Raw genomic sequence first — 47,037 nt, forward strand, 5'->3', positions numbered from 1 at the left:
ATGCCCTCGAAGAAACGTTAGCATCTCGTTGTCCTACTCTTTCAGCAATGCCAGACACCATTCGTGGACACACACTTTTCCATTGGTGGAAGGAGAAATAAAATAGTGTCACTCTACCATCCGGATTCCGTATGACTCATCGTCAATTAGTAAGATTCGCCTTCAAGTCGGGGAATTACCACCCCAACAGCTTAATGATTTCATCGGCAAGATGCAGAACATTGAACGGCTTGAAGATGATTCCAGCAAGGTCAAGAGGGTGCAATTCTAGCCGATCGTCTGACAAGTCGGTTGCAGTGAACAAAATCACTGGGATCGACTGCGTGATTGGGCTGGTCTTTAAAGTTTGCAGCAGAGCCAGCCCCTCCCCATCCAGATTGAGATCTAGCAAAATCACGTTAGGATGCTGCCCTTTTGCTTGCTCTAGTCCCGCTTGTACAGACTCAGATGTTATAACCGTCCAACCCTTGAGTCGTTCTAGCGTAACTTTAACAATGCGGCTTAGTTCAGGGTCGTCGTCAACTACAAGAATGCATCGATCGCCATAAGAAGAAGACATTACATTTAGGGTTACTCCATCTAATTGAACCACTTTATTATCGTGGAAATTTAGTCTGGTATTGACAGCGTGAAGTAAAATTTGCTGCCCCTCCCTAATTCACTCTCTGCCCAGATGCGTCCACCATGCAGTTGCACAATCAGACGACAGATTGACAGCCCTAATCCTGTCCCCCCCTTTTGGCGAGAATCAGACATATTAACCTGTTGAAACTGCCCAAAGATGGCTTCTAGCTTCTCACTTGGAATGCCCCGTCCCTGGTCGGTCACCCGAAATAAAACCTGCTGAGGTTGTGGTTCTACATTAACGGAGACGGTGGTTCCAGCAGGAGAAAATTTGACGGCATTGTTAATTAAATTCACCAGCACTTGCACTAGCCAATCCGGGTCTGCCCAAACCTGAATGTTTCCAGTGGACGATCGCAAAGCAACCTGGTTTGCTTCTGCCAAGTTTGGCACACTGGAGAATGCCTGTTGCACAAGCGTCGCCGCCTCACACCATTGCTTTTTCAGTTCCACCTGTCCTGACTCCAGTCGGTTCAGTGCCAGAACATCATTAACCAGTCGCACCAATCGCTCGATATTGTTGTTGGCAATGCCCAGCATCTCTTTCGCCGTTTGGGGATCGTCATCCAAAACTCCGGTTGCCACGAGTCCCAGCGCCCCCCGGATTGAGGAAAGCGGTGTGCGAATTTCGTGGCTGATGATGGAAATGAATTCACGCTTCATCCGTTCTAACTCACGCTGTTGAGTGACATCCCGCACCATCAGCAGCCCGCCGTTATGCGTCTCACTGCCGCCGTGGAGCGGCGAATAGCGGGCTTCGATCCACTGGCGCTGTCTGGTTTTGGGGTGGGTAAAGTGAAAGTCGAAGGTCGTGACGGTTTTTTCTATGCCGGGATGAAAGCCTTGCAATGTTTTAGCGTCCAGGAGAACAGCAAACACGTCTACTCCGCGTCTGCCCATGACGTCTTCCTGCCGCAGTCCGGTCATCTGTTCCATTGCAGGGTTCCAGAGGGTGCAACAGCCATCAGCATCAAAGGCAACAATGCCGTCTACGCTGCTGGTGATTAGCTGGAGCGATCGCTCTTGTTCAGAACGTAGAGCGCCTTGTAAACGCACCAGGGCAGAAATGTCACGCCCCTCAACGATCACCCAGAGGATTTGATGGGTCTCGATCGCGTAGATGGGTTTTGCGGATATATCGAAGGTGTGGAGGTTGCTGCTGGCATCGAGAATGTTAACTTCTTGATGGAAAAGCTGTCCGGCGGCAGCCTGAGCGACTAACGTTTTGGCAATTTCCTGAAGTTCGGCGGTGGCATTCCAGGAGGGGAATTCCCAAAACGGTTTGCCAATGACAGCCTCACGCTCAACGTTAGCGAAGGTTAGCGGATTTTGATTGATTTCCAGCAACATTCCATCAGGGGTGAGCAAGCCGAGAAACTGGTACATTTGGTCGAAAACAGCTCGGAATTTGGCTTCGCTTTCCTGGAGGGCAATTTCTGCTCGTTTGCGATCGCTGATATCCAGCACAATCGCAACTATGGATTGAATATGTCCGAAGGCATCACGAACGGGTGACACACTGTTATTGACCCAAACTTCAGAGCCATCACTGCGGATGTAACGCTTTTCGACGGCAAAGTCAGTTTTCTGGGTTATAAGACGCTGGTATAAATCAAGGTTGTGCGGTAAATCATCAGGGTGGGTAATATCCTGTATCCGCTTGTGTAATAGCTCTTCCCTGGAATATCCTGTGATCTCACAATACTTCTGGTTGACCAGGATGAATCGACCCGACATATTGCATTGGGCAATGCCTGCGGTTGCCTGATTGACGATCGCCCGGAACCGCTCTTCGCTCTCGCGCAGTGCCTCCTCTGCTTGTTTTCGATCGGTGACATCTAAGGCAAGTGACAGGATAGATATCAACTCACCTGCTTCATTCCTCAAGACAGAGTTATACCACTCGCAGTAAACGATTGAGCCATCTTTGGTATAGTTGCGGTTATACATCGTTTTGGACTGTTCATCCCCTTTCACCAGGGTTTCAATAACCTCTCGGCGAGCGGCTGCTTCATCTTCAGCATGGACAAATCCCATATCGATCAGGCGTTTGCCAAGCACCTCCTGGCTTTTCCACCCAAAAACGTTTTCCGCCTGCGGTGACCACTGCACGACACGCGCTTCAGAATCAAACTCCATCACAGCGAGGGGAGAGTTCATGACGTGATACGTCAGGCGTTGGTGAGCGACACGCAGTGCCTCCTCAGACTGCTTGCGAGCCGTGATATCTCGATAGAAAATGCCAAGCCCCTCCTCAGAAGGGTAGGCGTGAATCTCCAGCCAGATATCATCGCTGGGCGGCAAGTAGTAGTGATGCTCAAAGTGAACCGGAATCTGCTCCGCCATTGCCCGTCGGTACTGATGCTCTACGTTGGTACCGACTGATGCGGGCCATTCCTCCCAGTGTGTTTTTCCCAGCACTTCTGTGGCAGGTTTGCGGTTGAGCCGTTGCGCTTCTGAATTTTGGTAAGTAATTCGCCAGTCGCGATCGAGAGCAGTAAACGCATCTGTCATGCTTTCCAGCAACCGATTAATGCGGTTGTAGGCATCCTCAGCCTGCTGTTGAGCCGCCTCACTGATCAGCCGCAGTTCCCGCTCTTGCTGTGCTGCTTCTTGACGCATCCGAGCCATCTTGAGCGTTGCCTCAACTCGCGCCAACAGTTCCCGCGCCGAAAAAGGCTTGATCAGGTAATCATCCGCTCCGGCTGCCAGTCCTTCAATCTGCGATTCTTCTCCAGCCTGGGCAGACAGCAGAATGATTGGAATCTGTTGAGTGTCTGGGTTTGCCCGGAGCGCTTGTAACAATCCAAAGCCATCGAGGCGAGGCATCATCACATCGGTTAAGACCAAATGGGGCATCTGCTGCCGAATGGCGGCTAATGCAGCGACTCCATCCGACACGACTTCTACCTCGTACTGTTGATTCAATAAACGCCTCATATAGTTGCGCATATCGGCATTATCGTCAGCGAGGAGGATGCGAGCAGGGAGGGCAGGTGAGTGAGTGGACGGGTAGATGAGTGGACGGGTAGATGGGTGGTATTCCGCTTCACTCATCCACTCATCTACCCGTTCACTCCTTTCGTCTGGTAGCCAGCGCAACGCTTCCGCGATATGAGGGGTAGCTCTTGTCTCTATTGAGGTAAATGAACGCTCTGCACCAATGAGTTGGGTTTCGCCGTGTTGTAGTTGTAGACGATCGCCTGGCAAATGACTGTATCCCGTGGGAATTGAGATCGTGAAACAGGTTCCCTGACCCACCACGCTACTGACCCGAATGCTGCCACCATGCAGTTTCACCAACTCCTGCACTAAGGACAATCCAATTCCTGACCCTTCATAGCTCCGTCCGGCTGCCCCCTTTACCCGATGGAATCGCTGAAAGATATGAGGCAGTTCTTCGGCGGGAATGCCCGTACCCATGTCTCGCACTTCTAGAATGACATGACTCGACGTTTGAAGCATTCTCCTTTCTTCCCATCGTAGACTGACGACAATTTCACCCTCAGAGGTGAACTTGAAGGCGTTAGAAAGCAAGTTGAGGACAATCTTTTCCCACATTTCGCGATCAACATACACAAGCTGAGGCAGCGGGGGGCAGTCTACCCGTAACCGTAAACCTGCACGCTCGATCGCAGAGCGGAATACCCCTGCCAAATCGGTTGTTAACATCGCTAGGTCTGTTGGCTCGTATACTGCTCCAATCCGCCCTGCCTCAATCCGCGCGAAATCTAGCAGTGTATTGACCAGTTTCAGCAAGCGTTGGGCGTTACGATGGGCAACCTGGAGTTGGTGTTTTAGAGTCGGTGAGTAGGCAGGTAGGTAGGGCGATGGAGTCTCATCTATCCTCCCACTCCCCTGCTCCTCTAAACTCGCCAGTGCATCTTCCAAGGGACCGAGCATGAGTGTCAGGGGTGTGCGAAATTCATGACTGACATTACTGAAGAAAACGGTTTTAGCGCGGTCTAGCTCCGCCAATGCTTCTGCCCGTTTCCGTTCTGCTTCGTAAGCCTCCGCATTGGCAATACGGGCTGAGATTTGCCCTGCAACCAAATCGATGAATTCTCGATAGTTGCCGTCAAACAGCCTGAACGGATTTAACCCAACCACCAAAATGCCAGCTTTTCCGGTCTGACCTGATGCAGCAATGGGTATGGAAACTGCTTGATGCGGCATTTGCTGCCAGGCACCCGTGGGTAAGTTGTCAAACGATGCTTCCAAGTCCGTAATCAAACAGGCTTTTTGGGTTCTGACAACGTCTGCAAGCTGCCAAACCGAATCATTGTTAAACGCAACGGCTTGAGGAACGGCAGGGTGGTCTCGATCGATACTAGATGTCCCTGCCAGAACAATCTGTTGTTGCTCCGGCTCGATGAGATAAATCATCGCAAAGGGAAGATCGTAAGGATTGGTTTCCAGGCAGCTTGCACTGAAAGTGCAGACTTCATCGAAAGTACGGGCATCTGCCGTTCTGGCTGCCAGTTCCTGCAACAGCGCTAACTGACGCTCACCGACAATGCGCTGGGTATCGTCCGTACAGGCGCAAAAAATACCGCCTGTGCCGCCATGATCATCGGGGATGGGGCTGTAGGAGAACGTCACATAGGTTTCCTCTAGATAGCCTTTCCGCAACATGATGAACAACGACGCTTCGTCAAACGTTCCCTCATTTTTGCGGATCGCCGATTCTATCAGAGGTTGAAGTTGATCCCAGAGCTCAGGCCAGACACGGGAAGCGGGAAGCCCCAGGGCTGCCGGATGTTTGTTTTGGAGGAGAGAACTGTAGGCGTCATTATAGAGGTTAATCAAGTCTTCGCCCCACCAGACAAACATCGGTTGGCGCGATGTCAGCACAATGCGAAGAGCGGTCTTTAAGCTTTGTGACCAATGCTCTGGTAAGCCTAACGAGGTTTGCGACCAGTCGGCGTTACCTTCGGTACACGCGAAGCGTGATCGCATCAGCGCACCCATTTCACCGCCGCCTGCAAACAGTTGATCTAACACAGCCTGTTCATTGGTCATGGCATGGCTCCTATTCTGAATACAGCCGTTCTCAGTTCACTTGTTTTCTCCTCAGGGTCTGCTTTTTCCAACGGTGAATGAATCAGATAGTTGTCCCAGTCGTTTCAAAATTCGCTGAATCAAATTGGCTTCTACAATTGGCTTCAAGACATAATCATCTGCTCCTACGGCTAATGCCTGATGTAGGGTATTAGCATCGGAATGTGCGGAAAGAAAAAACACAGGTAACTGGCTCCAGTGCGGATCGCTCTTGACCACCTGGCATAGTTCAATCCCATTGAATTTTGGCATCGAGACATCCAGCAGCAGTAGATCTGGGCAGGTCACTTCCAGGCATTGCCAGAACAGACTTGGGTCTGCTAAAGCCGTTACTTGAAACCCTCTGGGTTCCAGGTTGGCTTGCAGCCGTGTTAATAAGACTGAATCGTCATCCACAATCAGGAGTTTGGCAGCGATCGCCTCGATCGGGTTGAGAAGCTGAGTGACGACTTGGAACACTTCAGAGGGTATCGCGGGTTTTTGCAAGAAGGCATTCGCTCCCAGACGAGCCACTTCCACGCGCTTGCTCAAATCACCCTGCCCGCTCAGCACCACTACCGGAATCGTCGGGAACTGACGCTTAAGCTGTGCCAGTAGGGTTAAACCGCTTTCTGTGGTGTTAGAAAAGGTAAAATCCAGCACGATCGCATTCGGCATAAGGGATTGCAGCCGCTCACGAGCCGTGATCAAGTCGCTAGCCGTTTCCAGATGAACAGCCCAGTTAGGAGCCTCTGCCTGCATTAGCTCAAGCATGTCTGGGTCGTCATCGATCATAAAGACTATGGAGGACTCGGAGGGGAAGGGAGAGGGGGGATGTGGAGAGATGGATAAATTCTTTTCGCCCCTGTCTCCTAGTTCTGGTGTCTCCGCGCCTTCGCTATTTGGCACAGCAAACATAGGCGATCGCTGGGTCATGCAGCGGAGTTGCTGAAGCAGCGTTTCGAGTTGAACCGCTGACTCGGATTGCGACACAGCCGTTGAGGAGTTTAGGACACGTTCGATCTGACGGGCAAGCTCTGCTGCGTGTGGAATGCCAAATCCTCCCAAAGAGCCGATGAGCCGATGAGCAATGGTTTGGGCGTGCTGCCGCTGGTTGGGGTCGAGAGAGTCTGTTGTAAGGTAGGCGATCGCCTGCTCCAGGGTTGCGAGTTGTTCCTGCAATCGCTCCTGAAACCCTTGCCACATCTGCTGAATCGTTGCTACTGCTGCTGTATAGTCAGCAGCCATACCGTTAGCACTATCAAACTGGGCATGGTCAGGCTGGGAATGGTCAGACTGGGAATGGAGAGTGCCATTCCCTTCTTTTCTCATCTCTTCATCGTCCTGCCGCTCCTCAGGTAATGATCTCAATCGATATCCCAAGCTATATAGGGTTTCAATTGGATCAGACGTTAGCCCTGCCATTTGGAGCTTTCGCCGCAATCCACGAATTTGGGTTGTGACTGCCTCTTCACCTGGGCATTCATCAATCGACCAGACGCGATCGAGCAGCGTTTGTCGATCAAAAATTCGACGTGGGTGCCGTAAGAATAACTCCAACAGTTTGTATTCCTTAGGCGTGAGGCGTAGAGGTTTACTCTGGTAAGTTACTTCACAATGATTTGAGTCAAGCTGCAACTCGCCCCAGCAGAGTACCTCCGTTAACTCGGTGTCGCTCCGTCGTAACAACGCGCGAATTCGGGCAAGTAGTTCCGATCGCTCGTAGGGTTTGGTGACATAATCATCGGCTCCTGCCTCAAAGCCTGCCACACGGTCTATCGGATTATCCTTCGCGGTCAGTAGCAAAATAGGGACTCGCTGATTTTGCGTTCTCAGTTGCCGACAGAGGCTAATGCCATCCAATCCTGGCAGCATTACATCCAGCACAATCAGGTCATACTGGCTCATCTCAACGAGTGCCAGCGCTGATTTGGCATTATGAGCTGCATCGATCGTAAACAGTTGGGCTGACAAAAAGCTGACTAGGGCGGCTACCGTATCTTGATCATCTTCAATAATCAGAAGTCTCATGCATAGAACCTTGCAGATTGTATCTTGCAAATCCCTAAGTTAAAGGAATACACCAGGTTAGAAATTTTAGAGGTAACTGAGGCACCTTTCGTTTTATCCGGTTGCTATCAATTCCTCATCCCTCTGAAGCTTCAGAACATGTAAAGTTCTATGAATAATTTCATTAGCAAATCACTATGATTTCCTCAGAAAGCCCTTAGGTTCTCTTTATAAGGTGTAGAAGCATCCATATTCAAGCAGTGTGGAATTGTTTCAGCAGCTCATCCAGCTACTTGCCAGCTACTTGGTGGATGCTAAGTAACAAGATCCTTCTTTTTTAGATGTAATAAAACTTCTTTAGATGTAACAAATAACTGTTGCATCTAACACATGAGGGATCAGCGTACAAATAAAATTCGCTGAAATTCGACGGGCAACACATCTCTTGAGTTGCTGCGGTATTCAAGAGATGAGCCTTCACTCTATATCAAAATGATCGCAGTAAAACTAATTTCCAAACCTGTGTTTAACACCCTACAAAAACACATCAGCCCAAGATGGTTGATGGTTATGATATTTCCAATTCTCATTCTAAATGCTTGGCTAGTGATCAAAACGCTCCAGTACTTTCAACCTCTGGTGGCGATCGTGATTATGGGAGCACTTCTAGCATTCATCCTGAACTATCCCGTTCAATTTCTTCAGCAGCATGGTAACAGACACAGTGTTGCAGTGGTTGTCGTCTTTCTCCTCACCTTATTGATCCTGATGGGGTTGGGGATTACATTAGTACCTCGTTTGATTGAGGAACTCAGCCAGATCGTGGTAACAATTCCAGATTGGATTGAAGCCAGCAACCAACGGCTTGAGAATTTGCAAGCTTGGGCAGAACAGCGACATTTACCCGTGAGCTTGAGACTGCTTGATACTCCGATTACAAAATTATCCTCGAATGGCTTACAATCTATCGCCAATCCCCTTTTATCCTTAACCATGAGTACGGTTGGGAGCGCCACCGATATTGCTTTCACGATCGTTCTAACCTTCTATTTTCTACTGGATGGGGAAAGCATTTGGAAGGGTATTTTTCAATGGATGCCTAACCACGTCACTACGTTGTGTGAACAATCCCTTGAGCAAAATTTTCAGAACTACATCATTGGACAAATCACATTAGCTTCTCTGATGGGAAGTTCCATGATGGTGTTATTTCTGCTGTTGAAGATTCCATTTGCGCTCCTGTTTGGATTGGGTATTGGCGTTTTAACCTTGATTCCATTGGGTGGTTTTTTGGGCATATGCTTAACAGGTCTGATTATTACTATCCAAGATCCTGTTCTGGGTTTGAAGACGTTTGCTTTGGCGCTTTTAATTGACCAAATCATTGATTAGGCGATCGCTCCCCGGCTACTCGGTCGCTTTACAGGACTAAGACCGGCTTGGATTTTAATTGCCCTATTCATTGGCACAAAACTATTTGGCTGGTTAGGACTGATTGTTTCAGTTCCCCTGGCTGGTTTTGTGAAAGACACCCTGCACGAACTTCGGAACGCTTCTGTGGATAACGTTATTGGCTTAGAAGCACCTGCAACATCAGATCATTCACATCTGGAAAAACAACAAGTGCAGCAACTCTGAAGGAAAAACAAGTTTAATTAGTAATGCTTCAAATACCTAAAACTGCTCGAAAGAAGAAAATCACAGCGAGCTTGATGAGTCGCAACTGTCAAAAGATGAGTACGCAAGAGCGCATCAAACACTTAGACCAACTGCTCGACTGGTATGATGACCTGACTCCTGCGGACACAAAAACTGCACAAACCATCCGTAAAACCTTTTTACTGACACTGGAATACGCACCAGAAATCATTCGGAAAGAACGGTTTTCCCAATTTTTGGCTGATCACATTGAATCAGAAGATTTTGCGGAGTTAGAGTGGAAAACGCCGGAAGCAGTGATCAAGTATTGTGAATTGCTTTACAGCGTTCGCTTCCACAGCGATTCAATGGCAGAGCATGTCCATTGTCTAGAAGAAATCCTGTTGCGTTACGCATTGCAGCAGTATGAGCGGCGAGGGGCACACGAGAAGATGTTTCGGCTGTTAAAGTTAGCGCCCACGTCTCCATCGATGACGGATGCAGAACTCCGTCGGCTTAAAAACTGCACTTACCTTTATGAAATGCGACGAGTCAATCAAAATCGCCACTATCTCTACACTTATCTCGTCGTCCAAATTGTACTGATTGGGGTTGTCTTTCCCCTTCTATTTATTCACGTTGAAAATGAAGCACTTCAACAACACATTGGGCGATCGGCTCAGTCTATATTTCAGAGCCAGCCACAACAATTCCTCTCGTACCTTGATGGGTTGTATTGGGCGATCGTTACAGCCGTGGCAATCGGGTATGGTGACATCGCACCTGTAACCGGGCTAGGAAAACTTCTTGCAGGAATACTGGGTGCTTTAGGTGTACTCACCACCGGCGTTATTGCAGGACTGATTCTAAATTGGTTATCTGAACGCAGGCTCGATTGAGGCGGCTGCTAACTCATCTATAAGTAAGTAATTGTCGTTTTGGTGCGTTACGCTATCGCTAACAGCACCCTACGCGGTGCAAGGTCTATTGTTGCCGGGTTAATAAAATACTGTTCACATGATTTTGTGATTGATTCAGCGGAAAAGGTACGAAAAGCTAAGCTCTTCGCACCGTTGTTGACCCATGAAGGTTAAGAAAATGTTGTAAGGTCAATGACGTGTTTCGGCATTGATCGTCGGAACGATCGCCAGTAATAGCGGCAAAGAAAGGTTGATCGTGAGCAAGCGAATCACATGGGCTGCCGTCACTATATCGGTATCTTGATGCAACGTGAGCGCAATCCAAATCATTTCCGGTGAGCCACCCGGAGCCGTGACCAGTACACAGGTCAGCCAATCCCACCCAGTCAGGCGTTGAATCAGCAATGCCGCGAGAAATGCAGTGAGCACCATCAAAACAACGGGAAGCAGAGACCGGATGATGGTTGCAGAGCTCAGTCTTGGATTGATCCCCCAATACTCGCCGATTGTCACGCCTAGTAAGACTTGACCGATGAGGTTGAAAAAAGTTGGTAGCTGAAAATCAATGGATACCGGAAACACGAGTAGGAATGCGTCGAATAAAAGCCCAACTGCGATCGCACCCAGGAAAGCCGCCATTGGAATTTTGAGCTTGTTGCCTAGATAAACCGCTAGAAGCGCGATCGCAACGAGCAAACAAGCGATGCACAAATCGAACCAAGAAACCGCAACGATTTTTTGAACCACAGCAGCAACCGCATTGTCAGTCGAACGATCGACAGCAACATTGGCAATGATGGGGATGACAAAAATAACTGTTGTGAATCGCATCAATTGCACCAGCGAAACCAACGCAGTATTCTTGCTATAGTCGGCTGCAATACTTGCCATGACCCCAATATTTCCAGGCGTTGTGGCTAACAATGCACTTAGTAAATCGATTTTTTCAAATCGAGAATAAATCGAACCGATCGCTACACCTGACAGCATCAAAAATAAAGGCAATCCCAGGAAAATCAGTAATTGACTGGATAGAACATTGAGATTGCTGTGTTGCAGCGATAGCCCGATCGTTAAACCAACGAGCAGTTGCCCAGCTTTTCTCGCGTTGCGATTTGGCTGGAGCGAGTCAAAGCCTTGTATGCGGTAACTCGAAAACACGATCGCCCCAGCGGCAATTCCGCCTGAGATCCACGCCGCACCGTCAAGCCCGATCGCCACCAATCCTAAACCGATCAAAACCGCTAGAATGACCTCGATCGCAAGAGTGACGTAAATCTCCCCAAGTTGAAGTGCTGCTGTAGTTTTAGGTGAGTCAATATTAAGCACAGATAAAGGTCTCCAGCGATTACAGCTTTTGTTCTCATCACAGCATCATAATCGTCAGTATTGTAGTGACTGTGTTGCAGTGAAACAGGACAGAGTCATAAGATATGGCTCTGTCCTAAAAAGCGAGGTAGATTGAGTGAAATAGCTTTCTGCAATCTTTACACAGATCTAGAACGCTGCCTTCTCAACCCTTCCAATCAGTTTGAAAGCACGCCCCTAGCAAATGCTTCTAGCTGTTGGAGAAGTCGATCGAGATTTTCTGTTGCCTCAAAATCACCATGAGAACGGCTCAGATCTCTCGCTTGCTGAATATGACCAATTCCCTCCGTCTTTCTGTTTAGCTGAAGCAATACAATACCTAGGTTAAAATGTGCTTCAGCAGCCTCCGGAACAATCTGAATAACTTCGATAAAAGCCTTCTCGGCACTAGCAAAGTCACCTTGGTTACTCAGTATGACCCCTCGATCAAAGGCATTTTGAGCTGTTTCAAGGTTGGTTATTCCAATGTCGCTAGTTAACTTTGAAGCCGTATTTTGGGCTACATTCTGAATTGAATCTGCAACCGATGTGACCGACAACTGCACATCTCCAGACATCTGTTTTACCGCCTCGGTCATTTCAGGTTGAGCATCTTGAACTGCTCCCTTGACCGACTGAGACACTCCTTGCACTGAATCTGCAATGCTTGAAGCAGACGACTGAACGCTTTCAGACGTTCTTTGCACCGCTTCGTTAACGGCAGGTCGTGAATCCTCAACCGTTGTCTTCACCGCATTTGCGGTTTGAACAATGGAAGGACGAGTTTGATCAACTGTTTCTATAACTGAATGAATTGCTTCTGACACTGCCGGACGAACCTCATCAATTGTCCCTCGAACTGAATCAACTGCCTCTGATATCAAAGGCTGAGCCGATTCAACATTTTGTTTAACGGCATTCACTGTGTCAATAGCAGGCTGCTTGATCTCATCAACCGTTTGCTGAACGTTTCGCTTAACGGCATCAACCACACCTCCTATGTTCTGATCCACCCCTTCAGCCACCTCACGCCCAGCATTCGCACCGGCTACACCACCAGCAACTGCACCAACTGCGGCTCCTAATCGCCCGCCGACTAACCGACCAATAATAGCTCCCGCTAAGCCCCCGCTGACAACACCAAATCCTGTTGCTACGGTCTGAACCGGATCTCGTACTTGATTCGGATCGGTTGATGCTTGCTGCTGATTCGGTTGGCGAAAATCCATCGTGTTACCTGACATGTTGTTTTACCCCTTTCAACTTATTTTGGAACTCTTCTCATGTAGTACTAAGTAGTCAGGTGAAAATAAATGCTGCAGTCGTAACATCCACTTCAGCCAAATCTTCTGCTGAAGCTGTGTCGTTGCTTTCATTCAGAACCCCAAAACATATCTGAGGAATCTGGGTCACAAAAAACACCAGTTTCATTTCCTCGATCGCTGTAAACGATCAAGAAATTTGATAGATAGTCGATCAGTGGTACTTGATGAACGAAGTAGTAATAAGTGATTGGATAATCTCTCGTCATTACATCTTCATCCTCTGGAAATTCGATACGTCCACCGGATAGTTCGTAGCTTTGTTGCCTCCATTCTTCCCAAGTCATGTAGGTCATGCTTGTTGAGCCTAAACGGGTTAATGAATTTGCTCTAACTTAGCGAGTAATTCTAAGCAAAATTTGATGGAATACTGAGGTTTTTAAGTTCGTTCCCTGACCCTCAAGCATCGGTTCTTCTGCAAGCAGTCACAATTTCCTCAGGAAACCCTTAGATTTCTTCTCTATTGTTTCGACAAGATGTAGCACTCAAATACTGAGACTATGTCGCAGGGCAATTCTGTTGGTGAGTAGATCCCAAAACAGACCTGTCAAGTCATTGAATAAGGAGATCAGAAAGATGGCAAATCAAGACCTTAACACACTAAAAGTCGCAATTCTGGTAACAGATGGTTTTGAGCAAGTAGAAATGACGCAACCCCAGCAAGCTCTAAAGCAGGCAGGTGCTGAAACTCATATCGTTTCCCCTAAGTCCGATCGCGTTCAGGGTTGGAACCATTTTGATAAAGGCGATTTTTTCCCTGTAGATGTCTCTCTAGAGCAAGCTAATCCGTCTGACTATGATGCCCTGCTGCTTCCAGGTGGTGTGGCTAATCCTGATCAACTGCGAATGAATGATCAGGCGATCTCGTTCGTCAAGTCTTTCGTTGAAGCTGGCAAACCTATAGCCGTGATCTGCCACGGACCCTGGACACTGATTGAGGCAGATGGCGTGCGCGGGCGACGGCTTGCATCGTGGCCCTCCCTCAAAACCGATCTGCAGAATGCCGGAGCAGAGTGGGTAAATCAGGAGGTTGTGGTGGATAGCAACCTCGTGTCAAGCCGCAAGCCCGACGATATTCCAGCATTCAACCGGGAAATGATCGGACTGTTCAGCGGGGCACGGAAGCAGACGCAGCCCGTGGCGTGAGGTTGCCCTAAGACATCAGAAGTGCAGAACTGAGGACGGAGAGCGAGGATCGCCAACTTACAAAAGCAAGGAATTTAACCAGGAGGACAAACATGGAACAGCGTCGATTCGGTTCCACGAAGCGCGAGGTGGCGGTGATCGGTCAAGGGACCTGGTACATCGACAATGGTGACCGCGCCTCTGCAATCGCCGCCCTGCGCCAGGGACTCGATCTCGGCATGACCCATATTGACACCGCTGAAATGTACGGCACTGCCGAGAAAGTGATCGCCGAAGCGATCGCCGAGCGACGCGACGAGGTTTTCCTGGTCTCCAAGGTCCTTCCCCAAAATGCCTCTCGGAGCGGGACGATCGCGGCCTGCGAGAAGTCGCTCGCTCGCCTTAAAACCGATCGACTGGACTCCTATCTCTTGCACTGGCGCGGACAGCATCCGCTGGAGGAGACGATCGCGGCATTCGAGCAGCTTCAGCACGAGGGGAAGATTCTCTCCTGGGGCGTGAGTAACTTCGATGTGGCCGATCTTGAAGAAGTCCAGAAGATCGCTGGCGAGGGTCATCTTGCCTGCAATCAGGTTCTCTACCATTTAAGCGAACGCGCGATCGAACACGCCGTAATCCCCTGGTGTGAGAAACATGGTGTAGCCGTGGTTGCCTATAGCCCCTTTGGTCACGGGGACTTTCCCAGCCCGCGCACGGACAGAGGTCACGTATTACAGGAAATCGCCGCCGCACACAACGCCACTCCTCGCCAGATCGCGCTCCGGTTCCTAGTACGACGGCCCTCGCTCTTCGCCATCCCCAAGGCATCCAACCCCGAACACGCCGCCGAAAACGCGGGAGCCGGGGAACTCAATCTGAACCAAGCCGAACTCAACCGGATCGACGCAGCTTTCCCGATCGGAACCCGTCCCCGCGTGCTTCCCATGCTGTAAGCTGCTTGTTTAACCTTTCATACAGCGTCTGTCATAAATTTTGTTGAAATTGCATCAACTTAACTAGAAATTTCAACATAAACAGGACTTACGCACTTTGTGCAGCGTCCTGTTATCCTGGTTGATTTTGCACGGGCAAAGTTCGCGCAAAATCAACCAACTGCGTAAGTCCTGATAAAGTTAGTATGCGAAACTCACGAGCGTTAGCCCAGACGGACACCCAAAGGCTTGAAGCGTTTAGCGACGGCATCTTTGCCATTGCCATCACGTTGCTGATCCTGGAAATTAAAGTGCCACAAGTGAACCCTAATGAGGGAATAACAAGTCTTGCTTCAGGGCTGCTCACGCTGTGGCCGTCTTACTTCGCTTACATTTTCAGCTTTACCATGATTGGGATTTTCTGGGCAAATCATCACTACGTCTTTCAGGTTTACGAACGTAGCGATCGCATATTCAAGCTGATCAGTCTCTTTTTTCTGATGTTTATTTCGTTTCTACCGTTTCCAACAGCGGTTCTAGCGAGATACATTACGGATGCACAACAACGACAAACTGCAATTATTTTATATGCGTTGACGTTGTTCGTAACGGTATTAATGTGGCTGCTCATGTGGCTTTATGCCAGTCGCGACCATCGATTGCTGAACAAAAATCTCGACGACCAATTCATCGCTCACCTTACCCGCCAGTACACAGTAACTAGCGTGTTGTACTTCTTAGCGCTTGTGCTGTCATTAGGGAATGGTATCGCAGGATTAGCGTTGTGTGTGTCATTAACGTTACTATACTTGCTGCCGCAGAAAAGGCCGGTGTATCGTAACGGCGGCGTATGAATCTGACTTTTCACGTTAAATGCTGTAATGCTTATGGGGAGAGAGTTAGCCCCACTCCACTATATCCGCTACAGTGGTCAAGATATGGTGCTGGAGGGCAAGCAGATGCAGGAATGGTGGGAGAAAAGTTTTACCTCGATTGCTGTAAACGATCAAGAAATTTGATAGATAATCGATTGGTGGTACTTGATAAACGAAGTAGTAATAGGTGATTGGATAATTTCTCCTCATTACATCTTCATCCTCTAGAAAACCGATACGTCCACCAGATAGTTGTAGCTCTGTTGCCTCCATTCTTCCCAAGTCATGGTTATTGAGCCTAAACGGGTTAATGAATTTGCTCTAACTTAGCGAGCAATCCTAAGCAAAATCTGATGGAATACTGAGGTTTTTAAGTTCGTTCCCTGACCCTCGAGCATCGGTTCTTCTGCAAGCAGTCACAATTTCCTCAGAAAACCCTTAGATTTCTGCTCTATTGTCTCAACAAGATTCAGCGTTTCTAGGATGTGTTAGGCGCTAGCGCAACGCATCACCTGCGATCTTGGTGTGTTAACGACGGCTAACACATCCTACAAAAGATGCACCCACTGCATCTGAATCGTTTATTAACCCCCATCAAAAATCAGAAAACTAGCAGTAGATCAGTGTTACCAAAAAGAGGTAATTGCAATGAACAAACCCATAAAAGTTGAAAAGACAGTCACGATCGATAAACCGGCAGAAGAGCTATACCGCTTTTGGCATAACTTTGAGAACCTACCGCGTTTTACAAGACACCTTAAAAACGTGACAGTGTCCGGCGATCGCCGATCGCATTGGATTACCAGTGCCCCATTAGATAGCAGCGTTGAGTGGGATGCAGAAATTGTTGACGATCGCCCAAATGAATTGATTGCCTGGAAATCGGTTGCAGGAGCAGACATTGATAATGCTGGCTCTGTGCAATTTAAACCTGCTCCCGGCGATCGTGGAACCGAGGTCAGAGTGGTCACGGCATACAATCCACCTGCTGGAGCCATTGGAGATGCGATCGCTACACTCTTTGGCGAAAACCCAAAACAGCAAATTGGAGATGATCTTGCCCGCTTCAAGATGCTAATGGAAGCAGGCGAAATTGCCACAAACGATGGTCAGCCATCGGGACGCCCTAACTCAAAGGACTAATCACCATGAAAGCAGTATGTTGGTACGGTGCGGAAGATCTGCGGGTAGAGACTGTGCCTGATCCCACAATCCTCAACCCGCGTGATGCCATTCTTAAAGTAACCGCCACAACCATTTGCGGTTCTGATTTGCACATTTACGATGGCTTTATTCCCACGATGGAACCCGGTGACATTATTGGTCACGAGTTTATAGGGGAAATCGTTGAAGTGGGGAGCGAAGTCAAGAAGCTGAAGAAAGGCGATCGCACGGTTGTGTCTTCAGCGATCGGCTGTAGTCAATGTTGGTACTGCAAACAGCAGCAGTGGTCGCTGTGCGATAACTCCAATCCGAATGGCTGGCTTCAGGAGAAAGTATACGGACATGGCACAGGGGCAATCTTCGGCTACTCTCATGCCTTTGGCGGCTATGCAGGATCTTTTGCCGACTATATCCGCATTCCCTTTGCAGATTTCACAGCGATTCAGATTCCCAAAGACATTCCGGATGAAAAATTCCTGCCTGTTTCGGATGCGTTTCCCACAGGGTATATGGGAGCAGATTTGTGCAACATTCAACCAGGAGATGTGGTTGCGGTTTGGGGCTGTGGTCCAGTGGGACAATTTGCAATGAAGAGTGCCTACCTACTGGGCGCAGAGCGTGTCATTGGCATCGATCGCTTTCCGGAGCGCCTACAGCTGGCAAGGGACTTTGCCAAAGCCGAAATCATCAACTACGAAGAAGTGGATGTCCTCGAAGCGCTCAAGGAAATGACGGGAGGACGGGGTCCCGATGCCTGTATTGATGCAGTCGGCATGGAAGCCCACGGCAGAGGTCTAGAGGGGCTGTATGACAAAGCCAAACAAGCCGTACGTTTAGAAACCGATCGCCCACATGTACTAAGGCAAATGATGATGGCGTGTCGCAAAGGTGGCACCTTATCGATCATGGGAGTTTATGGCGGCTTTGTGGATAAATTGCCAATGGGCGCAGCCATGAACAAAGCCCTGACCTTCAGGATGGGTCAGATGTTTGGTCCGAAGTATATTCCCAAGTTAGTGGAGCATGTTTTGAACGGCGATGTTGACCCCTCGGCTGTGCTGACGCATCGCTTGCCTCTGGCTGAAATAAAGCAGGGCTTTGAGATGTTCAAGCACAAGAAAGACCAGTGCATCAAAGTGATGTTGCAGCCGGGCTAGGCTCATCTCACTCAGGAATACGTGAATAAGAATAAACAATGGGGGTTGTGTCACAAGTACGACACAACCCTATTTATTAGGTGCCTAGATCCCAATTTAAAGCAGATGCGATCGCCCGGTGCAATGTCAGCGGGTCAAAAGGTTTGGCTATGATTCCTTTAACTCCTAGTGTTTCATAATGATGGGGTTCGAGTAATCCAGCCTGTGCAGTCAAAAACACCACAGGTATAAACTGCATTTCCGGCTTAGCCCACAGTGCATCCAGAAACATATAACCATCCATTTCTGGCATCATAATGTCCAGCAGGATCACATCTGGTTGTTCAGCGATCGCCTTGAGTAACCCTTCTTCTGCCGATGTCGCGGTAATGACAGTCCATTGGGCTATTTTTTCCAAGCAGGTTTGCACTATCCGTTGCACATCGGGTTCGTCGTCAATTAACAAGATGCACTTTGATGCAGAGGTCACCATCATCGTCTGTAACAGCACTGTACCGCCTCTCTTAAAAGAAAAGACTATAAACCATTGAAGTAACTACTTATGAAAGATCAATAATTTAAGGAAATTGTGAGGAGATTCTGAGCGATTAGCATCACCAGGCTACAACTCCGTTCTACTCTTCGTTCTAAAGATAGGTTACGACCAATATCGTGTCTGGTTAAGTGCTTATAAAACCCAAAATGCGAAAGCTACATAGCTTTCATTTTAAATAAACTCAGAATTTTTTGTGAGATAGATGAGGAGTGTAGTTGAACAGGCTCATTAAGATGCGATCGCGACTCAACAACTCCTGTGAATTCAGCACAATTCCCTCAAAAAGCCCTTAGATTTTCCCGCTAGAGTCCTGGAAAGAGTCAGACGGGTCTTGCGATCTCTAGTCGAACAAATAGACTTCAATCTGGTTCAGAAATCAGATAACTACAACCTGGATAAGGAGTCATATTTCTATGGTGTCAATGATCCAAACCTGAAAAGTGTACAAGAACAACTGACGGAACGAAAAAAAGCAAGGTTAAACTCTTGTTGATTAATGAGAAACATGATTTTTACTATCAAGACTATCAAGACCTTAATCAATACCGCATTCATCGTCAGCTCACTCCAAGTTGTCAATCAAGATTTGGTGAATAGCGCTCAGCCTCGAGAACAGTTCTTTGGCATCCAGGTTACCAGCGTTGGGCAGGTACTGACCCCAACAAGATTAGAAGCTCGATCGTCATCGCTACGCAACTAAAACCGACTTGATGTTTGTGTTCTCTTTCCATTCAAAAATTTATTTAGTGAAATCAGGTTCATATGAGAAGAATTGGCATTTCAGGTTCCTATGGAGGGTTAAATATAGGTGACGAAGCGATTCTCACCTGCACAATTGCACAATTGCGATCGCTCGTGCCCCATGCAGAGATTGTGATTTTCTCGCGCAACGCTGACTATACACGACAAAACTATGAGGTCGACCGGGCAGTTGCGGTTAGACAGATTACCCGCAAAGAGATTATTCCTGAAGTCCAGCAGCTCGACCTGTTGCTGTTGGGCGGCGGTGGCATTCTCTATGATGATGAAGCACATACGTTCCTGCGAGAAGTCAGGATTGCCCAACAGTTCAACATTCCTACATTTTGTTACGCAATTGGGGCAGGCCCACTGCTAACACCCGAAGCACGTCAAGCCGTGCGCGAGGTTTTGACTCAAATGAACGGCATTACGGTGCGGAGTATAAAAACTAAACACCTGCTTGAAGAAGTGGGCGTAGACCAGGACATTGTGGTTACGGCTGATCCTGCCTTACTCTTGACACCCCAACCGTTCACCGATGAGATGTTGATGCGAGAAGGTATCTGTACCGAGAGACCACTCATCGGCTTTTCTATACGAGAACCAGGCGGGGCAGCCCCTGGACTCGATGAGAGCGCTTATCATAAGCTGATTGCCGACGCAGCAGATTAGATGGCTTAGTGCAGCCGATGACGCTGATGTTTCGTATGGTCGAATTTGAACGACCAGAATTTACCGCTTACATTCAGCAAAACCCAAGCCAGTGGCGCGGCGTTCATGGACTCTGGGACTTGGTTCAGAAAGCAAGCATGGCAGGTGACTTAGATCTGCCGCGAGAGGATATGCTCTTTTTTGGCTCGGCGCATGAACAGGAAGTCAGCGTCAATTCTACCCGTGTAACCAATGTGTTAGGAACTAATGTTTGGGATCTGAGTTATGCCGAGTGGTGCAGCCGCAGGCAAATGCAGCAGATCTCAAATTTCTTGCGTCACTATGTTCCCGGATTCAAAAATTCCTACATTGCCCAGAGTGGCGTAAATGTTGGCGTTCGAGAAACCCGTCGCGTGCTGGGTGATTATCAGTTGACTGGCGAGGATGTGGTCACTGCCCGCAAGTTTGATGATGGGATTGCGCGGGGTTCCTATCCAATCGACATCCATAATCCTCAGGGCAAAGGGACGGTGCTGAAACGCTTACCTCCGGGTGAAGCCTATGACATTCCGTTGCGCTGTCTTCTCCCCCAGCAGGTCGATCGCCTACTGCTGGCAGGACGCTGTATCTCTGGCACTCACGAAGCCCATTCCTCCTATCGGGTCACGCCAATCGCAATGGCAACCGGGCAGGCGGCTGGAGTTTGTGCCGCATTATCGTCTATTCGCAAAATTTCGCCCCGAGAGATACCTGTCGCTCTCGTTCAAGATATTTTACGCAACCAAGGAGCCAATTTGCGAGAAGCAGCATAGGCGCTAAACCTGATCTTCTAAGTACGTTATGAGTATTCACTCAATGATGTTCTGCTAGATGAATCGCAGTTGGGGATTTTATTTTCCAGCGTGTCCCTTATCAAGTCTGGATACATCGAGAGTCACTACTTGTGGCGGGCAAAGAACAAGGTTTTAAGCTGTCCAGTTTTTAGGTGCTCTCCTCTAAGCACCTACGGCAGTGAGGTTGTAAAAATTGCCCCTTTGGGATAACACCCTCGCGAGTTCACCATAATTTCCTCAGAAAGCCCTTAGATTTTCCCTCTAGAGTTTCAATAAAGTGCCATAAAACCAAATTAAGCAAGATAAGCAAGAGGGAAAAAAACTATGAGAGCAGTTTGCTGGCAAGGGGCTAATAAAGTGGGGGTTGACACGGTCCCTGATCCCAAAATTATTAACCCACGCGATGCCGTTATCAAAATTACGTCAACCGCAATTTGTGGCTCTGATTTACACCTCTACAATGGATTCATTCCCACAATGGAGCAGGGCGACATTCTCGGGCATGAATTTATGGGAGAAGTCGTTGAAGTCGGTAGTGAAGTCAAGCGAATTAAGGTTGGCGATCGCGTCGTCAATCCATTCCCGATCGCCTGCGGTCACTGTTTCTTCTGCAAACAAACGCTTACATCTCTCTGCGACAACACCAATCCCAATGCCTTTATGGCAGAAGCGATTATGGGATATTCACCCTCAGGCCTTTTTGGCTTCTCTCACATGTTAGGAGGCTATGCAGGCGGTCAAGCCGAGTATGCTCGCGTTCCCCATGCTGATGTTGGTCTATTCAAGATTCCAAACGGATTAGCAGACGAACAGGTATTGTTCCTTTCAGACATCTTTCCCACTGGCTATATGGCAGCAGAAAACTGCGATATTAAGCCGGATGATATTGTTGCCATTTGGGGCTGTGGTCCCGTGGCTCAATTTGCCATTCGCAGTGCCTATATGCTGGGTGCTGGACGTGTCATCGCTATCGATCGCGTTCCTGAACGACTGGAGATGGCAGAAAAGGGTGGGGCAGAAACGCTTAACTTTGAGAAAGTTGATGTGGGTGAAGCCCTCAAAGAAATGACGGGCGGACGCGGTCCTGATTCAGTTATGGATGCCGTGGGCATGGAATCTCACGGTTTGGGTCTAGAGGGATTTTATGACAAAGCGAAACAAGCTGTACGGTTAGAAACCGATCGCCCGCATGCACTCAGACAAGCGATTGTTGCCTGCCGCAAAGGGGGCACCGTATCTATTCCAGGTGTATTTGGTGGATTTGCAGACAAGATTCCAATGGGTGCTGCAATGAATAAAGCCTTGACCTTTCAGACCGGACAAACACACGTTCATCGCTATATGGGACTGCTGCTCGATCGCATCCAAAATGGCGAGATTGATCCTTCCTTTGTGATCACCCATCGCCTGCCGCTGGATCAAGCACCGCAGGGCTACGAGATTTTCAAACATAAGCAGGACAGGTGCGTTAAGGTCGTGCTTAAGCCCGGACAAGCTGCTGCCTGAATCAGGGAAGGCTGGGGAGAGAAGGGGGCAGAGGAGAAGAGCGGAGGAGAGTAAGGACGAAAGTAATTTCTCCACATCCTCTACTACCCCCTGTCTTCCTGCGTCTCACCCCTGCGTCTCAAATCCCATAACCGTTGATCTGGGATACTCTTCGCAGGAACCATTTCCTCATAGCACAGTGGATGATGGTTCGGGTAGCAATGGAATAGTAACGCAGCAATTCCACGCTCAAGCCTAAGGGCTACAACCTGGAACACAATTTCGGGCACGGGAAATAGTACCTTTCCCCGCTGCTTGCGACCCTGAACATCTTGTCCCTGCTCTTCCATACGTTGCTGGAGCTGCTCGACTTAAAGTACAAGCTGCTACGGTTTCACTTGCCCACCCGTAAGACCTTTTTTGACGAATTACGGGCGCTAACCCGTTACATATATTTCGACAGTTGGGGTCACTTGCTCACCTTCATGCTGGAAGGTCTAGAGCTAGACATCCCGCCCAATACTAGCTGAATTGCCATACTGAGAATTGCTGGAATTAACTAAGTAGGTAGCGATGACCGTTAAGTTAGGACAAACGGACAAATGATTCTGCAGATAAGGTTTTAATGGATTGCTTGCATGATTTCTATCACAGCTTCCTCATCTCAGTTCAAAAATCATGTAAAGAATTATCGATTACTTTTGTCCAGCCGTTGGGTTCGAGAACTAACGTTTGTCCAGAATTTAGGTGCGAAATGGCAGAAATTTGCTCCTGAGGGCTAACGGAAAATAAGGGTTTCAGCTCTACAGTTGTCCAAAATTTGGGTATGCTGTTGTCCAAAATTCAGGTAAAGTCACAGCAAGCGATTATCGCTCTACTAGCCCTTTCTGGTCGTTACCCTAACCTCATGCGCGGCATCTTCGATAGCATCGAAACCTGTTTTGAAGAACAGCGCACCCCTGAGAACGCGAAGAAAACCTCACAAACTCTTCATCTGAGAAGCTCATTGCGCGACTTCTTTGAGCGCTACCGACTACCAGAGGACGATCGCTATCTACAACACGAGTTCGAGAAACTCAGCCACGACGCATTGCAGACGGAGATTCTGCCTCGTACTCTCACTCTGGAAGATATGACCCACGAAATCTTCAACCTGATCCGCTCCTTTTCCTTCGTCGGCGAAATTGGGAAGACCCTGAGGATTATCGCCTCAGTGGATTGGCAGTTGGCGACTCGTTGGCAGGAGATAAAACAACGAATGGTTCTAGAAATGACCAGCCAGGTGATGCTTTGGCAGCGAACTAATGGAGGGTTACTCAAAACCTGCCTTTCATTCAGCAGAGAACAGCCTTCGATCGCCTCTGCAACTTTGACCTGAAGGTGCTAAAAAAACGACGCTTAATTTGCGAAGAAAATCTTCCTATAAAAACGACTTCTAACTTGCGAATCTGACTTTACGACATAGAATGTGCGAATCTCTTCAAATGTCGCTCTCCTCAGCAAAAATCTTTGTAGTGCTTAGTAGATAAGCTATTTCGCTTGTTTCCATCAAGCGAAATCTGTTTTTGATTTGCGACATTTAATGTGCGAACGTACAGATGTTGTACATTCGCACATTGAATTGTGATTTAAGGCATCCTTTTGCCGCTCCGGCAAAAGGATGCCTTAAATATTAAGCGGCAAAGGGATGCCTTATTATCAATCAACGAGAGTCAGTAGGCTCTTCTAAATTTAGAACCAGCCTTCTATTTCTTCAAACCAAGACTTTTTCGTGTTTCTTGTAAAACCCCACGAACCTTTTTATGTCTGAGATGACCTGGCTTAGTAAGATGTTCAGATACGCGAGCCTCTGAAGGATAGACACCTTGACTGTTAAGTCGGAGAACTACCTGTCTTACTTCCTCACAACACTTATCGACAGAGTTCAGATAACGAACCCGCTCATATTGGTCATACTGGGTAGAAATGGCGCGACATAAATCCTTAAAGTTTCGGTTAAGAGTTTCCCGATGGTAACCTAAATCCCTTGCTGTTGCTTCGAGCGACGGTGGTGGAAGTTTGTGGTCTAGGAGAACTTTTTCTAGTTGAGAACGAACCTGTTCATGGTTAACTAATTTGATAGCAGCTCTATGCTTCCTCTGCTGGCAACTTTTGGGTAGAAGTCTCACGGAACTGTCAGTTATTTCAATTACATCTTGCGTAAGCAGTTCAAGAACTGAAATTCTCAAACAAAAGCATAGCCTTACGAGAGCATCTAATTGAGGCAAATTCTTTCCGTTGCACCAGAGCCACACAGTATTTGTGGGGGTCTGGATCAATCGGGAAAATTTGGCTATATTACCTTCGCTAAAGTGTTTTGCACAATTGCTTAAACCATTAGCTACTCTCTCTTTAGAAATCTCGTTCTCTAACACGGGAGCTGCCGCAATTAGTTCTCCAACAGCATTTGCCGTCCAGACAAGCCACTCTAATTCAGTTTCTGCTAAATCTTTGTATTCCGAGGATGAGGGAGACGAGCTTCCCAACCATTTTTCGCATTTGAAGCAATGCCCTGTTCGCGATCGCCAAGCAAGAGGAAGATTAGACTGATGGCAATGGGGACATCTACTGCACAATAGTTGCTGATGAATAGGACAAATCTTTACTACGTTTAATGTCCACAGTAAAGGTTCATATATTTCATAACCATTAACACGTTGCTCTTCATAACATTTTGGACACCAAGCTCTAGTGGAGCGCATTAGTGCTCTTGATGGAAGCACTTTAGACCAAGACAACATGGTCAACAGATGGAGCCTATTATGCCCTGTAAGTTTGTTTAAGGCTTGAACCAAATCAGATGCCATCACACCCGTACCATTTAATGCACAAGTATGGCTATAGATTGTATGTAAATTTGCACCTGCATATTGTTTTGCCACAAGTGGGGCGATTTCTCTCTCCATCAAAACCCCTGGATATACACTGTGTGATTCTGCTAGACGAGTAATATATCCTGTTAAGCTTTCAGCACTAGCTGTCCCAATACTAGCCAAATCAAGATGATACAAGGTACTGCGCGAAGGAATAGTAGGTTGGTTTAAATCCCATAATTCCAACATATCTATGCCCTCAATTAATGTTTCGTAATGTACCTAAGTTCAATTAAATCAGGATTGTGCAGTGCTAGACTGCTCCGACTCACCCACAGGGTCACGCTTTGGCTTACGTTGACCAGGTCGGGGGTTACCTTGCTTTGATTTATTGGATTGAGGTTGTTCGCTATCCGAAGGATTTGCTGCCGGTTTTCGTTCCCCTAATGACTCGTTCCGCAGAATCTGTTCCCCCCGCTCGGCTTCCTCACGTATTTGATTGCGCCGAGTCACAGAAAGCTCCCCTTTCTTTAAGTGCTTCACCAACAAAGTTTTTGCGTTGTCATTTAAAGCGATTCTTAGCGAACGATGTAACCAATCCTTAAGAACTCCAACACATCCGAGACAATACTCACACAGATAATCGTAGTGCTTTTCAAGATCAGATTCTTCATGCAAAGGCATGTGTCGGAGGAAAGTTGGAATTACCCGAATAAGCTCGGTGTAATCTTCTTTCTTATCGGGAAGGTATCTTGCAAGATGAATATCTTCACTACGCCTTCCTGTTTGTCCATTCCAAGTGCGACAGTTAAGCAACTCATAAGTACCAAATAGGACATGAGTTGTTTCACTGAGATTAGCAATAGATTTCATCCAATTGAACTGACGTAGCATTTGAGCAGCACCTGCTGCCATAAGAAGGTGCTGTGCTTCATCCAAAGTAAAAGCAATTAATTCTCGGTTCTTTAATGCTTTCTCTAAAGCTCGTCGGTAGGCAGCAGAATCTCCATTTGAAGTGTCACTAATTGGTTTAGAATTTTCTCCTATTAGGGATGGATATAAAATCTTGTATTGGATAAGCACTTCACTCAATGCTTCTAAGCCGCGAATATAATAATCTTTATAGTTGAATTTACCTGGTTCTTCACGAACTTCTGTTCCAGCTACTATAATTCGTCTGGGATTACTTAAAACTTCTGCTTTAAACTGTTCGTTCAGCCTCTTATGAAGCTGATGCTGCAAAGTTGATTTACCAGAACCTGTGCATCCAAAAACAAGAAACAAGGAAGTTCCGGCAGGCTCAACAACACATTCCAAAAGTTGCTTAAGCGCGTTGTTGATATTTCGATGAGGGGCAAAGACCTTTTTTCGGAAATATTCCAACTTTTCGGAGTTGGAACTGAGAAGTAAATCCTCTGATAATGGACGATCTACATTTGCCATAAAGCATCATCCTCGTAAGGTTTAATACTAGTAACATCAATTCCACTAGCATTTTCATCGGTAGATTCAAGTATTGGATCATTCATATCATCACAACTATCATCCGTTGGTAGTTGCAAGCTTGTAACTTGACTGGAAGATGGAGAAAAATAACTTCCATTAATATGTTGTTGTACATCCAGTGCAGACAAATCTCGTTGGCGCTGTAAGGCTTGCTTTTCGGTTGGTCGATCTGACGATAAGAAACGAAGTGCATTTCCTTTAGCAAGATCTGATAGTTCTTGCCCATATTTGCGCCGTTCTTGGCGTTTCTCAACGCTGTAAATTTGTAATTCTTTTTCTGTACGTCCCCGAAGTGTTGAATAATGTTCGGAGATGCAATGTACCCATAGTCCCCCAACAAAGGCAAAAGCCTCACCTAAGTCAAAAGGATTGTACCGAACGGGAACCTGATTACCTTCGACACCTTGATGATTAAAGGAACCATCTTTAGCGGTGTACCAAAAACCATTAATTTTAATGCCACGGCTAATCTGAACTTTGGCTGTGCCTTTTCTAGTTGATGGAAGCGTTAACATTATAAATGCTTCGTTGTAATTGGTGAATCGGTGTGGGCGACTACCAGTATGTAGTAAGGCTTGGTCAAACGCTTCTCGAGGAGTTTGACCAAGTGCTGGATGAGTTTTTTCGTTATCATAAAACCCATAGCAATATCCAGAAGCATAGTGTTCGTAAAGCTCGCCTAGATTCCAAATAGCTTGCCGCTTGGGATCATTTGATTTTGTTACCCAGCGAACGTGCTTGGTAATTTGAGTATTAGCTCTTAAGTTGTAAAAGAATTGAGTATGGCTTGTGCCGAAAAAGCGTTCGATTATCGAACCAAACCGAGGACTTCCTGCAGGACGATGTTCCTTGTGGCACTCACATGCAGCTAACAATGTGCCAAAATAGGTGCTTTGAAACTCCTTTCCATTATCAACAAGGAGATTCAAGCTAATCAAGTGGATGAGGCGTTTAAGGAGCAATTTCGAGGGGCGATCGCAACTCTCGCCAGCAGTACCACAGCCCGTAAAGTGCCTAGCTTTCAAGAGTGTCGCTTCTGTGATATCCCATCCCAGTGCTGCCCAGAGCGAGTGGAGAATCCGCCAGATCAGAGTTTAGAAAACCACGACCTTTTCTGAAGACTAAAAATCGACATCGGTGAAGAAATCTTCGTCAATACGTTTAATGTGGAAGATTTCCTTGATACTGACTCCAACATCATGTTCGATCATCAATTGAGTGAGCTTCTGACCATCAATTAGGATGATTTTGCTGTCCCTCAGTTGAGAGGCGTAGGCGATCGCCTGTTGAGTGAAGGTTGAGGTGGTTAGAAATACGCCTTTACGAGCACCAACTCCAGCCAAGGCTCCCTGAAAGGCTTGGACTTTCTCTCTACCCACTGAGTTTTCCCAGCGTTTTGCTTGGACATAAATGACATCTAGCCCCAGTTTGTCTTCTTTGATGGTGCCGTCGATACCACCGTCAGGTCCACGGGGAACGCCTTCAACATCCTTAAGACTGCCACCATAGCCCATCGCATGAAGCAGCTTTAAGACCAATTCCTCAAACCGTTGAGGTAATAGTTGCTTTACTTTATCGAGCAGTTCATCCTGCAACTCGGCTTCTAAGATGCCAACCGCTTTACTAATTGTTTCTTCAGGCGTTGTTGTAGAGGACGGGGTTTCGCTCGCAACAGGGGGAAGTTGTTCGTCGGGTGCAGATCGCTCGTTAAATTCACGAAATTCCTCAAATCTCTGAAGATAACGATCGTTGATTGCAGGTGGGTTTTCGGCTAAAACAGCCTTGCCTCGCTGAGTAATTTGAACATATCCTCGTTTTGGGCGAGAGAGAAGATTTGCCTTCCGAAGATAAGTACTGGCCCAGCCTACACGGTTATCAAAGATGGATTGTCTACCACTGGGTAATTTGATGGCTCGTTGATCAGAAGTGATATTCAGGTGTTGGGCTAGTTTTTCTCGTAGTCCTGCAATATGGTGTATTTGCCCGTTCTCGGCAGCAAGCTTGAGCAGCGGTAGCATCAATTGATCGTAGGTTGGCAGTATCACGATGCTGCTCCAAATTGAGCTTCAACCGTGTCATTGAAGGATTTTACGATCGCCACAATCTGGTCTGCATCGTTGTCCTTGAACAGTCCATCTAAACCATCGGGATGAGCTTCGGTGAAGGGTGATTCGTAGAGTTGTCCAGGGTCCATAATCCCGTTTTGGGTCAGGTAATCAATAATAGTTTCGATGAAGCGGATTTGGTTAGCCGTTAAGGTGCTACCTTCTAGGTAGCGGGTGAAGGCTTGCTTTGCTGCGTTGCGATCGAGTCCAACCAACTTACGGACAAACAGCTTTAAACTCAGATTCTTACCGAACACCTTCTCGAATTGCTCCCGACTCTCAATTTCTATGGAGCCGAAGAGCATAGTTTCCAGAGATTCCAAATCTGATTCGGTGAGGGGTGCGTTGCGTTTGAGTTTAGCGATCGCCACATGATTTTCGTTAGCTCGAATGTAAGCTTCAACTTTTTTGCGGTACTGATAAGGGCTGAAGCCTGTCTGCTGGTTGGGTATATCTACATCTTGGATGTCTCCCATCTGATCTTCAAAGTCAGTGTAGACAATGCGTTGCTCTTGGCGATCGATAAACTTAATCAGATCGCGAAAGTCAAGCCGTGCAGCATCAATCATCCAAGGTGTCACATCCGTCCACCAGTCTTCGGCTTGAATTTCTTCAATTAGGGGGAGCTTGTCTTTCACCATTGGGATTTCGCGCTTTGCTTCTAGTTGACTCAGAAGATCGCGGACTTGGTCACGCAGCCGAACAAAATCGTTGGTTCGCTTTAGGAGGGAGAGTTGCAGTTTGAAGCAGAGCAAGTCGAATTCTTTGGCGAGGCGATCGCCCGCAGGCAAGCTATTGGGAAGGGAGGCGAGGGATTCGGTGATAATCTCTACGTCTTCTTCACTGAGTTGGTTCCAGCGATCGCGCTTGGAGAATTCTTCAACCTGTTGTAGACGGCGACGCACCAGAAAGTTTTCCTGCTCCATTGTGGCGACGTGTTGATGGAGATCGTTCAGGAGGGTATTGCGGAGCTTGTTCAGCGGAGTTTCAGCACGAATTGCGTCTGTGCCATAGGTTCCACTGGGTTCTGCGGCAATGGATGGTTGCGGGTCTATTGCTTGAGGGGCGAGGGATTGCTGTAGAAGTTGGGTTAGTTCCAGACGAGTTTTGACGAGACGGCTGGTGAGGGTTTCGGGGAGTTTTTGGTTAGCTTCTGGAATGGCTTGCCTAAAGAAATCAAAGTTCCCACAAAGGTCGAATACCAGAAATTCGGTTTTATGGTCGTCTATGCCAAACAGGTTGGGACACAAACGAGTACCCCGTCCAATCATCTGGTTAAATTTGACTCGTGAGTAGACAGGTTTGAAAAAGACTAAATTGACTACTTCAGGAACATCTACTCCGGTATCGAGCATATCAACGGAGACGGCAATTGTGGGCTGTTTAGAGGCAACGGAGAAATCATCGAGGATGCTTTCGGCGTAGGAGATATCGCTGTGGATGACCTGAGCGAACTTGCCTTTGTAGTGGGGATAGTTCGCGTCGAAGCGTTCAACGATGAACTCAGCGTGCTTTTTCGTGCGGGCGAAGATAATGGTTTTGCCGAGGCGATCGCCCCCTTCCACTTTTAACCCCCGTTGCATCAGCAGTTCCAGAGCTTGATCAACAGTGCTGATGTTGAAGAGCCACTGGTTGAGAGCAGCAGCATTCACTTGGTCAGGAATGGCTCCGGTTTCCTCGTCTCGGAATTTCTCTTCGTACTCTTCTTGTTCTTCAGGAGAAAGGTCGGCGTATTTAACTCCGGTACGCAAGAACTTAAAGGGAGCATCAACCCCTCTGGCAGGGACAAGGTAGCCATCATTAACCCCATCTTCGAGTTCGTAGGCAAAGGTGGGGTTGCCTTTTTCCAGTTCAAAGATGCGGTAGGTGTCGCGGTGAACTTCATCACGAGGAGTCGCGGTTAAACCAACCAGCAGAGCATCGAAGTATTCAAACAGGACACTGTATTTTTTGTAGATCGAGCGGTGTGCCTCATCGACGATGACCAGGTCGAAGTAGCCTGAACCAAGGATGCGCCCGTTTCCATCTACCCGATTGATGTAGTTGAGCATCGTGGGGTAGGTGGAGAGAATGACGTTGCCCCCCTCAATCTCTTTGGTTTTGGTCAAGTCGATTGGGGTGACGGTAGGGAGGTGGGTTTTGAAGGCGCGGAAAGCTTGGGTCAGAAGGGCGGTGCGATCGGCAAGAAACAGAACGCGCTTGACCCAGTTGGCTCGAATCAGAAGATCGACGAGGGCGATCGCAGTTCTTGTCTTTCCAGTTCCGGTCGCCATGACTAGCAGGGCTTTGCGGCTCTTTTGCTGATCGAAGTTCTCTGTAATGCGGCGGATGGCTTCGGTCTGATAGCTGCGCTCTACAATTTTGGGATCAATCTGCACGAGATGTAGGCGTTTGCGGCTGGTGCGGCGGAAGATCAGCCGTTCGAGTTCGTCTTTTTTGAGGAAGCCTTGAACGCTGCGTGGAGGATAGCTCTGGTCATCCCAAATCCAATGTTCGTAGCCGTTGGAATAGAAGATAATTGGGCGCTGACCAAACTGGGCTTCTAGACAATTGGCGTAGAGTTCAGCTTGGCGCTTGCCGTCTTTAGAGTCTGTGGTGGTGCGTTTGGCTTCGACCAAGGCTAGAGGTTTGCCGTCATCGCCCCATAATACGTAGTCCGCGTAACCTTTGCCTGTCGTGTTGGGCATTCCCTGGACTTCGTATTCTGTCCATCCAGGCTGGTGAATATTCCAGCCCGCTTCTTTGAGCAGGACATCGATTAGGTAGCGACGGGTATCGGCTTCGTGGTAGTCATGCGTGTCGGGAACAGCTTCATTTTGCTGTTTGAGAGCCGTAATTTCAGCTTGCAGAGCCGCCAGTTGCTCTTCAGTCTGCTGTTGCCGTTCTTCGGCAATGCGGCGCATTTCGGCGGCTTGGGAAAGCTGAGTTTCTAATGCCTGAAGCTGTTGGCGAGAGAGGTCTTGAGAGGCAGTCGCAGGACGGGGAACAGTCGCCCGGTCAAAACTGAGGGGAGCTAACGGTTTGCCGTCAGGGGCATAATAGCGGCAGAGCCAGTAGAGAAAGTGAAAGAGTTCTTCAACAATATGAAGCGCATCTCGCTCAGCAATGCTTGTGGAGTCGTGAACGGCGAGATTTCCAACTTTATGAATGCTACGAATCTTCTGAAAAAGTCCTGGTTTCAGGTTGTCTTTGAAAGTCTGCTCGTGGATCAGGGCAGCCAGATTGTTGTCGTAGGGTAGCTTGAGGTAGGGATCGTTGGCATAAAGCCAGTGGACAGCTTGCTCTAAGGTGAAGCGGGCATAGAAGCAACTGGCACGAGGGGCAGAATAGACCAGACTCTCGGCTTGGGTGGCGTGTTTGAATAGGTCGGGTTGGCGATCGCGCAAGAAATCAAAGTTAGATGCCATTACCCTCTCCAGAAATTGCTTTTACCCCAACATTCCCAATTTTGAGAGAGGAACCGTAAACTTACGGGGATGCAAACGTAACGTCTTCATAAAGGTCTGCGATCGCCCCTTCAAAGTTGATGCTTTCCAACCGAAAGTTCTGTTTGTCGGTGTAGGACTGCAACACCCATAGCCCCGCTTCGTTGCGGCGGAAGCATTCGACTCGCTGGCGTTTGGTGTTGATCAAAACATACTCTTGCAGGCTGTCTAACGTTTGGTAGTCGGCAAATTTGTCGCCCCGATCGAATGCTTCTGTTGAATCGGACAGGACTTCAACAATCAGGCGAGGAAATCGTTTCTCAAGCGGAGTCTCTTGGTCACGAGGATCGCACGTCACCAGGATATCGGGGTAATAGTAGCGATTGAGCGATTCGATGCGTGCTTTCATGTCTGAGATATAGATCCGGCAACCCGTTCCCCGGATGTGGTTACGCAGGAGGGCAAACAGGTTTCCGGAGATCGTCACATGGGCATCGTTTGCCCCAACCATTGCGTAAATTTGCCCGTCGATGTATTCGTGCTTGGCGGGGCTATGTTCCTCCATCTGGAGGTATTCTTTGGGGGTAAGGTAGGGCTGTGAAGAGGCAATCATGGCTAGGCGGCGATCGAAAGTTTCGGTCTTATCTTTAGGGTAACGATGGTAGACACATTCACAGCCATGACACTGGACATTTTGGGAATCTGCTTTCTAGTGTTCAAATATCTGCTGTCCCCTGATATTGGCTTGCCGTTGCAGAGAATGTACAGATTTGAGGAGAAACTTTTTGGGTCTTGATGATTACTTCCTTGTATCCTTTATCGAGTAGTATCTGGCTTAGGATTTGATCAACCGTCTTCGCCAAGCGCTCATTGGCAGAGTTGATAACCCAATCTGTACAACCAGATTCTCTCATTCGGTCAGTTGCTTTCCTCTCAGCATCGGCTTGCAACTTAATCGACTCTGGACCCCAGCCTAAGAAGCCTTTATCAAAGGAATAGACATAGGATCTTTCTACATTAAGGTGACTGAGGAGGACTTGAGGAGCAGGAAGCGTAACGGTAACAGTATCTCCTTCAACTACAACATCATCTGCTTTCAGATCACTCAGGTCAATCCCAAGCCTAACCTGACCGTTGGCAACATAAAGTAATTTGCTTTCCGTCCATAGGAATCCACCGTTATCATTAATCGGTACAATAGTTTCTGTGGTGACAATTGCAGTCGTTAATTCACTAACACTTTGGATCTGCTTCACTACAAGACCCGGCACTTTTTCTGCCGATGTTCTATTTGCATTGAGGGAGAAGAAGATATATCCAATTAGTAAAAGGATAATCAGGATGATTGTTGGAACAAGCCATTGAGATCTTTTGCTAGTATCAATTTGCTGTACGAACATATCTCTAATTGAACCTACCATTAGTGAATGACCAGTGGCAGTATTCCCAGATTGAGAAGCAAAATCATTACGGTGACTCCTTACAGCAGTCGTTACAGGACTGAAGAGCAACGTCAAGACTAAAACAGGAATTTGGGGGAAGGCGATCGCCACACTCATGGTGAACTTTCCCTTAAGCCTGCCTCTATTTTGCCATTTTCACGGCGATCTCCCTCTACCCCCAACAGTAGGATTGATCGCCCCTATTTCCCAACCTAAAGCTCTCCCCGAAAAGCTCTTTGGAGAAGAGAGTTGAAAAGGTTTTCTTGATGAGATTTATCCTGCTCTAATTTTCTGCAAAGCTCGTAATATATCTTCTTACTAAGCTCTGAAAATTTTCTTTGAAGTTCAAGATCGGGGACAAATACCTTGAGTTGCTCAATCTCACCAATGTACAAAGCTGCTTGCGAAGATTGCTTAGATCTAGACTTGATCTGCATCTGCAAATAGTTAGTCTTTAAAAGAAACTTTAGAAATTCAGAAGTAAGCTTCTCATAATTAGGTTTGAGAAGAGCAATATTGCGAACCAAACTGAAGCTAGATTCCTCGTTAAAAATTGCTACATTCCCTACTGTTCCTAAACAGGTTAGAAGAACATCTCCCTTTTCTAGAGGACTTCGTTTTGAAATCTTTTGATAATCGTCCTTAGAAATATAGAGTAAATCAGTCTTGTCTACACGATCATTTTTTATGTTTAAAGCTCTCAATATTGGTATGCCGTCTTCTACAGTGTTTGGCATGTGATGTGTACCATCCGTTACCTTCCTGCAAACTTCCCTCAGAACTGAAGTTTTCCAATTTTTAGGGTTTGTAGCTGGATCGCCAAACATCTCTAGGAAAGCCGATCGCAACAATTCCTCGGTTAGACGAATCGCCTCCTGTCGTTTCCGTCGAACTGCATCCGCGCGATCGAGTATGGCAGCAATACGGCGTTGTTCGGCGATCGGAGGGAGGGGAAGTTTTAAGTTCTTAAAGTCCCCAAGAGGAAATCTGGCTCTTGTTGCTTCGACTGTAATCGATTTAACAGCATGTTTTCCTAGAGGCGAATTCAGCCAATTACGGACATATTGTGAATCAGCAATTTCCGAATTTAGCCTTAGTCTTATGACATCTTGAGTCACTATTCCTAAAGGTTGATCCTCAGGATAAACAGCCGCAGTTCCAGGAGGATCGCCAACTTTAGCAATAAGCACATCTCCAGGCTTTACCCAACATGCTGATAACTGTTCCGCTTTTTCTTCGGTGACACACGATGCACTAACTCGATCGTAATAGCCGTCACGAATATCACGTATATAAATGACAGGTATACCAACATCAGTTAAATCAGATTTAACTAAATCTGAGCCGAAAGGTCCATTACTAAAAGTACCTCGACCACTAGCAGCAATCTCACTAAGTGACACTAAAGACCAGTTTTTAGGCAAAATCATTTCAACAACTCTTCCAGCGCATCCAAATCTGCTCGGATTTCATCTTCAAGCGATCGCAACTTCTGCAAAATTACCTTGGGCGGCTCATACTGCACCTCCTCATAGGCAACCTCCTTGTAGCGGTTGATTGAGAGGTCATAGCTATTTGCTGCAATCTCATCCTTCGGCACAAAAAACGCCTTTACCGCGCGGTTCGTATCCGTCTCCGGGTTCCGCTGCTTCCACCGCTGCAATAAGTCAGGAATATCATTTTGCTGCACGGGTTGCCGCTTATCATCCAGCGACAATCCATCCGCCTCCATGTCATAAAACCAGACGAAATCCGTTCCCCCGGCTCCCGTCTTCGTGAAAATCAGCACTGCCGTAGATACCCCCGCATAGGGCTTAAACACCCCCGACGGCATCGAAATCACCCCATCCAGCTTGTGATTCTCCACCAGCTCCTTCCGCAGTGCTTTGTGAGCCGTTGAAGAGCCAAACAGCACCCCATCTGGCACAATTACCGCCCCTCTACCGCCCTTCTTCAGCAGCCGCAGAAACAACGCCCCAAACAAAAGCTCGGTCTTGGTAGTTGAGACGATTTTGGTGAGGTCTTTGGCGATCGTAGACTTCTCCAGCGACCCCTTAAACGGCGGATTTGCCAGAACCATCGTAAACGCCTCTTCCACCCCCGCATGGTCTTCTGACAGCGAATCTCGCGCCTCAATCTTAGGCGACTCAATGCCGTGCAGCATCAAGTTCATACTGCCAATCCGCAGCATCGTCGCATCAAAATCGAACCCGTGAAACATTTCCTGGTCAAAATGCTCCCGATTTCCCGGTGCATTCAAAACCGAGTTGCCCTCACTGTCCTTTAACTCACGCAAATACTCCGCCACTGCTACCAAAAAGCCCGCTGTTCCACACGCCGGATCGCAAATAATCTCCCTCGGTCCCGGCTCCATCAACTGCACCATCATCTTGATAATGTGGCGCGGTGTACGAAACTGCCCATTCTGCCCTGCCTGCGTCAGCTTCGACAGCATGTACTCATACAGATCACCCATCAGATCCACATAAGACTGATCCTGCGATGCCTGTGCCTGCTTATCTAGCAAATCCAGCATCTTGTCGATCTGCTCAATCACACTCGCCAGCAATGCCGGGTTTGCAATCAAAAAAATGGCATTCTGCATGTGGTGGGCATAGGTGCTATCCCCTGCCTCTCCCCTCACATTTTTGATAAACGGGAAAGCTTCATCCCGCACCGCCTTTAGCTTTTCATCTGGGTTATCCAGATTCTTGAAATACGACCAGCGACGCGGATCATCCTTCCCCAAAAAAATGGGGTCTTTCACGGCTCGCTTCAGCCGTTGTGCTTGCTTTTCCTTCGTCAGTTCCAGGTCATCCAGTCGCTTGATAAACAGCAAGTATGAGATCTGCTCAATCACCGAGATCGGGTTGCTGATCCCATTGCTCCAAAACGTCTCCCACAGCTTATCAACCTTCGACCTCAACTCACCTGTGATCATTCCTGACACTCCAAAAATAAGCCTTCTGTGACTCGCTCCATAGGGGTAAGCCACAGAAAACAGATTATAGTTGACCCGTAGCGTAACTTATTCCCAACACAGAATATCTACATCCAGAAAACGCCATCTTCGTTAAGCGTTTACAAGCGTTTCGTGCTCTGCTTCGTCCTGGGATGCGTCTCTACCTTGAAAATAGGAATACAAATTAGCGATCGCCAAGTGAGAAGCCTTCTGTAAGTTCTCAGGATTTAATGCATTAAGACCTGCTATTGCTGCCTGTTCAACAATGTAGGTTTCACACTCTCGCCGCACGTTTGGTGCAACTTGAAACGCTAGCTGATCCCTGAGTGCAGCAAAGTGAGACTTCTGCTTGTACTCATCGTAGAGAATTTGTTCAGGTGGCATTGCTAGCACTAAATCAGCTTCATCAGCTTCAAAGGAAGCAGGGATTTCTAGAACCGCCAGTTCTGTCGAAGATAAAAGCTTTAATTCTTGAGCAGGTAAGGTTCGGTACCAATCTGAATGCGCTTTCCAAGAATCTATTGCAGCTAAATCGTGACCATGAATTCTGGTGATCTCAGGAAACAGAAAATCTAATTCTGTTTCAGCATCACAGGAGTCTAACGCAGTCAAACAATCATGGCGGATTGTTGTATTGAGTGAACCGAGGCGATCGCTTACAACCTGGTACTCACTTTGTAGCTGAAAGGTCATGGCGATCGCTTGTTCGATCGCCCATACACACTCGCGTCTGCGAAGATTACCTGCCGGACAAACCCCAACTAAAAGCTGCTCATTGTCATAGTCTGCAAGCGCTTGAAACAGCATATCTCTAGCAGCAGTAATTTCTGCATTACGAGTACTTAAGTCTTGCAAAGCAAGGGCAGATTGCACCCGATTCAATGCCTTAGCAAAAAGTCCATAGGCTCTTGCCAAAATAGTGCGGTGGTTCCTAAACTCAACATCCTCAGCCACAAGAGCAATATGCTGTAAAAGCTCTTTTCCTTGCGTGTGAAGTGCTTGTTCAAGATTAATGAAACCGTCCTTCACTTCCAGCCGCAGTTGCTTTACCTCTCCTCTCAACTTCAGGGTTTGCCAAAGATTGACCGCAGAGAGAGCAGCAGTAGCAGCTACACCAACCCCAATTACAGCAGTCGTTGCCTGTAGAGTCGCAACTGAATCAGACAAAGCTTTTAGCGCTTGTAAAGTCTGATGATTTTGATAGAGTTGCCCTGCACCCATAACCAGTTGAGGAACAGCCGTTAATGGATTGAGAAATACTCCATTATTGACAACTCCAACAGCATGGCTAACAAATCTTCCTGTCGCAGCATCTCTGGCAATACTAAGCGGTACTCCATCGGAAAAAACTTGGGCATATTTGCCAGCTTGAATCCCAGCTTCGATCACAGCAGGAAATTGGAAAAGCATAGGTTGTCCTAAATTCAATTGATTAGCAGAATCCCGATGAACTGAGTTAGCCCAAAATAACTGGTAGTTCGCCTTGAACCTGAGAAAACTTCTGTTGAGTTTGTTCTATCCAAGCCTTTTCATCTTCGCGCTTCTGCAAAGAAGCTTGATGGGAAATAGCTTGCTGTTCCAAAAGCGCGTTCAGAATAGACAGAGAAGATTTAATGGCTTCCGTAGCAATTTCCGATCGCTGATATAGACTCGCAGCCACGTTCCCACAAATTCTCTCAACAATAGTCTCTGCTGACTCAGCTAACTTCTCAAAGCCCTTGTCATAGACCTCTTGCTTCATCTTCTGACGAATTACTTCTGGATCTTCACCCCAAAGCCAACCGACCAGTGCGCCGATCGCACCTCCTACTAGAAGTGCTGGAAGAAAGCCGACTCCGATAGCGGCTATCAAGGCTCCTGCGGCTAATCCACCGCCTCCGAAACTAACGCTACCCCACCAGCGTCCCTCCCCGTCACTAAAATCTGAGTCTGCGGAAGCTTGAAAGTTAATATCAACTCCCAGACTCGCTAAAGCCAAATCATACTGGCTACTGAGGTGAGAACCAGTAGTAGAATCAATTGTTTTCAATTGACTTTGAATTGCTTCCAACTCCTGGACAATAGAAGCATCAAGACGATGAATACCGGGTTTCAGAATAGAGTCTTGTACACTTGTAACGATCCAGTCATCTAAACCTGCCGATAAATCTCGAACAAACTGGTCGGTGTAGTCTCGTAGAATCTTTTCCTTTTCCTCATGTTGAGAAGTCCATTCTGTACTTTTTGTAGCAATGCGTTCTTCCACACCCTCAACCCAAGTTTCCCAGGCTTGAGCAACCTGCTCTACCGCTGATTCAAAAACTTGATCAGCCAGAAGTTCAATTCTGGTGCTGCGTCCACTAGCTTCCCCAATCAGTTCTAAAACTTTTTGCTGTTCAGATTCAGAGAGATTGATTTTGCCATCTAATACCTGTTCAGCCTGATGGAGAGCGTCCTTACTCTCCTGAATCAACCGATCAAGGGCTTCAACAGCTTGTTCAATCTCCAGTCTGCCCCGCTCCTGGGTCAAGAACTTCTCAATTGCTGCTGTAAATCCCTGAAAAGCTATCAAATATTCATCTTCAGTTCCCTCTAGAATGGCATCAAGTGCCGCTTGAGCCGAAATGAAGTGAATCCGATTTTCTCCCGTAATGATCGGATTCTGCCCTTGAAGAAAATTTTCGACCAGTTGCCGAACTTGTTGGCGATCGCGATCGCGCCGCAGCAAATCCATAAAGTTAACCAGAACAAACAGATTCTCAACAGGTTCGTTGTCTCGATTGCCTTTAAGCTGAGACTTCAGATCTTGCACGAGTCCGCGTTCTCCTTGAGTTAATGGGCGAGAAGCGTTCGCCAGAAAAACGGCAGCATCAACATCCTTCAGCAGTTTTTGAGTGACAACAGTACGATTGGGATGCTCATTTAGCCCAGGTGAGTCAATAATCTCTACGTTGTGGCGGCAAAATTCTAAACCAGGATGTTCTAGAACAATTTCTTCGATTTCAGATTTCGCTAACTCATCAGCAAGGCTACACAATGCTGCTTCTTCAGAAATAGAAGCCTTTTCCTGGTATTGGCTAAACGGGATTTCCTCCTCTCGCCCATCTGTGTAGCGGCAAGTAACTCGTTGCTGTGACCCATACTTAAGAACCGTAACGGTTCCGCTACAAGGAATTGCTCTGACAGGCTGAATCTCTTCACCTAGCAGTGCATTCAGTAGAGTTGATTTGCCCTGGCTAAACTCACCCACAATCGCCAATCGAAACCGTTGAGACTCCAATTTTTGAAGTAATTTTGCAAGTTCACTCTCGATATTTTGAGGCAGGACATTATGTTCTTCACAACTGTGAATGATTTGAGAGAGTTGAGAAACAACATCTAGAAGTTGCTGTCGTTGTTTCTGAAATTTCTCTAGTTCTTTGTAAGACAGAGAGGAAGTTTGCTGACTTTTCCGATGATTAGATTTGGTGGGTAGGCTTGACAGAATATAGCTAGCAGCATTCGCAAAGATCGGATCAATGGCTTGAAACCGAGTTGGATCGAGTAGATTTTGAACTTCGCTGAGCGCATCTGGATCAACTGCTTCCTGTTTGGTTAATCCAGCTTCAATCACTGCTAGATGTCGGGGTTGAACCTCCATACATTTTGCGATCGCTTGCACATACCTCTGCTCGACAGAATCAACGGAACCATCTGCAATGGCAATTTCATAACCAAAAGCAATTAACAGAAGTTTCTCCGATTCAGAAAGGTATCTAGTTAGCTTAGTAATCTCACTAGATTTAGCGTAGGTTCGATGCTGACGAACTCCCTGAATCATGAGTTTAACCAGTTGACTGATACCACTTCGAGCAGGGATAAACTGGTTGAGAATCTTTTGTAAACGCAGCTTCTCCCCGTCTGTGGCTTGATTATCTGCGTAGGTTACTCCAATTAGAACGGTTGCTAAAGCTGCCAAAAAGGTAATTCGAGGTGTGAGATGCCGTTGTTGAAATTCCTTACCTGTGATCCTTGAGAGCAGTTGAACCGTATCCAGATCATGTGAGGACATCTCTACAGGCATCATAAAACTTCCTTGATTGTGACTGTTACATGCACTAAGCAGAAGACAATCCGAAACTGTACTGTCCCAAGTTTTTAGAACATCAGCATCAGAAGGAACACTAGAGCCGTAAGGACAGAACTAACCTCTTGCTTCACATGCACTAAAGTTCTTTGTTAGGGATTCCCTATTCAAGGAAAGTTTTAACAAAGAAGTTATTGAGAAGTAGAAATTTCTCAAAGCATAAAATGGTTCTATGCCTTTCCTTATAAGGCTTTAAGTAAATTCGTAAAAAATTTTCGCTATTCGTGTCAGCTTTAATTTCCGCTTTACACAATTAACACAAGTCAAAAAACTGTGTTCGCCAGAGATCAGCTCAATTGCCAGGAAAATTTTTGCAGAGTACAGCTACAGATCAGACAACTCATCCAGATTTAGTCGCTCAATCACTTCCCGCTGCTGATCCTCCTCTAGCCAATGCTCAATCGCTTCATTCACCAAAGCATTAACAGAGGATTCCTTAACCGCTGCCAGGATTTTGAGAATCTTATCGGTATCTGTCGGCAAGTACACACGAATTTGCGCTTTTTTCTCTGCCATCACACAGCTAGGGCTTAAACGTCTTCCTTAGGGCTATTTTCCCTTAATGCAACATGTACTAAGGGCAAATTTTTACTTGTCCTATTGCCCTATTGCCTTATAAAACTCTAGACTAACCACAAATGCCAGACCCTCAGCTTTGGTCGGCACGGGGTCTGGCACTTACTCCCACTTCATTAGGAGCAGTTTTCATCCTATGTCAAATCACGCTACGCCAACGAAGGCAAGTCGTTCCTCTCGCAGCACCTCCAAGCTGTCCACAAAGCCAGAGCTATATCAAGCAGGCTACCAGCAAGCACTCCATGACTTTGCCATCCTGCCTCTACTCCATCGACTGCAATCCTACTCTAATGCCAACTTTGATGCCGCCTGGGTCGCTCTCACTCCCCAAGAAGCCGAAGCGATCGCCGTCCTTCTCATCCAGACCCTCATCACTAATCTGGACGGCAAACTTTTAGCTGCCTATCTAAGCGCAATTCGCGGCAAAACTTCCTACGCTTCTCCTTCCCTTGCAACTCTGCACCTTCCACCTCCGCCTACTGACCTCCCTGACACCTTCCCTGATGTCGAGATGCCCCGATTTCTCTATGGCGATCGCCTCTGCTGGCTCTCGAACGGTGAAACCACCGACTGGGGCATTGCGATCGGCAGGTTCTACAGCTTTGCGCCTCACTGCTGCCGTTGGTGCTGGTGTTACCTGATCTGGCTTGATCCCGACTCCCCCAGCTCCGCCTGGGTCGCTGCTGATATTGCCTGGGAAGAGGATCTGCAACCTCTCGAAGCGGAGGCAGCCAGATGACTCCTCGTTCCCTGACTGACCGACACCAAGCCTTGATTGAACGCTACAGCTACTGCCAGCTTGGAATGACTCCTCAACGGTTTTATGCCAAGTGGGGAGTGAGCCAGGAGGCGATCGCCGCCATCTGTTCACGTTCCCTCTCCACTGTTCGCTGTTGGTTTCGCAAAGGGCGCAGCTATCGCCGTCCAACTCCTACAGATTTACGGCACCTTGCCCTGATGGACTTTCTACTCGATCACTTCGAGCAACTGCCTCAAGATTTGACTAAAGCTCTCTGCTTACCCAGTGAGGATATGGAGACCTGAATCGCAAAAAAGTCAATACCATCCTGACCTGTTTTGCTAAGCCACCTTTTTATAGGGTGGCTTCAGTATTTTGGAGTGTTTCAGCCCCTTGAACCACAACCGAATGAATGGAAGACAACACATAGTCCAAAAAATTGCCATCATCCGCACTGCCCTAAAGCAACACGGATATTCTCTCCGCAAGCAACCCCGCCAAGCCGTTTGGACAATTCAGGTCAGCTCAACCAAACAGTATCGGCTGACCTATCAATCGTCTCCTATTGCTTTGTGGTTTCTGCATCCAGTGGATGGCGATCGCATTCGTCAGGAAGTGCTGAGCATCATCCAAAACACCCTCAATCAGCAACCTATTGATCCCTCTGAGAAAGTTCTATGACCTACCTCGATCAGTTACATCCGTGGTGCATCATCTGTCTTTTGCCTAACATGCAACATCGGGTCGTTGCCCGGTTTCGTCGCCGCAACGATGCTGAAGCTCATTTGCGAATCCTGCGTCAGAACGCTCCAACCCTTGATTACACCATCGTGTTTGATCCTGCTGTTGCTCCGGCTTCCCCATCTTCTATCAGGTAACTCGCTCTGATCCCCAACCCTCAGTTTGCTGATGCAGAGTATCATCTATACTCTGCATCAGAGATGGCTTCAGGAAACAAACGCTACACGGTAACGTTGAAACGAACTATACTTCTAGAAGTTTGTTGGTTACTCTTTATTCAATAGATTAAAAGCGTTTTGAGCTACCATTTCTGCTCGTTGTGAAGTCACCTTTTGGTAGCGTAACGTCGTCTGAATATTCTGGTGCCCCATCAATGCTCACAGTTCTTCAATCCCCATCAGCCCCACCCTCTCTGTTGCAAAGGTATGCCGCAAATCATGAATATGGATGCCTTCTAGTTCTGAGCTGCCAGCAATCAACTCAGTCCAACATTGATGGACTGTACGATAACTCAAACGGCTGACTTTCAGCGTGAACGGTTGCTGGGCAGTAAATAAGGCAGAGCATCTAGCGTGTCTGTCGTACTTCAGATAATCATCCAGCGCTTGAGCCGCGTCTTCACTGTAGAAGCACCAGCGACGCTTATTCCCCTTTCCAATCACCTGAAACTTCCGCTGATTCAGGTTTATATCCTTTAGATCCAGTGTTAGGATCTCGGCAATTCTTGCTCCCGTTCGATGCAGCAGACAAACCAGTGCCTGCATTCGCGCATCTGATACTACAACGCGATATAGAACAGACAATTGCTCCGGTGTGAGATAGCGAATCACCTCATCGGTTCCGTATTCACCTTTTTCTCGATCTGGCTTGCGCCACTTCAGTCGGGCGATCGGATTCGCCTTGATATGCCCTTGCTCCACTGCGAAGTTAAACAGCGCTTGAATAATGGATTGGTGGCGCTGATGTGTCGTGTAAGCAAGCTGATTCAATCCATTCAGGTATTCCTGCAACGTCTGCCGCGTCAAGATCTCAATCGGCGATCGCCCATACTCCTGCAACAGCGGCATCAAGGTTGACTCGTAAGAGCGAATTGTACTTGGAGCCAGATCTGGACGACTCAAAAATTCAGTCGCAACAGCAGCAAGTGATGTATACATCCCAAACCCTCTTAATCAGCAGGTTGATTCCACAGAAACAGCAATTAATGTAATGTTTATGTGAATACTTACAGGTGTACTTTTGTGTATATCTCTGAACCGAATCTGCTTCCAACTCCTCAAGAAACCCTTGCCGACTACGTACGCCGAGTCAGAACAAGCTTAGGCTTGAGTCAAAGGGAATTAGCAGACAAGGCAGGGGTTCATCTTCAAAGTGTAGGCAAAATTGAGCGGGGTCAAACCACACGGCTAAATCAAAAGCCAAAAAGTGGTCTTGCCCATGCGTTAGGTGTTCCAGTGGAATATCTGGATGCCGTTTGCAAAGGGGTAGCTGTGGAGGCGATCGCTTCTCTCAAGTTCTGCCCTACCTGCTGGATACCGGGAACTTCTCCCGACCCCATGTGGACGAGTGCCCGTTCTAAGTATTGCTTTGCCTGTGGAAGTGCGTTGTGCGATCGCTGTTCTAATTGTAATGAGGCGATTGCTTCTCTCAAGTTTCGGTTCTGTCCTTACTGCGGCAAAGCCTATAAAAAGGAGTTTTGCTCGTCCTGATTGTCGAATTACATCTTGGGAGAGGGGGCACTGGTTCCAACTCGGCTAGTTCTCCTAATTCTCCCTTGATACTTCGCCATCGACGTAAAACGCATCCCACAATGATGGCATTTCCCATCAATCCACAGAGCCGGAATCTGAAACGAAGTCTTGCAACTGGAACATCGCTCTAACAAGCGCAGATTGTGATATGGACAAGCTGCAACAATATCTTTGTACTGCCACGTCATCCGATGACAGGGCAGCTCAGCATAGCAAACTCCACACAACCGAATGGGGCGGGGTTGCAATGTCATTTCCCGGCTCGGCAACATATTTTGGAATCGTGAGAGATCTAACCCGACTAGACGGGCGATCGCCCCTAACTCTTCATCTGCTGGAAACGGATTAAAATAGAGCTTCTCCCATCGGGCAGTCACCGCACCAATTCCAGCCGCCTGCCCCAAAGAATAAGCTGAAGGCAAACTGTTCGCTTTGAAGCGTCTCAAACGACCAAGATAATGGCTAATACTTTCATACTCCAATGGTTTTACATGCCCTAGTCGAGGCACATCTTCTTCTTGACTCACGGAAAATTCTTCCTTCAATTTCAACCCTCACCCAACTCTGGGCTTTTTCTCGCTTTTATAGGGATATAAGGCTTTCCATAACGGCTAGCAATGTTATGCAGAATTGCTTTATCAACCTTTCCATATCCCTTCTTCAACGAGTGCGTAACTGCTTTTGTCAAAATTTTAATCAAAAGACCTATATGAGCTTCAGTGCTACTTACTAAGGTTTCAAACAAAATTCCCTCTGACAAATTTGATGCTTCGGGAAGCGCCAAAATATCGAGTTCAATGGTTCGCAAGGTTTTTTGAAAGTCTTCATAATCTAGGCGATCAAACTCAAATAAGTTTGGAAAACAAATTCGTAAATCAAAATTGCCTAGTAGAGTGTCAAGTTCTGGCTCACCAGACAGGATAATAGGAATCCCCGATTCCTCATAGAGCTGATTTAAGTCAACAAGAGCCTCTTGTTGAAGATTTTGTGCATTGTCGATAATTAGAAGCTCAATTCTAAAAAGCTTTAAACTTCCAGCCAATCTAGGTCGCAAATCCTGGCGTTTTCCTCTTGGAGCCCCATGATTAATATTTCCAAGGATTGTCGAAAATAATTTTCTAGAGCTTGTGTTTGACCAAGCTTCAACATAAGAAACTCGCTTCCTGTCCTCCTCCTGATAATGCTTTGAAGATCGCTTCTTACCAACACCTCTCGGTCCAATTACCCGTCCACACTGTTTTAGTAAGCGCGATTCATCTAGCCATCGGAAATATTGCGAGGCACGATCAGTCGGGATGAATGCCGTCTCGAATAACTCCTCAATTGCAACCGTTTTGGCAAGTACATCAGTTAAGTCGAGCTGAGGAGCTAAGACTTCCACTGAAACCTGAACTGCCAATTGTGATTCTGCCATGCCTTACCAAAGCCTCCTGAGAGTTTGATTTTTGGGAGTAACAAGCTTATGTCGCTCCTCAGTTGAAGGTGTAGAAGTAGCGGTTTCAACGGGCTGTGGAGGAGATACTAGAGGCTGTGGTGTTATCTGTTCAGGTAGAATCCTTTTCGGTAGGAGTTCCATTGGTTCGGTACTACTGGCGGATTTTCCTGCCCGTTCTTTCCGCAATTCCACCACTTTTAAGTTCTGCTTGCTTTTTCCTCGCAGTTTCTTCTGCTCCGATCGCTGCCGTTCTTTCTTCTCCTGTTTCCGTTCCTCCACTAGCCTTTGTCGCTTATCCAGAGACACGAGTGCATCAAAATTTGAATGCTCACGTTTAGCACTGCTCCGAGCTTTATTCAGTTGCTTCAGCTCATCCAGACTCAAATCCTGAGTATCCATATTAATTGCATGAGCATAGCCAATAAACTCACCGACTTCATCACCCGCCGATTGGCTGTAAATGTATAACGTCAAGATGTGGTCAGGGTCGTAGGTCAGTGTGACGTACTCACCCTTCAGCGATCGCAATTCTTCACAGCGGTAAGTCAGGTTCTCGAAGTAAACAGAGCCATGCGCCTGAACAACCCGTTGCTCCTCTTTCATCAAGCAAACGTCTAACTCTCGCTCATTCATCGGTTCGGGCAGTTTATTCCCCATACCTCTAAACCAGCGTTCATATCGAGTATCATGCGGGTCTTTAGGATAGGGCTGATGATTGTAGTCATCGCAAAAATAACTCGCTAGAATCTTGATATCTTCAATGGTGAGACAAGCCTCCTTCTCTGCCCGTTTTGCCCCATCTTCTTCCTTTGAGATGTATCCGGGAAGAGGTGCCAAAACCTCAGTGTTAATAGTCTTAAAGAGCCGTTCCACAATGCCCCCTTGAAGGTTGTGTCGCAAAGATTTTAAAGTAACAAACGAACTGGTCTCATTCGTATTGTTTTAAGCACTCACTCCGAAGAGTTCATTGATGAATCTTGCTCCAGATACACTGTCCCC

The 47,037-nt window shown here is 47.3% G+C and carries 40 protein-coding genes and 2 pseudogenes; 19 read left to right on the forward strand and 23 right to left on the reverse strand.

From position 1 onward, the window contains the following. Positions 1–175 precede the first annotated feature (175 nt). From H6F93_RS22570 to H6F93_RS22580, 3 genes are read right to left on the reverse strand one after another with little or no spacing between them, the layout of a single operon-like run. On the reverse strand, positions 176–559 hold the full coding sequence (locus H6F93_RS22570; RefSeq protein ID WP_190685635.1) for a response regulator: 384 nt from the start codon (positions 557–559) through the stop codon (positions 176–178). Between the two features lie 50 nt (positions 560–609). Next, positions 610–5,646, reverse strand: coding sequence for a PAS domain S-box protein (locus H6F93_RS22575; RefSeq protein ID WP_190685638.1), 5,037 nt, complete (start codon positions 5,644–5,646; stop codon positions 610–612). A gap of 51 nt (positions 5,647–5,697) precedes the next feature. Beyond that, positions 5,698–7,695 carry a response regulator gene (locus H6F93_RS22580; RefSeq protein ID WP_190685641.1) on the reverse strand — a complete coding sequence of 666 codons (1,998 nt, stop codon included), beginning with the start codon at positions 7,693–7,695 and terminating at the stop codon, positions 5,698–5,700. A gap of 549 nt (positions 7,696–8,244) precedes the next feature. Between H6F93_RS22580 and H6F93_RS22585 the strand changes: the two are divergent. Both H6F93_RS22585 and H6F93_RS22595 read left to right on the forward strand, forming a co-directional pair. Next, positions 8,245–9,312 (forward strand): annotated as a pseudogene (locus tag H6F93_RS22585) (AI-2E family transporter). Positions 9,313–9,407: 95 nt separating this feature from the next. Then, the gene (locus H6F93_RS22595) at positions 9,408–10,211 is read left to right on the forward strand and encodes a potassium channel family protein (protein ID WP_190685647.1); all 804 of its coding nucleotides are present in this window, start codon (positions 9,408–9,410) and stop codon (positions 10,209–10,211) included. Positions 10,212–10,421: 210 nt separating this feature from the next. On the opposite strand, the gene H6F93_RS22600 is transcribed toward H6F93_RS22595, so the two are convergent. The 3 genes from H6F93_RS22600 to H6F93_RS22610 form a co-directional block, all read right to left on the reverse strand. Then, on the reverse strand, positions 10,422–11,561 hold the full coding sequence (locus H6F93_RS22600) for an AbrB family protein (RefSeq protein ID WP_190685650.1): 1,140 nt from the start codon (positions 11,559–11,561) through the stop codon (positions 10,422–10,424). A 197-nt stretch (positions 11,562–11,758) separates the two neighbouring features. After that, on the reverse strand, positions 11,759–12,823 hold the full coding sequence (locus H6F93_RS22605; protein WP_190685653.1) for a tetratricopeptide repeat protein: 1,065 nt from the start codon (positions 12,821–12,823) through the stop codon (positions 11,759–11,761). Between the two features lie 128 nt (positions 12,824–12,951). Next, positions 12,952–13,197 (reverse strand): hypothetical protein, encoded by a 246-nt coding sequence (locus tag H6F93_RS22610; protein ID WP_190685657.1) that lies wholly within the window; start codon positions 13,195–13,197, stop codon positions 12,952–12,954. A gap of 280 nt (positions 13,198–13,477) precedes the next feature. Between H6F93_RS22610 and H6F93_RS22615 the strand changes: the two genes are divergently transcribed. The 6 genes from H6F93_RS22615 to H6F93_RS22635 all read left to right on the forward strand — a co-directional run bounded on the left by H6F93_RS22615 (position 13,478) and on the right by H6F93_RS22635 (position 18,154). Beyond that, complete coding sequence (locus H6F93_RS22615) at positions 13,478–14,047, forward strand: type 1 glutamine amidotransferase domain-containing protein (protein WP_190685660.1); 570 nt, start codon at positions 13,478–13,480, stop codon at positions 14,045–14,047. A 92-nt stretch (positions 14,048–14,139) separates the two neighbouring features. Further along, positions 14,140–14,979, forward strand: a complete 840-nt coding sequence (locus tag H6F93_RS22620; protein ID WP_190685663.1) for an aldo/keto reductase — start codon at positions 14,140–14,142, stop codon at positions 14,977–14,979. A 185-nt stretch (positions 14,980–15,164) separates the two neighbouring features. Further along, a complete protein-coding gene (locus H6F93_RS22625; RefSeq protein ID WP_190685665.1) occupies positions 15,165–15,812 on the forward strand; it encodes a TMEM175 family protein in 648 nt (215 codons plus the stop codon). Between the two features lie 33 nt (positions 15,813–15,845). Continuing rightward, positions 15,846–15,977 carry a hypothetical protein gene (locus tag H6F93_RS34780; RefSeq protein WP_277882875.1) on the forward strand — a complete coding sequence of 44 codons (132 nt, stop codon included), beginning with the start codon at positions 15,846–15,848 and terminating at the stop codon, positions 15,975–15,977. A 504-nt stretch (positions 15,978–16,481) separates the two neighbouring features. Next, complete coding sequence (locus tag H6F93_RS22630) at positions 16,482–16,976, forward strand: SRPBCC family protein (RefSeq protein WP_190685668.1); 495 nt, start codon at positions 16,482–16,484, stop codon at positions 16,974–16,976. A gap of 5 nt (positions 16,977–16,981) precedes the next feature. Next, positions 16,982–18,154 (forward strand): zinc-dependent alcohol dehydrogenase, encoded by a 1,173-nt coding sequence (locus H6F93_RS22635; RefSeq protein WP_190685671.1) that lies wholly within the window; start codon positions 16,982–16,984, stop codon positions 18,152–18,154. 76 nt (positions 18,155–18,230) lie between these two features. On the opposite strand, the gene H6F93_RS22640 is transcribed toward H6F93_RS22635, so the two are convergent. Further along, positions 18,231–18,644, reverse strand: coding sequence for a response regulator (locus H6F93_RS22640; protein WP_347277348.1), 414 nt, complete (start codon positions 18,642–18,644; stop codon positions 18,231–18,233). Positions 18,645–19,451: 807 nt separating this feature from the next. On the opposite strand from H6F93_RS22640, the gene H6F93_RS22645 reads away from it, so the two are divergent. The 5 genes and pseudogenes from H6F93_RS22645 to H6F93_RS22665 all read left to right on the forward strand — a co-directional run bounded on the left by H6F93_RS22645 (position 19,452) and on the right by H6F93_RS22665 (position 23,777). Further along, entirely contained in the window at positions 19,452–20,102 is a 651-nt protein-coding gene (locus H6F93_RS22645; RefSeq protein ID WP_190685674.1) for a polysaccharide pyruvyl transferase family protein, read from the forward strand. Positions 20,103–20,119: 17 nt separating this feature from the next. After that, on the forward strand, positions 20,120–20,893 hold the full coding sequence (locus H6F93_RS22650) for an FAD-dependent oxidoreductase (RefSeq protein ID WP_190685677.1): 774 nt from the start codon (positions 20,120–20,122) through the stop codon (positions 20,891–20,893). Between the two features lie 345 nt (positions 20,894–21,238). Next, the gene (locus H6F93_RS22655) at positions 21,239–22,420 is read left to right on the forward strand and encodes a zinc-dependent alcohol dehydrogenase (protein ID WP_190685681.1); all 1,182 of its coding nucleotides are present in this window, start codon (positions 21,239–21,241) and stop codon (positions 22,418–22,420) included. A 215-nt stretch (positions 22,421–22,635) separates the two neighbouring features. Further along, positions 22,636–22,929 (forward strand): annotated as a pseudogene (locus H6F93_RS22660) (ISNCY family transposase); the annotation flags it as partial. 296 nt (positions 22,930–23,225) lie between these two features. Beyond that, the gene (locus H6F93_RS22665) at positions 23,226–23,777 is read left to right on the forward strand and encodes a hypothetical protein (RefSeq protein WP_190685684.1); all 552 of its coding nucleotides are present in this window, start codon (positions 23,226–23,228) and stop codon (positions 23,775–23,777) included. Between the two features lie 367 nt (positions 23,778–24,144). Here H6F93_RS22665 and H6F93_RS22670 read toward each other — a convergent pair whose 3' ends face one another. The 3 genes from H6F93_RS22670 to H6F93_RS22680 are packed head-to-tail and all read right to left on the reverse strand — an operon-like array spanning position 24,145 to position 27,686. Further along, positions 24,145–25,500, reverse strand: coding sequence for a TniQ family protein (locus H6F93_RS22670; RefSeq protein WP_190685688.1), 1,356 nt, complete (start codon positions 25,498–25,500; stop codon positions 24,145–24,147). A 48-nt stretch (positions 25,501–25,548) separates the two neighbouring features. Next, entirely contained in the window at positions 25,549–26,694 is a 1,146-nt protein-coding gene (locus H6F93_RS22675) for an ATP-binding protein (RefSeq protein ID WP_190685690.1), read from the reverse strand. Beyond that, positions 26,682–27,686 carry a Mu transposase C-terminal domain-containing protein gene (locus tag H6F93_RS22680; protein WP_190685692.1) on the reverse strand — a complete coding sequence of 335 codons (1,005 nt, stop codon included), beginning with the start codon at positions 27,684–27,686 and terminating at the stop codon, positions 26,682–26,684. The genes H6F93_RS22675 and H6F93_RS22680 overlap by 13 nt, the downstream gene beginning before the upstream one ends. 9 nt (positions 27,687–27,695) lie before the next feature. Between H6F93_RS22680 and H6F93_RS22685 the strand changes: the two genes are divergently transcribed. Continuing rightward, complete coding sequence (locus H6F93_RS22685) at positions 27,696–27,875, forward strand: hypothetical protein (protein ID WP_190685695.1); 180 nt, start codon at positions 27,696–27,698, stop codon at positions 27,873–27,875. A gap of 3 nt (positions 27,876–27,878) precedes the next feature. On the opposite strand, the gene H6F93_RS22690 is transcribed toward H6F93_RS22685, so the two are convergent. The 9 genes from H6F93_RS22690 to H6F93_RS22730 all read right to left on the reverse strand — a co-directional run bounded on the left by H6F93_RS22690 (position 27,879) and on the right by H6F93_RS22730 (position 41,312). Next, positions 27,879–28,802, reverse strand: coding sequence for a restriction endonuclease (locus tag H6F93_RS22690; RefSeq protein ID WP_190643220.1), 924 nt, complete (start codon positions 28,800–28,802; stop codon positions 27,879–27,881). Beyond that, complete coding sequence (locus H6F93_RS22695) at positions 28,799–32,269, reverse strand: DEAD/DEAH box helicase family protein (RefSeq protein ID WP_190685698.1); 3,471 nt, start codon at positions 32,267–32,269, stop codon at positions 28,799–28,801. The genes H6F93_RS22690 and H6F93_RS22695 overlap by 4 nt, the downstream gene beginning before the upstream one ends. Before the next feature lie 61 nt (positions 32,270–32,330). Next, positions 32,331–32,900, reverse strand: a complete 570-nt coding sequence (locus H6F93_RS22700) for a Uma2 family endonuclease (RefSeq protein ID WP_190685700.1) — start codon at positions 32,898–32,900, stop codon at positions 32,331–32,333. Between the two features lie 103 nt (positions 32,901–33,003). Further along, positions 33,004–33,846 (reverse strand): DUF4230 domain-containing protein, encoded by an 843-nt coding sequence (locus H6F93_RS22705; protein WP_190685704.1) that lies wholly within the window; start codon positions 33,844–33,846, stop codon positions 33,004–33,006. 95 nt (positions 33,847–33,941) lie between these two features. Next, positions 33,942–35,159: a restriction endonuclease subunit S gene (locus H6F93_RS22710; protein WP_190685707.1), complete on the reverse strand. Its 1,218-nt coding sequence runs from the start codon at positions 35,157–35,159 to the stop codon at positions 33,942–33,944. Further along, positions 35,156–36,670: a type I restriction-modification system subunit M gene (locus tag H6F93_RS22715; RefSeq protein ID WP_190685710.1), complete on the reverse strand. Its 1,515-nt coding sequence runs from the start codon at positions 36,668–36,670 to the stop codon at positions 35,156–35,158. The genes H6F93_RS22710 and H6F93_RS22715 overlap by 4 nt, the downstream gene beginning before the upstream one ends. A gap of 132 nt (positions 36,671–36,802) precedes the next feature. Beyond that, positions 36,803–38,101 (reverse strand): hypothetical protein, encoded by a 1,299-nt coding sequence (locus H6F93_RS22720; RefSeq protein WP_190685713.1) that lies wholly within the window; start codon positions 38,099–38,101, stop codon positions 36,803–36,805. Positions 38,102–38,147: 46 nt separating this feature from the next. Continuing rightward, entirely contained in the window at positions 38,148–40,736 is a 2,589-nt protein-coding gene (locus H6F93_RS22725; RefSeq protein WP_199313916.1) for a dynamin family protein, read from the reverse strand. A 384-nt stretch (positions 40,737–41,120) separates the two neighbouring features. After that, the gene (locus tag H6F93_RS22730; protein WP_190685716.1) at positions 41,121–41,312 is read right to left on the reverse strand and encodes an RH3 domain-containing protein; all 192 of its coding nucleotides are present in this window, start codon (positions 41,310–41,312) and stop codon (positions 41,121–41,123) included. A 196-nt stretch (positions 41,313–41,508) separates the two neighbouring features. Here H6F93_RS22730 and H6F93_RS34185 point away from each other — a divergent pair, with 196 nt between their 5' ends. From H6F93_RS34185 to H6F93_RS22750, 4 genes are all read left to right on the forward strand, one after another. Beyond that, a complete protein-coding gene (locus H6F93_RS34185) occupies positions 41,509–42,111 on the forward strand; it encodes a hypothetical protein (RefSeq protein ID WP_242043574.1) in 603 nt (200 codons plus the stop codon). After that, a complete protein-coding gene (locus H6F93_RS22740; protein WP_190685720.1) occupies positions 42,108–42,416 on the forward strand; it encodes a helix-turn-helix domain-containing protein in 309 nt (102 codons plus the stop codon). The genes H6F93_RS34185 and H6F93_RS22740 overlap by 4 nt, the downstream gene beginning before the upstream one ends. Before the next feature lie 103 nt (positions 42,417–42,519). Further along, entirely contained in the window at positions 42,520–42,792 is a 273-nt protein-coding gene (locus H6F93_RS22745) for a hypothetical protein (protein WP_190685723.1), read from the forward strand. Further along, positions 42,789–42,989, forward strand: a complete 201-nt coding sequence (locus tag H6F93_RS22750) for a hypothetical protein (RefSeq protein ID WP_190685726.1) — start codon at positions 42,789–42,791, stop codon at positions 42,987–42,989. The genes H6F93_RS22745 and H6F93_RS22750 overlap by 4 nt, the downstream gene beginning before the upstream one ends. Positions 42,990–43,229: 240 nt before the next feature. Here H6F93_RS22750 and H6F93_RS22755 read toward each other — a convergent pair whose 3' ends face one another. Further along, the gene (locus tag H6F93_RS22755) at positions 43,230–44,009 is read right to left on the reverse strand and encodes a tyrosine-type recombinase/integrase (protein ID WP_242043575.1); all 780 of its coding nucleotides are present in this window, start codon (positions 44,007–44,009) and stop codon (positions 43,230–43,232) included. 84 nt (positions 44,010–44,093) lie between these two features. Here H6F93_RS22755 and H6F93_RS22760 point away from each other — a divergent pair, with 84 nt between their 5' ends. Further along, entirely contained in the window at positions 44,094–44,561 is a 468-nt protein-coding gene (locus tag H6F93_RS22760) for a helix-turn-helix domain-containing protein (RefSeq protein WP_190685731.1), read from the forward strand. Between the two features lie 8 nt (positions 44,562–44,569). Here H6F93_RS22760 and H6F93_RS22765 read toward each other — a convergent pair whose 3' ends face one another. From H6F93_RS22765 to H6F93_RS22775, 3 genes are read right to left on the reverse strand one after another with little or no spacing between them, the layout of a single operon-like run. After that, a complete protein-coding gene (locus H6F93_RS22765) occupies positions 44,570–45,130 on the reverse strand; it encodes a TniQ family protein (RefSeq protein ID WP_190685734.1) in 561 nt (186 codons plus the stop codon). A gap of 20 nt (positions 45,131–45,150) precedes the next feature. Continuing rightward, a complete protein-coding gene (locus tag H6F93_RS22770; RefSeq protein WP_190685737.1) occupies positions 45,151–46,017 on the reverse strand; it encodes an AAA family ATPase in 867 nt (288 codons plus the stop codon). Between the two features lie 3 nt (positions 46,018–46,020). Beyond that, positions 46,021–46,938 (reverse strand): Mu transposase C-terminal domain-containing protein, encoded by a 918-nt coding sequence (locus H6F93_RS22775; protein WP_190685741.1) that lies wholly within the window; start codon positions 46,936–46,938, stop codon positions 46,021–46,023. Between the last annotated feature and the right edge of the window lie 99 nt (positions 46,939–47,037).

Source organism: Leptolyngbya sp. FACHB-671, from assembly GCF_014695745.1.
GTDB lineage: Bacteria > Cyanobacteriota > Cyanobacteriia > Elainellales > Elainellaceae > JAAUTN01.

Excerpts from the sequence above, each read along its gene's own strand:
- H6F93_RS22570 (WP_190685635.1), bottom strand. The coding sequence starts at position 559 with ATGTCTTCTTCTTATGGCGATCGATGCATTCTTGTAGTTGACGACGAC.
- H6F93_RS22575 (WP_190685638.1), bottom strand. The coding sequence starts at position 5,646 with ATGACCAATGAACAGGCTGTGTTAGATCAACTGTTTGCAGGCGGCGGT.
- H6F93_RS22580 (WP_190685641.1), bottom strand. The coding sequence starts at position 7,695 with ATGAGACTTCTGATTATTGAAGATGATCAAGATACGGTAGCCGCCCTA.
- H6F93_RS22595 (WP_190685647.1), top strand. The coding sequence starts at position 9,408 with ATGAGTACGCAAGAGCGCATCAAACACTTAGACCAACTGCTCGACTGG.
- H6F93_RS22605 (WP_190685653.1), bottom strand. The coding sequence starts at position 12,823 with ATGTCAGGTAACACGATGGATTTTCGCCAACCGAATCAGCAGCAAGCA.
- H6F93_RS22610 (WP_190685657.1), bottom strand. The coding sequence starts at position 13,197 with ATGACCTACATGACTTGGGAAGAATGGAGGCAACAAAGCTACGAACTA.
- H6F93_RS22615 (WP_190685660.1), top strand. The coding sequence starts at position 13,478 with ATGGCAAATCAAGACCTTAACACACTAAAAGTCGCAATTCTGGTAACA.
- H6F93_RS22620 (WP_190685663.1), top strand. The coding sequence starts at position 14,140 with ATGGAACAGCGTCGATTCGGTTCCACGAAGCGCGAGGTGGCGGTGATC.
- H6F93_RS22625 (WP_190685665.1), top strand. The coding sequence starts at position 15,165 with ATGCGAAACTCACGAGCGTTAGCCCAGACGGACACCCAAAGGCTTGAA.
- H6F93_RS34780 (WP_277882875.1), top strand. The coding sequence starts at position 15,846 with ATGGGGAGAGAGTTAGCCCCACTCCACTATATCCGCTACAGTGGTCAA.
- H6F93_RS22630 (WP_190685668.1), top strand. The coding sequence starts at position 16,482 with ATGAACAAACCCATAAAAGTTGAAAAGACAGTCACGATCGATAAACCG.
- H6F93_RS22635 (WP_190685671.1), top strand. The coding sequence starts at position 16,982 with ATGAAAGCAGTATGTTGGTACGGTGCGGAAGATCTGCGGGTAGAGACT.
- H6F93_RS22645 (WP_190685674.1), top strand. The coding sequence starts at position 19,452 with ATGAGAAGAATTGGCATTTCAGGTTCCTATGGAGGGTTAAATATAGGT.
- H6F93_RS22650 (WP_190685677.1), top strand. The coding sequence starts at position 20,120 with ATGACGCTGATGTTTCGTATGGTCGAATTTGAACGACCAGAATTTACC.
- H6F93_RS22655 (WP_190685681.1), top strand. The coding sequence starts at position 21,239 with ATGAGAGCAGTTTGCTGGCAAGGGGCTAATAAAGTGGGGGTTGACACG.
- H6F93_RS22665 (WP_190685684.1), top strand. The coding sequence starts at position 23,226 with ATGCTGTTGTCCAAAATTCAGGTAAAGTCACAGCAAGCGATTATCGCT.
- H6F93_RS22670 (WP_190685688.1), bottom strand. The coding sequence starts at position 25,500 with ATGTTGGAATTATGGGATTTAAACCAACCTACTATTCCTTCGCGCAGT.
- H6F93_RS22675 (WP_190685690.1), bottom strand. The coding sequence starts at position 26,694 with ATGGCAAATGTAGATCGTCCATTATCAGAGGATTTACTTCTCAGTTCC.
- H6F93_RS22695 (WP_190685698.1), bottom strand. The coding sequence starts at position 32,269 with ATGGCATCTAACTTTGATTTCTTGCGCGATCGCCAACCCGACCTATTC.
- H6F93_RS22700 (WP_190685700.1), bottom strand. The coding sequence starts at position 32,900 with ATGATTGCCTCTTCACAGCCCTACCTTACCCCCAAAGAATACCTCCAG.
- H6F93_RS22705 (WP_190685704.1), bottom strand. The coding sequence starts at position 33,846 with ATGAGTGTGGCGATCGCCTTCCCCCAAATTCCTGTTTTAGTCTTGACG.
- H6F93_RS22710 (WP_190685707.1), bottom strand. The coding sequence starts at position 35,159 with ATGATTTTGCCTAAAAACTGGTCTTTAGTGTCACTTAGTGAGATTGCT.
- H6F93_RS22715 (WP_190685710.1), bottom strand. The coding sequence starts at position 36,670 with ATGATCACAGGTGAGTTGAGGTCGAAGGTTGATAAGCTGTGGGAGACG.
- H6F93_RS22720 (WP_190685713.1), bottom strand. The coding sequence starts at position 38,101 with ATGCTTTTCCAATTTCCTGCTGTGATCGAAGCTGGGATTCAAGCTGGC.
- H6F93_RS22725 (WP_199313916.1), bottom strand. The coding sequence starts at position 40,736 with ATGATGCCTGTAGAGATGTCCTCACATGATCTGGATACGGTTCAACTG.
- H6F93_RS22730 (WP_190685716.1), bottom strand. The coding sequence starts at position 41,312 with ATGGCAGAGAAAAAAGCGCAAATTCGTGTGTACTTGCCGACAGATACC.
- H6F93_RS34185 (WP_242043574.1), top strand. The coding sequence starts at position 41,509 with ATGTCAAATCACGCTACGCCAACGAAGGCAAGTCGTTCCTCTCGCAGC.
- H6F93_RS22740 (WP_190685720.1), top strand. The coding sequence starts at position 42,108 with ATGACTCCTCGTTCCCTGACTGACCGACACCAAGCCTTGATTGAACGC.
- H6F93_RS22745 (WP_190685723.1), top strand. The coding sequence starts at position 42,520 with ATGAATGGAAGACAACACATAGTCCAAAAAATTGCCATCATCCGCACT.
- H6F93_RS22750 (WP_190685726.1), top strand. The coding sequence starts at position 42,789 with ATGACCTACCTCGATCAGTTACATCCGTGGTGCATCATCTGTCTTTTG.
- H6F93_RS22755 (WP_242043575.1), bottom strand. The coding sequence starts at position 44,009 with ATGTATACATCACTTGCTGCTGTTGCGACTGAATTTTTGAGTCGTCCA.
- H6F93_RS22770 (WP_190685737.1), bottom strand. The coding sequence starts at position 46,017 with ATGGCAGAATCACAATTGGCAGTTCAGGTTTCAGTGGAAGTCTTAGCT.